This is a genomic window from Rhodococcus gannanensis (assembly GCF_042681175.1).
In the GTDB taxonomy this organism is placed as follows: domain Bacteria; phylum Actinomycetota; class Actinomycetes; order Mycobacteriales; family Mycobacteriaceae; genus Rhodococcus_G; species Rhodococcus_G gannanensis.
On the sequence record NZ_JBHUFB010000013.1, the window covers coordinates 1 to 56,702 of the forward strand.

General features: G+C 69.1%; 53 protein-coding genes and 7 tRNA genes (1 of these 60 running past the window's edge). 20 read left to right on the plus strand and 40 right to left on the minus strand.

Annotation, left to right across the window (positions count from 1 at the left end):
- On the minus strand, positions 1–1,246 hold a 1,246-nt coding region (gene hisS / locus ACFSJG_RS17190), incomplete at its 3' end, for a histidine--tRNA ligase (protein ID WP_378486464.1).
- Positions 1,247–1,260: 14 nt separating this feature from the next.
- A complete protein-coding gene (locus ACFSJG_RS17195; RefSeq protein WP_378486465.1) occupies positions 1,261–1,941 on the minus strand; it encodes an MBL fold metallo-hydrolase in 681 nt (226 codons plus the stop codon).
- A gap of 186 nt (positions 1,942–2,127) precedes the next feature.
- Between ACFSJG_RS17195 and ACFSJG_RS17200 the strand changes: the two genes are divergently transcribed.
- Together ACFSJG_RS17200 and ACFSJG_RS17205 are read left to right on the plus strand one after the other, a co-directional pair.
- Positions 2,128–3,000, plus strand: coding sequence for a peptidylprolyl isomerase (locus tag ACFSJG_RS17200; RefSeq protein ID WP_378486466.1), 873 nt, complete (start codon positions 2,128–2,130; stop codon positions 2,998–3,000).
- On the plus strand, positions 2,997–3,806 hold the full coding sequence (locus ACFSJG_RS17205; protein ID WP_378486467.1) for a peptidylprolyl isomerase: 810 nt from the start codon (positions 2,997–2,999) through the stop codon (positions 3,804–3,806). The genes ACFSJG_RS17200 and ACFSJG_RS17205 overlap by 4 nt, the downstream gene beginning before the upstream one ends.
- Positions 3,807–3,836: 30 nt before the next feature.
- Here ACFSJG_RS17205 and ACFSJG_RS17210 read toward each other — a convergent pair whose 3' ends face one another.
- The 28 genes from ACFSJG_RS17210 to ACFSJG_RS17345 all read right to left on the minus strand — a co-directional run bounded on the left by ACFSJG_RS17210 (position 3,837) and on the right by ACFSJG_RS17345 (position 33,241).
- Positions 3,837–4,640, minus strand: coding sequence for an enoyl-CoA hydratase/isomerase family protein (locus ACFSJG_RS17210; protein ID WP_378486468.1), 804 nt, complete (start codon positions 4,638–4,640; stop codon positions 3,837–3,839).
- Entirely contained in the window at positions 4,637–6,175 is a 1,539-nt protein-coding gene (locus ACFSJG_RS17215) for an AMP-binding protein (RefSeq protein ID WP_378486469.1), read from the minus strand. Before ACFSJG_RS17215 ends, ACFSJG_RS17210 begins: the two co-directional genes overlap by 4 nt.
- On the minus strand, positions 6,172–7,530 hold the full coding sequence (locus ACFSJG_RS17220; protein ID WP_378486470.1) for an MFS transporter: 1,359 nt from the start codon (positions 7,528–7,530) through the stop codon (positions 6,172–6,174). Before ACFSJG_RS17220 ends, ACFSJG_RS17215 begins: the two co-directional genes overlap by 4 nt.
- Before the next feature lie 53 nt (positions 7,531–7,583).
- Positions 7,584–8,813 carry an acyl-CoA dehydrogenase family protein gene (locus tag ACFSJG_RS17225; RefSeq protein ID WP_378486471.1) on the minus strand — a complete coding sequence of 410 codons (1,230 nt, stop codon included), beginning with the start codon at positions 8,811–8,813 and terminating at the stop codon, positions 7,584–7,586.
- Between the two features lie 27 nt (positions 8,814–8,840).
- The gene (locus tag ACFSJG_RS17230) at positions 8,841–9,905 is read right to left on the minus strand and encodes a phosphotransferase family protein (RefSeq protein WP_378486472.1); all 1,065 of its coding nucleotides are present in this window, start codon (positions 9,903–9,905) and stop codon (positions 8,841–8,843) included.
- A 189-nt stretch (positions 9,906–10,094) separates the two neighbouring features.
- Positions 10,095–10,685, minus strand: coding sequence for a TetR/AcrR family transcriptional regulator (locus tag ACFSJG_RS17235; RefSeq protein ID WP_378486473.1), 591 nt, complete (start codon positions 10,683–10,685; stop codon positions 10,095–10,097).
- A 60-nt stretch (positions 10,686–10,745) separates the two neighbouring features.
- Positions 10,746–13,058, minus strand: a complete 2,313-nt coding sequence (locus tag ACFSJG_RS17240; RefSeq protein WP_378486474.1) for a RelA/SpoT family protein — start codon at positions 13,056–13,058, stop codon at positions 10,746–10,748.
- A 65-nt stretch (positions 13,059–13,123) separates the two neighbouring features.
- Positions 13,124–13,684: an adenine phosphoribosyltransferase gene (locus ACFSJG_RS17245; RefSeq protein WP_378486475.1), complete on the minus strand. Its 561-nt coding sequence runs from the start codon at positions 13,682–13,684 to the stop codon at positions 13,124–13,126.
- Positions 13,681–15,402: an ABC transporter substrate-binding protein gene (locus ACFSJG_RS17250; protein ID WP_378486476.1), complete on the minus strand. Its 1,722-nt coding sequence runs from the start codon at positions 15,400–15,402 to the stop codon at positions 13,681–13,683. The genes ACFSJG_RS17245 and ACFSJG_RS17250 overlap by 4 nt, the downstream gene beginning before the upstream one ends.
- Before the next feature lie 2 nt (positions 15,403–15,404).
- Positions 15,405–16,631, minus strand: coding sequence for a protein translocase subunit SecF (gene secF, locus ACFSJG_RS17255; RefSeq protein ID WP_378486477.1), 1,227 nt, complete (start codon positions 16,629–16,631; stop codon positions 15,405–15,407).
- A 2-nt stretch (positions 16,632–16,633) separates the two neighbouring features.
- The gene (gene secD, locus ACFSJG_RS17260) at positions 16,634–18,337 is read right to left on the minus strand and encodes a protein translocase subunit SecD (RefSeq protein ID WP_378486478.1); all 1,704 of its coding nucleotides are present in this window, start codon (positions 18,335–18,337) and stop codon (positions 16,634–16,636) included.
- 119 nt (positions 18,338–18,456) lie between these two features.
- Entirely contained in the window at positions 18,457–18,834 is a 378-nt protein-coding gene (gene yajC / locus ACFSJG_RS17265; RefSeq protein WP_378486479.1) for a preprotein translocase subunit YajC, read from the minus strand.
- A 70-nt stretch (positions 18,835–18,904) separates the two neighbouring features.
- Positions 18,905–19,993 carry a Holliday junction branch migration DNA helicase RuvB gene (ruvB, locus tag ACFSJG_RS17270; protein WP_378486480.1) on the minus strand — a complete coding sequence of 363 codons (1,089 nt, stop codon included), beginning with the start codon at positions 19,991–19,993 and terminating at the stop codon, positions 18,905–18,907.
- The gene (ruvA, locus tag ACFSJG_RS17275) at positions 19,990–20,586 is read right to left on the minus strand and encodes a Holliday junction branch migration protein RuvA (protein ID WP_378486481.1); all 597 of its coding nucleotides are present in this window, start codon (positions 20,584–20,586) and stop codon (positions 19,990–19,992) included. The genes ruvB and ruvA overlap by 4 nt, the downstream gene beginning before the upstream one ends.
- Positions 20,583–21,167 (minus strand): crossover junction endodeoxyribonuclease RuvC, encoded by a 585-nt coding sequence (gene ruvC, locus ACFSJG_RS17280; protein WP_378486482.1) that lies wholly within the window; start codon positions 21,165–21,167, stop codon positions 20,583–20,585. The genes ruvA and ruvC overlap by 4 nt, the downstream gene beginning before the upstream one ends.
- A gap of 115 nt (positions 21,168–21,282) precedes the next feature.
- Positions 21,283–22,035, minus strand: coding sequence for a YebC/PmpR family DNA-binding transcriptional regulator (locus tag ACFSJG_RS17285; RefSeq protein WP_378486483.1), 753 nt, complete (start codon positions 22,033–22,035; stop codon positions 21,283–21,285).
- 92 nt (positions 22,036–22,127) lie between these two features.
- Positions 22,128–22,781, minus strand: a complete 654-nt coding sequence (gene pdxT, locus ACFSJG_RS17290) for a pyridoxal 5'-phosphate synthase glutaminase subunit PdxT (RefSeq protein ID WP_378486484.1) — start codon at positions 22,779–22,781, stop codon at positions 22,128–22,130.
- Between the two features lie 73 nt (positions 22,782–22,854).
- A complete protein-coding gene (locus ACFSJG_RS17295; RefSeq protein ID WP_378486485.1) occupies positions 22,855–23,670 on the minus strand; it encodes an acyl-CoA thioesterase in 816 nt (271 codons plus the stop codon).
- A 91-nt stretch (positions 23,671–23,761) separates the two neighbouring features.
- Positions 23,762–24,676 (minus strand): pyridoxal 5'-phosphate synthase lyase subunit PdxS, encoded by a 915-nt coding sequence (gene pdxS, locus ACFSJG_RS17300; protein WP_378486486.1) that lies wholly within the window; start codon positions 24,674–24,676, stop codon positions 23,762–23,764.
- Positions 24,677–24,805: 129 nt separating this feature from the next.
- On the minus strand, positions 24,806–25,855 hold the full coding sequence (locus tag ACFSJG_RS17305) for an NUDIX hydrolase (RefSeq protein ID WP_378486487.1): 1,050 nt from the start codon (positions 25,853–25,855) through the stop codon (positions 24,806–24,808).
- On the minus strand, positions 25,855–26,979 hold the full coding sequence (locus ACFSJG_RS17310) for a glycosyltransferase family 4 protein (protein WP_378486488.1): 1,125 nt from the start codon (positions 26,977–26,979) through the stop codon (positions 25,855–25,857). Before ACFSJG_RS17310 ends, ACFSJG_RS17305 begins: the two co-directional genes overlap by 1 nt.
- 1 nt (position 26,980) lies before the next feature.
- Complete coding sequence (locus tag ACFSJG_RS17315) at positions 26,981–27,880, minus strand: phosphatidylinositol mannoside acyltransferase (protein WP_378486489.1); 900 nt, start codon at positions 27,878–27,880, stop codon at positions 26,981–26,983.
- Positions 27,877–28,548 (minus strand): phosphatidylinositol phosphate synthase, encoded by a 672-nt coding sequence (pgsA, locus tag ACFSJG_RS17320; RefSeq protein ID WP_378486490.1) that lies wholly within the window; start codon positions 28,546–28,548, stop codon positions 27,877–27,879. The genes ACFSJG_RS17315 and pgsA overlap by 4 nt, the downstream gene beginning before the upstream one ends.
- A complete protein-coding gene (locus ACFSJG_RS17325) occupies positions 28,549–29,142 on the minus strand; it encodes an ATP adenylyltransferase (protein ID WP_378486491.1) in 594 nt (197 codons plus the stop codon). It lies immediately after the preceding gene.
- Positions 29,135–31,189 carry a threonine--tRNA ligase gene (gene thrS / locus ACFSJG_RS17330; protein WP_378486492.1) on the minus strand — a complete coding sequence of 685 codons (2,055 nt, stop codon included), beginning with the start codon at positions 31,187–31,189 and terminating at the stop codon, positions 29,135–29,137. Before thrS ends, ACFSJG_RS17325 begins: the two co-directional genes overlap by 8 nt.
- A gap of 123 nt (positions 31,190–31,312) precedes the next feature.
- Entirely contained in the window at positions 31,313–31,990 is a 678-nt protein-coding gene (locus tag ACFSJG_RS17335) for a hypothetical protein (RefSeq protein ID WP_378486493.1), read from the minus strand.
- Complete coding sequence (locus ACFSJG_RS17340; RefSeq protein ID WP_378486848.1) at positions 31,987–32,370, minus strand: TIGR02611 family protein; 384 nt, start codon at positions 32,368–32,370, stop codon at positions 31,987–31,989. The genes ACFSJG_RS17335 and ACFSJG_RS17340 overlap by 4 nt, the downstream gene beginning before the upstream one ends.
- Positions 32,371–32,449: 79 nt before the next feature.
- Positions 32,450–33,241, minus strand: a complete 792-nt coding sequence (locus ACFSJG_RS17345; protein WP_378486494.1) for a MerR family transcriptional regulator — start codon at positions 33,239–33,241, stop codon at positions 32,450–32,452.
- 239 nt (positions 33,242–33,480) lie between these two features.
- Here ACFSJG_RS17345 and ACFSJG_RS17350 point away from each other — a divergent pair, with 239 nt between their 5' ends.
- Complete coding sequence (locus ACFSJG_RS17350) at positions 33,481–34,965, plus strand: long-chain-fatty-acid--CoA ligase (RefSeq protein WP_378486495.1); 1,485 nt, start codon at positions 33,481–33,483, stop codon at positions 34,963–34,965.
- Between the two features lie 197 nt (positions 34,966–35,162).
- On the opposite strand, the gene ACFSJG_RS17355 is transcribed toward ACFSJG_RS17350, so the two are convergent.
- On the minus strand, positions 35,163–36,536 hold the full coding sequence (locus ACFSJG_RS17355) for an NAD-binding protein (RefSeq protein ID WP_378486496.1): 1,374 nt from the start codon (positions 36,534–36,536) through the stop codon (positions 35,163–35,165).
- A 330-nt stretch (positions 36,537–36,866) separates the two neighbouring features.
- Here ACFSJG_RS17355 and ACFSJG_RS17360 point away from each other — a divergent pair, with 330 nt between their 5' ends.
- Positions 36,867–37,043, plus strand: coding sequence for a YdeI/OmpD-associated family protein (locus ACFSJG_RS17360; protein WP_378486497.1), 177 nt, complete (start codon positions 36,867–36,869; stop codon positions 37,041–37,043).
- A gap of 4 nt (positions 37,044–37,047) precedes the next feature.
- On the opposite strand, the gene ACFSJG_RS17365 is transcribed toward ACFSJG_RS17360, so the two are convergent.
- Positions 37,048–37,530, minus strand: a complete 483-nt coding sequence (locus tag ACFSJG_RS17365) for a hypothetical protein (protein WP_378486498.1) — start codon at positions 37,528–37,530, stop codon at positions 37,048–37,050.
- Between the two features lie 179 nt (positions 37,531–37,709).
- Positions 37,710–37,781, minus strand: a tRNA-Val gene (locus ACFSJG_RS17370).
- Positions 37,782–38,100: 319 nt separating this feature from the next.
- Between ACFSJG_RS17370 and ACFSJG_RS17375 the strand changes: the two genes are divergently transcribed.
- The 8 genes from ACFSJG_RS17375 (at position 38,101) to ACFSJG_RS17410 (ending at position 40,292) form a co-directional block, all read left to right on the plus strand.
- Positions 38,101–38,173: transfer RNA gene (locus tag ACFSJG_RS17375), tRNA-Gly, on the plus strand.
- A 24-nt stretch (positions 38,174–38,197) separates the two neighbouring features.
- A tRNA-Cys gene (locus ACFSJG_RS17380) sits at positions 38,198–38,268 on the plus strand.
- A 32-nt stretch (positions 38,269–38,300) separates the two neighbouring features.
- Positions 38,301–38,375: transfer RNA gene (locus ACFSJG_RS17385), tRNA-Val, on the plus strand.
- A gap of 292 nt (positions 38,376–38,667) precedes the next feature.
- A tRNA-Gly gene (locus ACFSJG_RS17390) sits at positions 38,668–38,740 on the plus strand.
- 23 nt (positions 38,741–38,763) lie between these two features.
- Positions 38,764–38,834, plus strand: a tRNA-Cys gene (locus ACFSJG_RS17395).
- Between the two features lie 24 nt (positions 38,835–38,858).
- Positions 38,859–38,933 (plus strand) — tRNA-Val (locus ACFSJG_RS17400).
- Positions 38,934–39,045: 112 nt separating this feature from the next.
- Complete coding sequence (locus tag ACFSJG_RS17405; protein ID WP_378486499.1) at positions 39,046–39,828, plus strand: hypothetical protein; 783 nt, start codon at positions 39,046–39,048, stop codon at positions 39,826–39,828.
- Complete coding sequence (locus tag ACFSJG_RS17410) at positions 39,825–40,292, plus strand: RDD family protein (protein ID WP_378486500.1); 468 nt, start codon at positions 39,825–39,827, stop codon at positions 40,290–40,292. The genes ACFSJG_RS17405 and ACFSJG_RS17410 overlap by 4 nt, the downstream gene beginning before the upstream one ends.
- Before the next feature lie 41 nt (positions 40,293–40,333).
- Here the strand turns inward: ACFSJG_RS17410 and ACFSJG_RS17415 are convergent, their stop codons facing one another.
- Complete coding sequence (locus ACFSJG_RS17415) at positions 40,334–41,731, minus strand: GH1 family beta-glucosidase (protein WP_378486501.1); 1,398 nt, start codon at positions 41,729–41,731, stop codon at positions 40,334–40,336.
- Between the two features lie 96 nt (positions 41,732–41,827).
- On the opposite strand from ACFSJG_RS17415, the gene ACFSJG_RS17420 reads away from it, so the two are divergent.
- Genes ACFSJG_RS17420 through ACFSJG_RS17430 form a run of 3 tightly spaced genes read left to right on the plus strand, consistent with a single transcriptional unit; the run spans position 41,828 to position 43,998 of the window.
- A complete protein-coding gene (locus tag ACFSJG_RS17420; protein WP_378486502.1) occupies positions 41,828–43,024 on the plus strand; it encodes an MFS transporter in 1,197 nt (398 codons plus the stop codon).
- Positions 43,025–43,039: 15 nt separating this feature from the next.
- Positions 43,040–43,471: a hypothetical protein gene (locus ACFSJG_RS17425; RefSeq protein ID WP_378486503.1), complete on the plus strand. Its 432-nt coding sequence runs from the start codon at positions 43,040–43,042 to the stop codon at positions 43,469–43,471.
- Positions 43,468–43,998, plus strand: a complete 531-nt coding sequence (locus ACFSJG_RS17430) for a GNAT family N-acetyltransferase (RefSeq protein ID WP_378486504.1) — start codon at positions 43,468–43,470, stop codon at positions 43,996–43,998. Before ACFSJG_RS17425 ends, ACFSJG_RS17430 begins: the two co-directional genes overlap by 4 nt.
- Positions 43,999–44,011: 13 nt before the next feature.
- Here ACFSJG_RS17430 and ACFSJG_RS17435 read toward each other — a convergent pair whose 3' ends face one another.
- Together ACFSJG_RS17435 and zapE are read right to left on the minus strand one after the other, a co-directional pair.
- A complete protein-coding gene (locus ACFSJG_RS17435; RefSeq protein WP_378486505.1) occupies positions 44,012–45,070 on the minus strand; it encodes an NAD(P)H-dependent amine dehydrogenase family protein in 1,059 nt (352 codons plus the stop codon).
- A 45-nt stretch (positions 45,071–45,115) separates the two neighbouring features.
- Entirely contained in the window at positions 45,116–46,129 is a 1,014-nt protein-coding gene (gene zapE, locus ACFSJG_RS17440) for a cell division protein ZapE (RefSeq protein ID WP_378486506.1), read from the minus strand.
- Between the two features lie 34 nt (positions 46,130–46,163).
- Here zapE and ACFSJG_RS17445 point away from each other — a divergent pair, with 34 nt between their 5' ends.
- Genes ACFSJG_RS17445 through ACFSJG_RS17465 form a run of 5 tightly spaced genes read left to right on the plus strand, consistent with a single transcriptional unit; the run spans position 46,164 to position 51,255 of the window.
- Positions 46,164–46,937, plus strand: coding sequence for a pyrimidine reductase family protein (locus ACFSJG_RS17445; protein ID WP_378486507.1), 774 nt, complete (start codon positions 46,164–46,166; stop codon positions 46,935–46,937).
- Between the two features lie 3 nt (positions 46,938–46,940).
- On the plus strand, positions 46,941–48,506 hold the full coding sequence (locus ACFSJG_RS17450; RefSeq protein WP_378486508.1) for an alpha/beta hydrolase: 1,566 nt from the start codon (positions 46,941–46,943) through the stop codon (positions 48,504–48,506).
- A gap of 59 nt (positions 48,507–48,565) precedes the next feature.
- A complete protein-coding gene (locus tag ACFSJG_RS17455; RefSeq protein ID WP_378486509.1) occupies positions 48,566–49,807 on the plus strand; it encodes a glycosyltransferase family 87 protein in 1,242 nt (413 codons plus the stop codon).
- A 13-nt stretch (positions 49,808–49,820) separates the two neighbouring features.
- Positions 49,821–50,243 carry a peptide-methionine (R)-S-oxide reductase MsrB gene (msrB, locus tag ACFSJG_RS17460; RefSeq protein ID WP_378486510.1) on the plus strand — a complete coding sequence of 141 codons (423 nt, stop codon included), beginning with the start codon at positions 49,821–49,823 and terminating at the stop codon, positions 50,241–50,243.
- 46 nt (positions 50,244–50,289) lie between these two features.
- Positions 50,290–51,255 (plus strand): L-lactate dehydrogenase, encoded by a 966-nt coding sequence (locus ACFSJG_RS17465; RefSeq protein ID WP_378486511.1) that lies wholly within the window; start codon positions 50,290–50,292, stop codon positions 51,253–51,255.
- Positions 51,256–51,274: 19 nt separating this feature from the next.
- Here the strand turns inward: ACFSJG_RS17465 and ACFSJG_RS17470 are convergent, their stop codons facing one another.
- The 4 genes from ACFSJG_RS17470 to ACFSJG_RS17485 all read right to left on the minus strand — a co-directional run.
- Complete coding sequence (locus ACFSJG_RS17470; protein ID WP_378486512.1) at positions 51,275–52,543, minus strand: serine hydrolase domain-containing protein; 1,269 nt, start codon at positions 52,541–52,543, stop codon at positions 51,275–51,277.
- A 43-nt stretch (positions 52,544–52,586) separates the two neighbouring features.
- Entirely contained in the window at positions 52,587–54,896 is a 2,310-nt protein-coding gene (locus ACFSJG_RS17475) for a molybdopterin-dependent oxidoreductase (protein WP_378486513.1), read from the minus strand.
- Between the two features lie 65 nt (positions 54,897–54,961).
- Positions 54,962–55,690, minus strand: coding sequence for a hydrogen peroxide-dependent heme synthase (hemQ, locus tag ACFSJG_RS17480; protein ID WP_378486514.1), 729 nt, complete (start codon positions 55,688–55,690; stop codon positions 54,962–54,964).
- Positions 55,691–55,694: 4 nt separating this feature from the next.
- Positions 55,695–56,702: the 3' portion of a protoporphyrinogen oxidase gene (locus ACFSJG_RS17485; protein WP_378486515.1), read on the minus strand. Its footprint extends 345 nt past the window's final position; the window shows 1,008 of its 1,353 coding nt (coding positions 346–1,353); the start codon falls outside the window, past its right edge — the gene reads right to left on this strand; the stop codon is at positions 55,695–55,697.

Here is a 56,702-nt window from a genome sequence, read left to right on the forward strand (position 1 = left end):
CCACCGAGTCCACCGACACCTGTCGCTGATCGCCGGACGCCAGGTCCTTCACGCCGACGACGCCCTCGGCGATGTCCCGCTCCCCCATGACCAGGGCGATCTTCGCGCCGGACCGGTCCGCCGCCTTCATCGCGCCCTTCACCCCGCGGCCGCCGTACGCCATGTCGACACGGATGCCTGCCGCGCGCAGCTTCGCGGCGAGGACCACCATCGACGCCTTCGCCTCGTCGCCGAGAGGCACCCCGAAGACCTCGCACCGCGCGGGTGTCGAGGCGGCCTTGCCCTCGGCCTCGAGCGCGAGGATGGTGCGGTCGACGCCGAGGCCGAACCCGATACCGGACAGCGGCTGCCCACCGAGCTGCGCCATCAGTCCGTCGTAGCGTCCACCGCCACCGATGCCGGACTGCGCGCCGAGACCGTCGTGCACGAACTCGAACGTCGTCTTCGTGTAGTAGTCCAGGCCGCGGACCATCCGCGGGTTCACGGTGTACGGGACGCCGAGTGCGTCCAGGTGCGCGAGCACCTCGTCGAAGTGCCCCTTCGCCTCCTCCGACAGGTGGTCGAGCATGAGGGGTGCGCCTGCCGTCATCTCCTTGATGTGCGGGCGCTTGTCGTCGAGCACGCGCAGCGGGTTGATCTCCGCGCGCCGACGGGTGTCCTCGTCGAGGTCGAGCCCGAACAGGAACTGCTGCAGGAGCTCGCGGTACTGCGGACGGCAGGTGTCGTCACCGAGCGAGGTGATCTCCAGCCGGAACCCGTCCAGGCCGAGGCCCCGGAAACCGGCGTCCGCGATCGCGATGACCTCGGCGTCGAGTGCCGGGTCGTCCACGCCGATCGCCTCGACACCGACCTGCTGGAGCTGACGGTAGCGGCCGGCCTGCGGGCGCTCGTAGCGGAAGAACGGACCCGAGTAGCTCAGCTTCACCGGCAGCTGCCCGCGGTCGAGGCCGTGCTCGATCACTGCGCGCATCACGCCTGCGGTGCCCTCGGGACGCAGCGTCACCGACCGGTCCCCCCGGTCCGCGAAGGTGTACATCTCCTTGCTGACCACGTCGGTGGACTCACCGACGCCGCGAGCGAACAGTCCGGTGTCCTCGAAGATCGGCAGCTCGATGTGCCCGTACCCGGCGAGGCGCGCCGCGCGGGTCAGACCGTCACGAACCGCGACGAACTCGGCCGACGCGGGCGGAACGTAGTCGGGGACGCCCTTGGGCGCGGAGAAGGTGGTGTTGGTGGACTTGCTCACGGCTCTACTTTTCCCTACTGCGCGTCGGACAGTCCAACCAGGAACGGGTTCGACACCCGCTCCTGACCGATCGACGTCGCCCCGCCGTGCCCCGGGAGCACCGCGGTGGAGTCGTCGAGGACCAGCAGTTTGGCCGCGATCGACTCGAGCAGCCGCTCGTGGTTGCCACCCGGCAGGTCGCTCCGGCCGATCGACCCGGCGAACAGGGTGTCCCCGGTCAACGCGATCGGCACCGGACCCTGGTCCGTGTCCGCGGTGGTCCGCAGGACGACCGAGCCCTGCGTGTGCCCGGGCGTGTGGTCGACCGTGACGGTGATGCCCGCCAGATCCAGAACGTCGCCGTCGGCGAGCTCGATCACCTCGGACGGCTCCCGGAACTCGGCGTCACCGATCATCGCGGACAGCGCCGCGCCGGTCCCTCGCAGCGGGTCCGACAGCATGTAGCGGTCCTCGGGGTGGATGTAGGCGGGGATGCCGAACTTCTCGCACACCGGCTCCACCGACCACGTGTGGTCCAGGTGACCGTGGGTGAGCAGCACCGCGACCGGCGTCAGCGACTGCTTGCCGAGGAACTCGATCAGCGGCTCCGCCGCGTTCTGGCCGGGGTCCACGACGAGGCACTCGCTCGCGCCGTCCTGCGCGAGGATGTAGCAGTTCGTCTGGAAGGCGCCGGCCGGGAATCCGGTGACGAGCACGTCGATCGCTCCTACGTTCGGGGGTGTGGTGGTCCCTGCACAGCCTATGTCCACGCCTGCGCGCCGCCTCGGTTGCACTGTGGTGCGCTTGTTTCACAGGTTCGGGTGGCACACTCGGTCACCGAGAATTCGGCGCCGGGATCCCGGCGCCGGCGTGTGAGGGCACCGAACCGGAGGTAAGCAGCAGTGCCAAGCAATGAGCAGCGTCGCCAGACCGCGCAACGCAAACTGGAACGGCAGCTCGAACGTCGCGCCGAGCGTGACCGCAAGCGCAAGCAGATGACGATCGGCGCCTCCGTCCTCGGCGTGGTCCTGGTGATTGCCGCGGGTGCCGTGGTGTACGGCCTGACCCGGTCCGACGACAGCTCCGACGCCACCGCCGCGGAGACCACGCCCACGCAGGAGCAGGCGGCGGCCGCGATGCCCGCCGGTCGCGCGGAGGCACTGCCCGCGACGGTCGACTGCAGCTACGTTCCCGACGGTCAGGCACCGGCGAAGCCTGCGAACACGCCGAACGGAACCGCCGTGTCCGCCGAGGGCGTCGCCGAGGTCACGCTCGCGACGTCGCAGGGCACGATCGGCCTGAGCCTCGACCGTGCCGAGTCGCCGTGCACCGTCAACTCCTTCGTCTCGCTGGCCCAGCAGGGCTACTTCGACGACACCCCCTGCCATCGCCTCAGCACGACCGGGCTGATGATCCTGCAGTGCGGCGACCCGACCGGTCAGGGCACCGGCGGTCCCGGCTACGGCTTCGACAACGAGTTCCCGACGGATCAGTACGACGAGGCGGATCCGGCGGCGAGTGAGGCCGTGACCTATCCGCGGGGCACGATCGCGATGGCGAACACGGGTATGCCGGGTACCAACGGCAGCCAGTTCTTCCTGGTCTACGACGATTCGCCGCTGCCGCCGCAGTACACCGTGTTCGGCACCATCTCCGAGGACGGACTCGCGACGATCGAGAAGGTCGCCGAGGGCGGCGACGACGGCTCGATGTCCGCCGGCGGCGGTGCACCGAACACCCCGATCCAGATCCAGACGGCTACGGTGGCGGCATGACGCGTACCACCTTGTTCCGTGCGATGGCCGCCGCTGCGGGCGTCGGCCTCGCCCTGACTGCGACCGCCTGCTCGTCCGACGACGACTCCTCGACCGACTCGGCCACGTGGACGTCGTCCGCCGCAAGTGCGACACAGCAGCAGAAGCTGGACACCTCGGGCTACGCCGCCCTGCCTGCCGTTCCCGCCGCCGCCGGTCCGACGGTGAGCTGCGACTACCCGTCGACGCCTCGGCAGGCGGCGAAGCCGGTGAACGCACCCTCGACCACCGACGTGTCCACCGAGGGCGTCGCCGAGGTCACCCTCGCCACGACCCAGGGCACGATCGGACTGACCCTGGATCGCGCCGAGGCGCCGTGCACGGTGAACTCGTTCGTCTCGCTCACCGAGCAGGGTTATTTCGACGACACAGACTGCCACCGCATCGTCACCAGCCCCGGCCTGCAGGTGCTGCAGTGTGGCGACCCGACCGCACAGGGCACGGGCGGCCCCGGGTACCAGTTCGCCAACGAGTACCCGACGACCGTGTACGCGGCGAACGACCCGGCGGCACAGCAGGGCATGGTCTACCCGCGCGGCACCGTGGCGATGGCGAACTCCGGCCCGGGCGGTACGAACGGCAGCCAGTTCTTCCTCGTCTACGAGGACTCGATCCTGCCTCCGCAGTACACGGTGTTCGGCACCATCTCAGACGAGGGGCTCGCGACGATCGAGAAGGTCGCCGCCGCCGGTGACGACGGCTCGATGTCCGCGGGCGGCGGAAAGCCGAACATGCCGATCACGATCGAGACCGCGTCGGTCGCCTGACACTCCGCGGCACCGCCCACGGCCGCCGAGCTACCTCCTTCGGTAGCTCGGCGGCCGTTTTGCCAGGAAGGCCGCGGTTGCCTCACCGCGGTCCTCGGTCAACGCGGTGAAGACCTGCTGCCGGTTCTCGAACTCCACCGACGCGTCGAACGACGCGGTCTCGAGCGCGATCCACATGCCCTGCTTGGTGAGTTCGACCGACAGCGGCGGGTTGAGCATGATCTCCCGGGCCTTCGCGAGCGCGACGGTGAGCAGATCCCCGGGTTCCACGACGTCGGTGACCAGACCGATCCGCAGCGCCTCCGCGGCGTCGAAGCGGCGACCGGTGAGCATCAACTCGTGGGCCCGGCCGGCACCGACGATGCGTGGCAGCAACCAGGACACCCCGATGTCGCAGGCGGAGAACCCGGCCCGGATGAACGACACGGCGAACACCGCCGGGGTTGCCGCGATGCGGATGTCGCTCGCGCACACGAAGGCCAGTCCCCCACCCGCCGCCGGGCCGTTGACAGCCGCGACGACGGGCTGGGGCAGTTCGTGCAGTTGCTGCGCGATTCCGGCGATCTCTCGCTGACGGCTCAGCGTCCGCGCGAGATCACCCTCCTCCGCGATCCTGTCCTCGTCCCCGTAACCGGTGAGGTCGAGACCCGCGCTGAAGGCGCGGCCGGCGCCGGTCAGGACGACCACCCGGCAGGCACGATCCTGTGCGATGCCGGTGAGGGCGTCGCGCAGTGCGGCCACGGTGTCGGCCGTGAGGGCGTTGAGCGCCTCGGGCCGATTCAGCGTGATCTGCGTGACGCCCTGCTCGGGTGCGGAGACGAGGACGGCACTCACTTCGAGACCGGCTGCGAGTAGCGGTCGCGCAGCAACCTCTTGTACAGCTTTCCGGTCGCGTGCCGCGGCAACTCTGTTTCGAAGTCGATCCGCCGGGGACACTTGTACGCGGCGAGCCGCTCGCGGCAGTACGCGAGCAGTTCGTCGGCCAGGGCGTCGTCGGGCTCGATTCCGGCGACCGGCTGCACGACCGCGTGTACGACCTCGCCCAGCTCGTCGTGCGGAATGCCGAACACCGCAGCGTCCGCGACCTTCGGGTGGACGACGAGAACGTCCTCGGCCTCGCGGGGATAGATGTTCACCCCACCTGACAGGATGAGGTCCGCCCGCCGGTCCGAGAGGTAAAGGAAACCGTCCGGGTCGAGGTAGCCGAGATCGCCGACGGTGGTCCAGCCGAGCTCGTTGCGCGACCCGGCCGTCTTCTCCGGGTCGTTCAGGTACTCGAACAGCAGCCCGCCGTCCGACCAGATGGTGCCCGTCTCCCCTGGCGGCAGTTCCCGACCGGCTTCGTCGAGGATGTGCGCGGTACCGAGGATCGACTTGCCGACGGACCCCGGATGCGCGAGCCACTCCGCGGAGTCCAACGCCGTGAACAGGCTGTTCTCGGTGGACGAGTAGTACTCGTGCACGATCGGGCCCAGCCACTCGATCATGGCGCGCTTGGTGTCCTCCGGGCACGGCGCCGCCGCATGGATGACCACCTGCAGGGAGGACAGGTCGTACGCGTTCCGTTGCTGCTCGGTCAGTTTCAGCATCCGGACGAACATCGTCGGCACCATCTGGGTGTGCGTCACCCGGAACCGCTCGACGAGTTCGAGAGCCCGTTCGGCATCGAAGCGTTCCATCACGATCGCGGTGCCGCCGAAGCGGTGCACCGCCATGTTGAAGCGCAGTGGCGCGGCGTGATACAGCGGCGCAGGCGAGAGGTAGACGCTGTCACGGTCGATGCCCCAGTGGCTGTGGAGCAGTCCCGCGACCCCCGGCGGAGTACCCAGTGGGTCGAGCGGCAGGGCCGCCTTCACCCCCTTCGGCCGGCCCGTCGTCCCCGAGGAGTACAGCAGGTCGACACCTTCGCGTTCGTCCACCACGGTGTTCTCGGGAACGGAGGCGGCTGCCTCCGTGAGGTTCTCGAATCCACCGGCGGCCACGCCGGTGGTGAACCGATGCTCGACAGCGGACACCTGCGCGACCGCGTCCGCCGCAGCAGCCTGGTACCGATCGGTCGTGACCAGGGCCCTGGCCCCCGAATCACCCAGGATGTAGGCGATCTCGTCGGGGAGCAGGCGCGTCGAGAGGGTGACGTACCGAAGCCCGCTGCGCTGCGCCGCCCACGCGACCTTCGGGAAGTCGGCGTTGTTCTCCATCAGCACCGCGACGCAGTCGCCGTGCCGCAGTCCACGGCTCCACAACAGCCGGGAGATCGACCGCGAGTCGTCCACGAGTTCGCGATACGTGACGACGGTTCCACTGTCGGCCATCACGTAGGCCGGACGGTCGGGCTCCGCCTCGGCGTGGGTGTCGGGGAAGTCGATCATGCCTGTCCTGCCTCGGTGGTCTCGGGATTCGGGTAGCGGCGCACGATGGTGAGCAGGCAGAGGAGCCCCAGAACACCCGCGACCGCGATGAGTGCGCCGACCTTCCACGCGTTGTCCGGATCGCCGCCGATCAGGATCACCATCACCATCGGAGCGAAACCGCCGATGATGGCGGAGATCTGGTAACCGAGCGATGCACCGGAGAACCGCACCTCCGGCGGGAACAGCTCGGAGAAGAGGGTGCCCTGGGTTCCGGTCTGGAACGACATCGCGACCACGCCGACGATCACTGCAATTGCGAACGGCCACACCGAATCCGGACCGGACCCACCGATGAGCAGCCACATCGGCACACCCCACAGCGTCATCGCGGCCGTGCCGAGCCCGAAGATCAGCTTGCGTCCGTACCGGTCGGACAGGTGGCCGAACAGCGGCACCAGCGGAATCTGCAACGCGCAGGCGACGAGGATGTAGGTGAGCACCGTCGAGCGCTCGACGTCCAGGTAGGTCGTGACGAACTGAACCGAGCCGGTGATCATCGTGTAGAAGAAGATGATGCCGATCGCATTCGAGCCGGCCGCGAGGAGCACCGTGCCGGGGTTCTTGCGCAGCACCTCGACGATCGGGGACTTCTTCACCGCCGGCGCTGCGTCGAGCTTCTCCGCGATCTTCTTGAACTCCGGGGTCTCCTCCAGGTACCGGTGAATGGCGAACGCCACCGGCAGCATCACGAGACTGATCCAGAACGGGATGCGCCAGCCCCAGCTCAGGAAGTCGTCCTGCGCGAGGGTCGAGGTGATGACCAGGAACACGACGTTGCCGAGGACGACACCGATCGGGACACCCAACTGGGCGAAACTGCCGAAGAACCCGCGCCTGTTCGCGGGCGCGTTCTCCGTGGCGAGCAGGACGGCACCACCCCACTGCGCGCCGACGGCCAGACCCTGGCAGATGCGCAACGTCACGAGGATCATCGGTGCGAGCCAGACGATCTCGGTGTTCGGCACGAAACCGATCAGCGACGTGGCGACGGCCATCAGGACCACCGCGGCGACGAGCACCGGCTTGCGGCCGACCTTGTCGCCGAAATGCCCGGCGAGGACACCGCCGATCGGGCGTGCGATGAATCCGACCGCGACCGTCGCGAACGAGTTGACAGCCGCGACGACCTCGTTGCCCGTGGCGAAGAAGGTCGAGTTGAACACCAGTGCCGCGGCGGTGGAGTAGATGAAGAAGTCGTACCACTCCAGCGAGGTGGAGATCGCCGCAGCGACCGCGGCGCGGCCGGCCTTGGGTGGTGCGTCGGTGGTCGTCGTGCCGGTCGGTGGCGTCACGTCCACGGTGTCGGAACTCATGCGATGTCTCGATTCACTCGGGGGAAGGTCGGTCGGGTGGTCCTGGGAGGTGGTCATCCTCGAACCTCGGAAAGGACCGGTGTCGCGGCGAATTCGGCGCGAGCCAGGGAGCGGCGGTGCACCTGGTCCGGCCCGTCGGCGATCTGCAGGAAGCGGGCCTGCGAGTACAGCATCGCCAGCGGGGTGTCCTGGGACAGACCGGCGCCACCGAAGATCTGGATGGCGTCGTCGACGATCTTCTTCACGGTCAGCGGGACGAGAACCTTCGCGGCGGCGATGTCGTGGCGGGCCGCCTTCGCACCCTCGACGTCCATTCGCCAGGCGGCACGCAGGACGGTGAGGCGGGCCGCGTCGACGGCGATCCGGGCATCGGCAACGGTCGCCTGGACGACGCCCTCGTCGGCCAGTGGCTTACCGAACGCGACGCGGGTGCGGGCCCGCTCGGTCATCAGCGCGATCGCCCGCTCCGCCATCCCGATCAGCCGCATGCAGTGATGAATCCGCCCCGGACCGAGGCGGGCCTGCGCGACCGCGAAGCCCTTGCCTCGGGGCCCGAGCAGGTTCGCCTTCGGCACCCGCACACCGTTGTAGACGATCTCGCCGTGACCGCCCTCGTGGCGGTCGTCGAACCCGAGGACCGACGTGGACCGGACGATCTCGACGCCGGGGGTGTCCATCGGCACCAGCACGATCGAGTGCCGCGACCCGACCGGCGCATCCGGATCGGTCACACCCATCACCATCGCGACCCGGTTGTCGTCGCGCAGTGCGGCGGTCGACCACCACTTCCGGCCGGTCAGGACCCATTCGTCGCTCTCGTCGGCGATCTCGAGCCGGATGTTGTTGGCGTCGGAGCTCGCAACATCGGGTTCGGTCATGGAAAAGCAGGACCGGATCTCGCCGTCGAGCAGCGGGACCAGCCACTCCTGCTTCTGTTCCGGGGTGCCGTACAGGTGCAGCAGCTCCATGTTGCCGGTGTCCGGCGGATTGCAGTTCACCGCCTCCGGCGCGATCGCCGGGCTCCACCCCGTCAGCTCCGCGAGCGGCGCGTACTCCAGGTTGGTCAGTCCCGCGCCTTCACGGGCCGGCAGGAAGAGGTTCCACAGACCCTGCCGCTTCGCGGCCGCCTTGAGGTCCGCCATGATCGGCGGCGCGCCCCACCAGTCGGGCTTGGCGGCCAGTTGCTCGGCGGCGATCGCCTCCGCGGGAAGCACCCGATCCTGCATGAACGCAGTCAGGCGGGACTGCAGGTCCCGCACCTTCGGGCTGTACTCGAAATCCATTGTCTTCTGGTCCTCTTCGAAGTGGTGTCAGTGATGACGCAGTGCGGCGACCGACGAGCGGGAGGCCTGGTCGAGGGCGCGTGCCAGCAGGGTCGAGGTCATGTCGGCGACCCCGTCGAATCCGTCGCCGACGGTCTCGCCGTTCGCGTGCCGAGCCGCGATGCCCGCCATGATCACCGCCATCTTGAAGTCGGCGAACACGACGTACCAGTCGACGTCGGGCAGGTCGATCCCCCGTGTGGCGGCATAGCGTTCGACCATCTCGTCGCGGCTCGGGAAACCCTCGAGCGCCGCCAGACCACGGGTGATCGGGTTGGGAGTCTCTCCCGGAACGTCCCAGAATCCGAGCAGGATCCCGAGATCCGCGAGGGTGTCGCCGAGGGTCGCCATCTCCCAGTCCAGAAGGGAGACGATCCGGCCCCGGTCCGCAGGATCGACGAGCACGTTGTCGAGTTTGACGTCACCGTGCACGATTCCCGGAAACCGACTGTCCGGCAAGCTGTTACGGAGACGACCGAGGAGTTCGTCGACCTCCGGGCGGTGCACGGTCCGCGACGCCTCCCACTGGCGCTGCCACCGGCGCAGTTGCCGTTCGAGGTAGCCGTCCGCGCGGCCGAACTCCGCCAGCCCAACCGCTTCCGAATCGACGGCGTGCAACGCGGCGAGGGTGTCGGCGAAGTCGAACCCGAGCCGGCGCCGCTCGGCGGAGGTGAGTGCCTCGGCCTGCTCGGGGGTACCGACGGCGATGCCGTCGACCAGTTCCATCAGGTAGAACGTCGCGCCGAGCACCTCGACGTCCTCACACAGATGCACCACGTGCGGCACCGGAACGGCAGTGCCACCGAGAGCCTCGATCACCGTGAACTCACGCACCATGTCGTGCGCGCTCGGCAGCACGTGACCGTAGGGCGGACGCCGCAGCACCCAGGACCGCGCGCCGTCGGTCAGGCGGTACGTGGGATTCGAGCGGCCACCACCGATCAGCGTCGCCGTCAGGGGTCCCACGACACCACCGTCGATCACGCCACGGAGGTGGGCGTCGAGCGCAGGCAGGTCGAGAACGCTCCGCGTCTCGAGCGGGGATGTGGTCACGGGAGATACCCTTCGTCACTCTCAGCCAAACGATCGTTCGGCTGACGCAATGGTGACCTAGCGCACGTTAAGTGTCAATACGTCCGAGCTATCTCCCCCTGAACTGCGGGTATGAAACGCCAATCGGCGGTGCACGATGCACCGCCGATCGTTCGTTCGCCTCGAAGCCCGGTCCGCCGGGCGCGCCTGTCAGCCGGCGTTCTGCACCATCGCAAGTGCGAGGTCCGCATACCGTTGCGCGAGTTCGTCCGGGGTCAGCGGGCCGTCGGAACGCCACCACGTGCACACCGACTGCCCCATGTTGATGATCGCGCGGGCGGCATCGCGCGGCAGCGGCGTCGCGAAGGCGCCCACCTCGACGCCGCGGTCGATGACGTCGCGGAAGATGCTCTCCTGCTCGTCCCGCAATGCGACGACGAGTCGCCTGCCGTCGTGGTCGAGACTGCGAATTTCACTGGCGCCCACCAGCGCATCGGCCTGCCTCGTGGTGTGAAACAGGATCCAGGCCCGCACCACCGACTGCAGTTGCCCGGCAGGCGTACCGGAGGACCGCACGAGGGCGCCGCGCGTCATCGCGATGGCGTCGTGCAGGGCGCGCGCCATGATGTCCTGCAGGATCTCCTGCTTGCTCCCGAAATGGTGATAGATCGACGCGACGGTGATGTCGGCGTCCCGCGCGATGTCACGCATCGACGTTCCGTGATATCCCCGCTCGGTCATGTTCCGGACCGCCGAGTCCAGGATGACCTGCCGACCCACCGTCCCCTTCACAGCACACATGGCCGTCACCCTACCGAACGACTGTTCGGCGTGGGTGACGGCCGGGATCAACGCTGCAGGTCAGGCAGCACTCGTCGTGCGGTACACGTCGTAAACACCCTCGACGTTGCGGACCACGTTCAGGACATGACCAAGATGTTTCGGGTCGCCCATCTCGAAGGTGAACCTGCTGATCGCCACCCGGTCACCCGAGGTGGTGACCGACGCGGAGAGGATGTTCACCTTCTCGTCGGCGAGCGCCTTCGTCACATCCGACAGCAGCCGGTGCCGGTCGAGTGCCTCGATCTGGATCGCGACCAGGAACACCGACGACGCGGACGGCGCCCACTGCACCTCGATGATCCGCTCTTCCTGCTCCCGAAGAGACTTCGCGTTCGTGCAGTCCGTGCGGTGCACGCTCACCGCGCCGCCGCGGGTCACGAATCCCATGATCTCGTCACCCGGAACGGGCGTGCAGCACTTCGCCAGCTTCGCCACGGTTCCCTCGGCGCCCGGAACCAGGACGCCCGCGTCGGTCCCCCGGCGCGGCCGCATCGGCATCGTCGACGGCGTGGACCGCTCGGCCAGCTCCTCTTCCACCGCGCCGACGCCGCCGAGCTGTGCCACGAGTCGCTGCACCACGTGCTGTGCGGAGACGTTGTGCTCCCCGACCGCTGTGTACAGCGCCGACACGTCCGCATAGTGCAGCTCGTGGGCGATCGCCGACATCGACTCGGCGCTGAGCAGCCGCTGCAGCGGCAGTCCCCCGCGCCGGACCTCCTTGGCGATGGCCTCCTTGCCCGCTTCGAGAGCCTCCTCGCGGCGCTCCTTCGCGAACCACTGCCTGATCTTCGCCTTCGCGCGGGGCGAGACGACGAAAGTCTGCCAGTCCCGGCTCGGACCGGCGTTGACCGCCTTGGAGGTGAACACCTCCACGACCTCGCCGTTCTCGAGTTTCCGTTCCAGCGCCACGAGCCGGCCGTTGACCCGGGCACCGATACACCGGTGGCCGACCTCGGTGTGCACGGCGTACGCGAAGTCCACCGGCGTCGACCCCGCGGGCAGCGTGATGACGTCGCCCTTCGGGGTGAAGACGAAGATCTCCTTGACCGCCAGGTCGTAACGGAGCGATTCGAGGAACTCGCCCGGGTCCGCCGCCTCCCGCTGCCAGTCGAGCAGCTGGCGCATCCACGCCATGTCGTCGACCTCGGCGGTGTCGGATCCGTGCTTGCCCTTCGTCTCCTTGTACCGCCAGTGCGCGGCGATGCCGAACTCCGCGGTGCGGTGCATGTCACGGGTGCGGATCTGCACTTCCAGCGGCTTGCCCTCCGGCCCGATCACCGTGGTGTGCAGCGACTGGTACACGCCGTAGCGGGGCTGCGCGATGTAGTCCTTGAAGCGTCCGGCCATCGGCTGCCACAGGGAGTGCACCACACCGACCGCGGCGTAACAGTCGCGGATCTCGTCGCACAGGATCCGCACACCGACCAGGTCGTGGATGTCGTCGAAGTCGCGCCCCTTGACGATCATCTTCTGATAGATCGACCAGTAGTGCTTCGGCCTGCCCTCCACCGTGGCGCTGATCCGCGACGCCGTCAGGGTCGCGTTGATCTCGGCCCGCACCTTGGCAAGGTAGGTGTCGCGCGACGGCGCCCGGTCCGCGACGAGGCGCACGATCTCCTCGTACTTCTTCGGATGCAGGATCGCGAAGGCAAGGTCCTCGAGTTCCCACTTGACCGTCGCCATGCCGAGCCGATGCGCAAGCGGCGCAATCACTTCCAGCGTCTCACGGGCCTTGCGCGCCTGCTTCTCCGGCGGCAGGAACCGCATGGTGCGCATGTTGTGCAGACGATCCGCGACCTTGATCACCAGCACCCGGGGATCCCGGGCCATCGCGATGATCATCTTGCGGATGGTCTCCGCCTCGGCGGCATGACCGAGGACGACCTTGTCGAGCTTCGTCACACCGTCGACGAGGTGCGCGACCTCCTCACCGAACTCCTCGGTGAGCTGGTCGAGCGAGTACCCGGTGTCCTCGACGGTGTCGTGCAGCAACGCCGCAATCAGGGTGGTGGTGTCCATGCCGAGTTCGGCGAGGATCGTCGCCACCGCGAGCGGGTGGGTGATGTACGGGTCGCCGGACTTGCGCTTCTGGTCGGCGTGGCGTTCCTCGGCGACGTCGTAGGCGCGCTGGAGCGTCGCCAGATTCGCCTTCGGGTACAGCTCCCGGTGGATCGCGACGAGCGGTTCGAGGACCGGGCGGATCGCGGCGTTGCGCTGAGCGGTGATCCGGCGTGCCAAGCGGGCCCGCACCCGCCGCGACGCCGACGTCGGTACCGCCGCGTCGTTCGGAGTCGCCCCGCCGGACCCGGACTTGTCGAGGTTCTGCGTCATATCCGTTCACCTCCCACCGAGTCGTACCGTCGGGCACGAAGGAGTACCCGCCCCAACCTTAGTACTCAGATCTTGAGCAGCGACGTCAGCGGGCGGTCGGGCAGCCGGCCACGCCCACCGAGCGCCTCGAGCTCCAGGACCACGGCGATGGAGACGACCTCCGCGCCCGCCGCCTCCAGCAGCTCGACGGTCGCACCCAGGGTGCCACCGGTGGCGAGCACGTCGTCGATGACGAGCACCCGCCGTCCGGTCAGGTCGATCCCGTCGGCGGGAATCTCCAGCGTGGCGCAGCCGTACTCGAGCGAGTACGAGCACGAATGGACCGGCGGCGGGAGCTTGCCCGCCTTGCGCACCGCGAGGACGCCCGCCCGCATCGCACGGGCCACACCCGCGCCGAGCAGGAAGCCGCGCGCGTCGATCCCCGCGATCAGATCGGCGTCGCGGCCGACCGCGACGAGCGCGTCGGTGACGTCCGCGAACGCCGCGGCGTCCGCGAACACGGGGGTCAGGTCGGCGAACCGCACCCCGGGCTGCGGGAAGTCGTCGGCCCACCGGATCAGGCGGGCGACGTCGTCCGACGCCAGGGCGAGCGCGCCACCTACGTCGCGGGGCGATTCGGTGCTCACCGGAGAAGTATCCACCTGTCCATGTTCCACCCCGCACCCGCGATCGTGTAATTCGGCACCGCCGCGTGCATGCCGTTCGCGATCGACGTGGCGCGCGGCGCCGCGAACAGCGGAATCGTCGGCATCTCCGACCACAGGATGTTCTCGGCCTCGGTGGTCAGGTTCAGCCTGCTGCCATCGGAGGTGTCGACCGCGAGCTGGTCGGCGATCTCGGTCACGCGCCGGTTCGAGTAGCCGCCCAGGTTCGTGCCGTTCCCGGACGCCAGCGCGTAGGCGGGGGTGACCACGGAGTCCACGCCTGCGGCGCCCTGCGCTCCGGCGGTACCGGCGAGCACGGCGTCGACGGCGCCCCCGGCCAGCACCCCCGGCGTCCAGTCCTCGGCTCCCGCGTCCTCGACCGTGATTCCGGCGGGTTCGCACGCCGCGGCGATCGCGGCGACGATCTCGGCCCGACGTGCGTTCGGTGCGAGGTAGCCGACCCGAACCGTGATCGAGTCCTGACCTGACGCGGACAGGGCGCTGCGGGCGGCATCGACGTCCGGCTCGCGGTAGCGACCGTTCGCAACTCCCGCCGCCGTCGGATAGATCAGCATGTCCTGCTGGGCGAGCCGGGAGTCGAGCACCCCCGAACCCATACCGGACGCGCGGTCGAAACCGGGATGCCCGTAGTCCTCGAACAGTTGCTGCCGGGGAATGCAGGACGCGAAGGCTCGCCGCGCATCCGCCGCCGCGAAGACACCACCGGTCGCGAGGACGAGCTGTTCGCTGCTTCGGCTCGGCTCGGTCACCGTGTCGTAGCCGTCGCCGGGCGACAGTCCGTCGATCGCCCCGGCACCCACGTCGACGACGTCGAGATCACCGGAGTCGAGATGCGCGGGGAGGTCGGAGTTCTTGGGCCACACCACGATCCGATCCGTGCCGGGCTTGTTCCCCCACCACCGTTCGTTCGCGACGAGGACCACCTCGCCGCTCTCCCCGACCGAGTCGAGGCGGTACGGGCCCGCGGACGGGAACAACGCCGGGTCCGCCTCACCCGGAACAAGGTTCCAGCCGTTGTTCCAGAACTCCGCGAGCCGGCCGACGGCGTCAGGATCACCCGACGAAACGGCGCCGACGACGTCGGGGACATTCGCGACCCGACCCGCCACGTGCGCGGGCATGAGCGCCGTGGCGCCGAACAGTGCGGGCCATTCGGCGTACGCCCGGCCCGGCTTGAACACGACCGTCGCATCCTTCGAACCGGGTTGGCAGTCGACCCGGTCGATGTCCGCGTATCCGGCCCGGCTCGCCGCCCAGAACTGCCCGAACCGGCCACTACCCGCTGCCCATGCCAACACCAGGTCGTCACACGTGACGGGGACACCGTCCGAGTAGACGGCGTCCGGATTCAGCCGGTAGGCGACGGTCAGGGTCTCTCCCGGCACGGTCGCCGCCGTTCCGACGTCACCGTCCGACAGCGCCGTCCCCTCCGGGCCGATGTAGCTCAGTCCCGGCAGCACCCGCACGAACGCCTGCCGGGCTCCGCTGGCGGCGCCGTCGACGGTGTTGGCGTTGTAGCTGGTGACGACGTTGTCGATGGCGTACCCGATCGACGGAACCTGGTCCTCGCTGGAGGAACAGGCCGCGCCGGTCACGATCAGTGCGAGAGTGGCGGCCACCGCCGAGGCGCGCGTGGCGCCGGTGGATCGACGCCGGCCGCCGCCACTCCTGGTCCCCATGTCTACTGCCTCTTCTTGTTGCGCTTTCCGGTCGGTCGAGCACCGGGCTTCGGCGCCGCCGAGGACGGGCGCGACACCGGCGCCGTCCCGCCCGAGCCTGCCAGGGCCGCGCCGGAAACCGTGTTCGACCCGCCGGACCGCCCGGCACGCTCGGCGCGGCGCGCCGCCACCTTACGGGTGTGCGCGGCCACCGGCCCCCAGCGCTCCTTGATCGAGACCAGCATCGGCGTCGCGAAGAAGATCGACGAGAACGCGCCGACCACGATGCCGACGAGCTGCACGACGGCGAGATCCTTGAGCGTGCCGACACCGAGCAGGCCGACGGCGACGACCAGCAGGCCGATCACCGGCAGGACGCTGATCACGGTGGTGTTGATGGACCGCATCAGGGTCTGGTTCACCGCGAGGTTCGCCTGCTCCGCGTAGGTGCGCCGAGTCGTGTGCAGGACCCCGCGGGTGTTCTCCTCCACCTTGTCGAACACGACGACGGTGTCGTACAGCGAGAAGCCGAGAATCGTCAGCAGACCGATCACGGTCGCGGGTGTCACCTCGAGGCCGACCAGCGAGTACAGACCGGCGGTCACGATCATGTCGAAGAACAGCGCGATGATCGCGGCGATCGCCATGTCCCGCTCGAAGCGAATTCCGATGTAGACGCTGACGATCACGAGGAACACCGCGAGGGCGATCAGTGCCTTCTTGGTGATCTGGCCGCCCCACGTCTCGCTGACGTCGGCGATGCTGATCGCGTTCTTGCTCGGCTGACCATTCGAGTCCTCCGGCTGGAACTCGTCGAACAGCGCGTTCTGCAACTCCGCCGTCTGACGCGCGTCGAGCGCCTCCGAACGGATCTGGATGGTCGCGCTGTCGCCGGTGCCGACCGTCTGCACCGACACCGGGTCCTCACCGAGCGTGTCGGCGTACACCTGCTCGACCTGCTCGGTGGTCGCGCCCGTCGCGGCGGGGAACTGGATGCGCGAGCCGCCCTCGAAGTCGATACCGAGGGAGAAGCCGCGGAAGACCATGCTCGCGAGCGAGATCAGGACGAGCGCCGCGACGACGCCGTACCACATGCGGCGCTTGGCCACGATGTCGAACGCGCCGGTCCCGGTGTACAGCCGTGACAACAGTCCGTGCTGTGGCAGCGCCTTCTGGTCGACCGCGTCGTCGGCCAGGTTCGCGGTGTCGATGTCGGTTCCCGATCCGTTGGGTCCCTGGGGGTTCGTCATGATCAGGACTCCTTCACCTGCGCCGAGGCAGCCGCAGTCTTGCGTTCACGGGCCACCTCGGTGACCGCGCCGAGGCCGTTGACGCTCGGCTTCGACCAGAACGCGGACTTCGACGCGAGGTGGACCAGCGGATGTGTCACGAGGAAGACCACGACGACGTCGAGGATCGTGGTCAGGCCGAGCGTGAACGCGAAGCCGCGAACCTGGCCGACCGCGAGGACGTAGAGGACCGCTGCGGCGATGAAGCTGACCGCGTTGCCGGACAGGATGGTCCGCCGGGCCCGCGCCCATCCTCGAGGCACCGCGGACCGGAAGCTCCGGCCTTCACGCATCTCGTCCTTGATCCGCTCGAAGTAGACGACGAAGGAGTCCGCCGTCATACCGATGCCGATGATCAGACCGGCGATGCCGGCGAGGTCGAGGGTGAATCCGATGTAGCGGCCGAGGAGAACCATGATCGCGTATACCAGCAGGCCCGACAGGATCAGCGAGAGCGCGGTGAGGATACCGAGCATCCGGTAGTAGATCAGGCAGTACAGCAGCACCAGGACGAGACCGATCGCACCGGCGATCAGGCCTGCCTCGAGCGATGCGAGACCGAGTGTCGCGGACACCGTCTCGGCCTCGGATGCCTCGAACGACAGCGGCAGCGAACCGTACTTGAGGGTATTCGCCAGCTCCTTCGCGGACGTCGCCGTGAAGTTGCCGGTGATCGATGTCGCGCTGCCCGCCGGGGTCGCGCCCTGGATGACGGGCGCGCTGACGACCTTGGAGTCGAGCGTGAACGCGGCCTGCTTGCCGATGTTCGCGGACGTGAACTGCGCCCAGGTGTTGCTGGCGTCCGACTTGAACTCGAGCGACACCTCGTGGCGCGCCTGCTGCGAGTTGAACGCCGACGTCGCGTCGGCGATCTCCTGGCCGTCGATGATGCTCGGGCCGAGCAGGTACACGGTCGTGCCGTCCGTCGAGCAGGCGACGAGCGGAAGGGTCGGATCGTCGTTGCCCTGGAGCGGATCGGACGCGCTGCAGTCGAGGGACGCCATCGCCTGCTGCTGCACGGCCGGATCGGTGCTCTGGCGGGTCGCCTTCGCTGCCGCGATCTCCGCGGCCGCCTCGTCCGTCTGGCTGGTCCCCTCGGGCACCTGGGTCGCGTCGGGAGCGGGAGCCTCGGTCGTCGTGGCCGCGGGGGCCTCGGTGGTCGGCTCCTGTGCCTGCGCCGGGAACGGGCGGTTCTGCGGCTCGGGCGCCTCGGTGGCCGGTTCGGGCGCAGGCGTCTCGGCCGCAGGTGCCTCGGGGGTCGTGGGCGGAGCGGTCTGCGCTGCACCGGCGGCCTGGGATCCGAGCACCGGCCGGATGTACAGCCGCGCCGTCTGGCCGAGGGTACGAGCCTGCGAGCTGTCGTCACCGGGCACGGTGATGACCAGGTTGTCACCGTCGATGACGACCTCGGACCCGGAGACGCCGAGACCGTTGACTCGGGTCTCGATGATCTCCTGGGCGCGCCGCAGACTGTCCTGGCTCGGGGTGCTGCCGTCCGGCGTCCGCGCAGTCAGCGTGACACGAGTGCCACCCTGCAGGTCGATGCCGAGCTTCGGGGTCGGCGATTTGTCACCGGTGAAGAAGACGAGCGCGTACAGCGCGGCGACGATCAGCCCGAAGATCACGAGCGAACGCGCAGGCCGGACGGCTCCGCTGGGTGATGCCACGATCCGTTGTTCTCCTAGTTGCTCGGTACCGGCACGGAGCCGCAGTGCGCTGCGGACCGCCGGCCCCACACACGACCGCTGCCGAGTGTCTGATCACTCGGCAGCGGGATGCGATCGGTTCATTCCTTGTCGAGGCGCCGCTGCGTCTGCTCCGGAGTCTCCTCGAGAGTGGCCGTCGCGCCGTCCGCGGGGGTGTCCGCGTCGTCGTCGGCATCGGTGTCGATGTCGTCGGTGTCCTCGGCGTCGTCGGTGACGAGTTCACGGATGACCATGCGGGACCAGGTGGACACGACGCCCGGCGCGATCTCGAGATCCACCGTGGCATCGCCGAGACCGGCGACCGTGCCGTACAGGCCCGCGGTGGTCATCACGCGATCACCGACGCTCAGCGAGTCCTGCAGTTCTGCGGTCTTCGCCATCTCCTTCTTCTGACGACGGATACCGAGGAACATCGGCACCAGCAGAGCGAGAATCAGGAGCGGGAACAGCAATTCCATCGTTGAAGTCAGTCCTCGAGGGTCGTCCGTGTCCGGTCCCGTGTGGACCGGCCCACCCCACAGTCTGCCACTACTCCCGCAACGCCTGCTGCGGTTCATTGACACGAACGTCGATCCCGCCCGACGCGGCCTCCGGTGGCGGGGTCAGTCCCAGCTGCTCCCATGCCGCCGCCGTGGCCACCCGGCCCCGTGGCGTGCGGGCAACCAGACCTGCCCGCACGAGGAAGGGTTCGCACACCTCTTCGACGGTGCCCGGCTCCTCACCCACCGCGACGGCGAGTGTGGACACGCCGACGGGACCCCCGCCGAAGCTGCGGACGAGCGCGCTCAGCACCGCCCGGTCCAGCCTGTCGAGTCCTAGCTGGTCGACGTCGTACACAGCGAGCGCCGCCCGGGCGACGTCACGGGTGACGACACCGTCGGCCCGCACGTCCGCGAAGTCCCGGACTCGGCGCAGCAGCCGGTTCGCGATGCGCGGGGTACCGCGGGAACGCCCGGCGATCTCCGCGCTCGCCTCCTCACCGAGGTGCACCCCGAGAATTCCCGCCGACCGCAACAGGATTCGCTGGAGCTCGGGCGGGTCGTAGAAGTCCATGTGCGCGGTGAACCCGAACCGGTCCCGCAGCGGCCCGGTGAGGGAGCCGGACCTCGTCGTCGCGCCGACGAGCGTGAAGGGCGCGACCTCGAGCGGAATGGAGGTGGCGCCCGGCCCCTTGCCGACGACGACGTCGACACGGAAGTCCTCCATGGCGAGATACAGCATCTCCTCCGCCGGGCGGGCGATGCGATGGATCTCGTCGATGAAGAGCACATCTCCTTCGACGAGGTTGCTTAGCATCGCGGCGAGATCGCCTGCCCGTTCCAGGGCCGGACCCGACGTCAGCCGCAGCGACGTGCCGAGTTCGGTGGCGATGATCATCGCCATCGACGTCTTGCCGAGCCCGGGCGGCCCGGACAGCAGGATGTGGTCCGGAGTACCGCCGCGCTTCTTCGCGCCGGCCAGCACGAGTTGGAGCTGCTCCCGGACCCGCGGCTGCCCGATGAAGTCGTCCAGCGAGGACGGGCGCAGGCTGGCCTCGATGTCGCCGTCCCCGGTGACCAGTTCCGCCGACACCGGCGATTCACCGGGATCGCCGTACCCCTGGGCGTCCTCGGTCACCGCGTCTTACCCAGCAGTGCCAGTGCGGCCCGCAGGGCGCGGGAGGTGTCGGCCGCCGGATCCGCGGCGAGAACGGAGTCGGTCGCAGGTTCCGCCTGCTTCGCCGGGAAGCCGAGGCCGACGAGGGCCTCGACGATCTGGTCACGGATCGGCCCGGCAGCCGCGGCGGCAGGCGATCCGGGCGCGACCGGCACCGCCTCGACCTTGTCCCGCAACTCGACGACCATGCGTTCGGCGCCCCGCTTGCCGATGCCGGGCACCCTCGTGAGGGCGGTGACGTTGCCCTCGGCGAGAGCCTTGCGCAGCGCCTCCGGCTCAAGGACCGCGAGGACGGCCATGGCCAGTCGCGGCCCGACACCGGAGACCGTCTGGAGCAGGCCGAACAGGTCACGGGACTCGGCGTCGTGGAAGCCGTACAGCGTCATCGAGTCCTCGCGGACGATCATCGCGGCGACGAGTCGTGCCTCCTCGCCGCGATGCAGGGTCGCGAGCGTCGCCGGGGTGACGTTGAGCCGATACCCGACCCCCGCCGCCTCGATCACCACGTGGTCGAGCGCGATCTCGACGACCTCGCCGCGGACGGACGCGATCATTGCGAACCTGCCTTCTTCAACCGGGATCTGTTCAGTTCCGCGAGACGGGCCTCGTACCGTCGCTTCTGGTCCGCCGCAGCGGCCTCGGCGCGGGCCATCCGCTCGATCATCGGGGCCCGCCAACAGTGACAGATGGCCAGCGCCAGCGCATCGGCCGCGTCCGCAGGGCGGGGCGCCTGTTGCAGGCCGAGGATGCGGGTCACCATCGCCGTGACCTGCGCCTTGTCCGCACGGCCGTTGCCGGTGACGGCCGCCTTCACCTCGGACGGGGTGTGGAACCGGACCGGCACGCCACGCTGGCTCGCGGCCAGCGCGATGACACCGCCCGCCTGGGCCGTCCCCATCGCGGTCGAGACCTGGTGCTGCGCGAAGACGCGCTCGATCGCGACGACTTCGGGATCGTGCACGTCCATCCAGTGGCAGGCCGCGTCGTAGACGGAGTTCAGACGCTTCGCCAGGTCCATGTCCGCCGGGGTTCGCACCACGTCGACGTCGAGTGCGGTCACCTGCCGCCCGCGCCCGGACTCCACCAGCGCGATGCCACACCGCGTCAGTCCGGGGTCGACACCCATCACCCGCACGCGCCCACCTCTCCGATCACCCGACCGCCCATGCGAACAGCTGTTCGAGAGTATAGGTGGGCGCTCCGACACGACTGGGGACCAACACGCCCCAGCCGTCGGGGTCACACCGCCGTCAGGCGTCGAGTTCGGCGAGGACCTCGTCGGAGACGTCGATGTTGGTGTAGACGTTCTGCACGTCGTCGGAGTCCTCGAGCGCGTCGACGAGCTTGAACACCTTGCGCGCGCCGTCCGCGTCGACCGGAACCTCGACCGAGGCGCGGAAATCCGGGTCCGCGGAGTCGTAGTCGATGCCCGCGTCGACCAGGGCGGAGCGCACGGCGATGAGGTCGCCTGCCTCCGACACGATCTCGAACTGGTCGCCGAGATCGTTGATCTCCTCGGCGCCCGCCTCGAGGACGACCTCGAGGATCTCGTCCTCGGACCGCCCGGCCTTGTCGAGCACGACAACGCCCTTGCGGCTGAACAGGTAGGACACCGAACCCGGATCCGCCATGTTGCCGCCGTTGCGGGTCATCGCGGTCCGGACCTCGCCCGCGGCGCGGTTGCGGTTGTCGGTGAGGCACTCGATGAGCACGGCGACACCGTTCGGGCCGTAGCCCTCGTACATGATGGTCTGCCAGTCGGCGCCGCCCGCCTCTTCACCGGCGCCGCGCTTGCGTGCACGCTCGATGTTGTCGTTCGGGACGGACGTCTTCTTCGCCTTCTGGATGGCGTCGTACAGCGTCGGGTTTCCGGCCGGGTCACCGCCACCGGTCCGTGCCGCCACCTCGATGTTCTTGATCAGCTTCGCGAAGGCCTTGCCACGCTTGGCGTCGATCGCGGCCTTCTTGTGCTTGGTGGTGGCCCATTTGGAGTGGCCGCTCATGCGTGAGTTCCCTCTTCCGGTAGTTGCTCGGTGCACTCGTGACGTCCGGGTGCACTCACGGTGTCATCTCGGTGGACGCGCAGGGCGCCAGTTTACCCGTGTGTGGCGATCGCCTCGCGGACCATGCCGACGAACAACTCGTGCACGCGGCGATCGCCGGTCACCTCCGGGTGGAACGACGTCGCGAGTACCGCGCCCTGGCGCACCGCAACCACGCGACCGGCGGCCGGCCCCTCCGGGACCGTCGCCAGCACCTCGACGTGCTCCCCCACCCGCTCGACCCACGGTGCGCGGATGAACACGGCCCGCATGGGCGCGCCTCCGACACCAAGGAAGTCCAGGTCCTCCTCGAAGGAGTCGACCTGCCTGCCGAACGCATTGCGCCGAACCGTGATGTCGATCCCGGACAGGCACTCCGCGTCGGGTCGGGTGTCGAGGACCTCGGAGGCGAGCAGGATCATCCCGGCACACGAGCCATACGCGGGCATTCCGTCCCTCAGGCGGGCGCGCAGCGGCTCCAGCAGTTCGAACACGACCAGCAGACGGCTCATCGTTGTCGATTCGCCGCCGGGGATCACCAACCCGTCGACCGCGGCAAGTTCCTCGACACGGCGCACGGAGACGGCCTCGGCGCCCGCGGCCCGCAGGGCGGCGAGATGTTCACGGACGTCGCCCTGCAGGGCGAGCACACCGATCACCGGGCGCGCGGGCGCGTCGGTCACGGTCGGGTCCAGGGGTGCTGACACGATACTGATCGCTGATCCAATCTGATGCGGAAACCTGTGCGGACGAATCGGTTTCGGGAAACGTGGAGGTCCTTCAGTCCCGCAGCAGCCGGGTGAGACCCTCCTGGACCACAGCGGCGACGAGCTCACCGGAGCGATCGAAGATCCGGCCCTGGGTCAGGGCCCGGCCGAAACCGGCGGACGGGGACGACTGGTCGTACAGCAACCACTCGTCGGCGCGGAACGGGCGCAGGAACCACAGTGCGTGGTCGAGCGACGCCTGCTGCACCTTCACGTCGGCGTGCGGTACCTGCGCCGACCCGAGCAGCGTCATGTCCGACATGTACGCCAGCGTGCAGATGTGGAAGACCGGGTCCTCGGGCAGCGTCCCGCGGTACCGGAACCACACCTGCTGCTGCGCCGGCACGCCCGGCCTGCGTGCGATCCGCTCCTGTGGGACGAAACGCAGATCCCAGTCCGCCCACTCCCGGAACTCCCACGACAGCTCCTCGACCGCGCGTGCGGTGTCCGGGAGCTCGTCCGGGTCCGGAACGGGCGGCATGCGGTCGGCGTGCTCGATACCCTCGTCGCCGACGTGGAACGAGGCCGACATCGTGAAGATCGCCTGGCCGTCCTGGACACCGGTCACGCGTCGGGTGCAGAACGAGCGACCGTCGCGGATGCGGTCCACGAGGAACACCGTCGGAATGGTCGGGTTGCCCGGACGAAGGAAGTACCCGTGCAGCGAGTGCACCCGGAACTGCTCGTCCACCGTGCGCACCGCGGAGACGAGCGCCTGGCCTGCCACCTGACCACCGAACGTGCGGGTCAGCATGGTCTCGGCGACGATCCCTCGGAAGATGTCCTTCTCGAGCTGTTCGAGTTCGAGAATCTCCTCGATCGACGACACAGGCGTTCCCCTCTCCGGCAGGTGCTCAAACTGGCAATGGAACGGCCCCGCACCGATCATGCGGGGCCGCCCCTGAATCATGCGCGAACGATCACCAGCCGCGCTCGGCGAGGCGGTGCGGCTGCGGGATCTCGTCGACGTTGATACCGACCATCGCCTCACCGAGACCACGGGAAACCTTGGCGAGCACGTCCGGGTCGTCGTGGAAGGTGGTGGCCTTGACGATCGCGGCGGCCCGCTCGGCGGGGTTGCCGGACTTGAAGATGCCGGAACCGACGAACACGCCCTCGGCGCCGAGCTGCATCATCATCGCCGCATCGGCGGGGGTGGCGATACCGCCCGCGGTGAACAGGGTGACCGGCAGCTTCCCTTCCCGGGCCACCTCGACCACCAGCTCGTACGGGGCCTGCAGTTCCTTCGCCGCCACGTACAGTTCGTCCTCGCTCAGCGACCCGAGGCGGCGGATCTCGGCGCCGAGGGTCCGCATGTGGGTGGTGGCGTTGGAGACGTCGCCGGTGCCGGCCTCGCCCTTGGAGCGGATCATCGCGGCGCCCTCGGTGATGCGGCGCAGTGCCTCGCCGAGATTGGTGGCACCGCACACGAACGGGACGGTGAACTTCCACTTGTCGATGTGGTTGGCGTAGTCGGCGGGGGTGAGGACCTCGGACTCGTCGATGTAGTCGACGCCGAGGGACTGCAGGATCTGGGCCTCGACGAAGTGGCCGATGCGGGCCTTGGCCATGACGGGGATGGAGACGGCGGAGATGATGCCGTCGATCATGTCCGGGTCGGACATGCGGGAGACGCCGCCCTGGGCGCGGATGTCGGCAGGGACGCGTTCGAGGGCCATGACGGCGACGGCGCCGGCGTCCTCGGCGATCTTCGCCTGCTCGGGGGTGACGACGTCCATGATCACGCCGCCCTTGAGCATCTCGGCCATCCCACGCTTGACGCGGGCCGTGCCGACCTGGGCAGGCGAAGCAGCGGGGGTTTCAGGGGTGCTCACGGCATGACTCCATCGGTAGTGACCTGTATGGGAACGTCCGCGGCGTGGTCCGGTGTGGCCACTCAGCCGTACCGACCACGTCCGGGTACCCCGATTCTAGGACGTGGACGCGTTCGCCCGGCCGCCCGGTCAGCGAATGGAACGGACGCCGGGCTCCTCGTCCCGTGTCGCCACGCTTCCCGCCTCGGCGAGCAGCTCGGGCAACTCCGTGGGGTAGACCACCTCGCCGCCCGCCGCGATCGCTCGCATGTCCTCCGCCGTGCACCAGCGGTGCCCGGTGATCGCCCGCCGTTCGAGTTCGGTGAAGCCGTTCCGCTGCGGCGTGAACTCGGTTCCGCGCAGGACGAAGAACAGTTCCTCGGAGCGGATGACCTCGCCGTCGTACGGGAACACCGCGACCCGGCGCCAGATCGGGCCGCGGAGGTCGGACGGATCGACACTCAGACCCGTCTCCTCGTGGATCTCCCGAACGGCGGTCTCTCGCAGCGTCTCCCCCTGCTCGACACCGCCGCCGATCGTGAACCAGAAGTGGACGTCGGGAACCTGCGGATCGTGCCCGCGCAGCAGGAGCACCCGCCCTGCCCCGTCGAGCAGCACGACCCGCGCCGAGGTCCGCATCTCGTCGACACCGGCACCGGCCGACGTGGTGGCGCGCTCGGCGATCTCGAAGTACGTCGGAAGCGGCGCCGTGCCGCCGAGATGCAGCCACCGGACCGGCCTGCGGGTCCGCAGTGCGAGGGTGTCCCGCACCGCGTCGTTGTGGAACCGGCGGGCGATGAGCACCCGAGCCTCGGCGTCGGCCAGTTCCGCGACCAGCTGCGGCGGCAGGGCCTCGGACGGAACCGCAGCCAGCGCGGCGGACAACCTGTTCTCCGTGGACTCGCGCTGTGCCCGGTCCGCCCGCTCGGCCTGATCCGCCAGCACCGCCAGCCGTTTCCCGTCGAGTTCGGGGCGCGGAGGCGACGCGAACGCGTACCCCGTCGGGACGACGGCGGCCGCGACCGCGCGCGCGACGACGGCACGGCGGGCCAGCGCGGCGTCGAGTGCCTGCCACGACAGGTCCGAACGAACGTGCAACCGGTCCAGCCGGTTCGCGGTTCCGTACGCCCACACCGCGACGGCGACGAGCACCGCCACCACGAGTGCGATGACAAGGATCGTCGTCGCGGAGAAGGTCATCACGCCTCCACCCGCACACCGCGCGCACCGACGGTGACCGTCTCGTACACCCGGAGAATCTGTTCGGCCACCACCGGCCAGTCGTATTCGGCGACGACCTCGGTGGCGACCGTGACCAGTTCGCGGCGCCGGTCGGGATCGGACAGCAGACTGTCGACGGCGTTCGCCAGGGCGTCGGAGCTGCCGATCGGCGTGAGGATGCCCGCGGTGCCGTCCCGCAGCACCCGGCGGAAGGCGTCGAGTTCGCTCGCCACGACCGCGGTCCCGGCGGCCATCGCCTCGACGAGCACGATCCCGAACGACTCGCCGCCGAGATTCGGAGCGCAGTAGACGTCGGCGGACCGCAGCGCCGACGCCTTCTCGTCGTCGCTCACCTGGCCGAGCAACCTGAGGTGCTTCGCGTACCGTCCGGCCTCCTTGCGGAGCCGGTCCTCGTCGCCCCGACCGACGACCAGGACCTCCAGATCGGGGTGCCGTTCGACCAATGCGGGCAGCGCACCGAGCAGGACTGCCATCCCCTTGCGCGGTTCGTCGTACCGGCCGAGGAACAGCACGGTGCCACCCTCGCGCGGGTAGCCGGGCAACGGTGCGGCATCCGCGAACGCGGGGACGTCCACCCCGTTCGGAATCTCCACGGCGTCGGATCCGAGGGACTCGACCTGCCAGCGACGCGCCAGCTCGGACACCGCGATCCGGCCGGAGATCTTCTCCAGGTACGGCTGGAGCACGCCCTGGAAGGTGCTGAGCACCAACGACTTCGTCGTGGACGTGTGGAAGGTCGCGACGATCGGACCCTCGGCGATCTTCATGGCGAGCATCGACAGGCTCGGCGCGTTCGGCTCGTGGATGTGCAGCACGTCGAAGTCATTGTCCGCGATCCACCTCCGCACCCGTGCGTAGGAGACCGGTCCGAACGTCAGGCGTGCGACGGATCCGTTGTACGGGATCGCCACGGCGCGTCCAGCGGAGACGACGAAGTCGGGCAGCTCCGTGCCCTCCGAGGCCGGGGCCAGGACACTGACCCGGTGCCCGCGTTCGATCAGGACCTGCGCGAGTTCGACGACGTGCGCCTGCACCCCGCCCGGAACGTCGAACGAGTACGGGCACACCATCCCGATGTTCACGTCACGACTCCATTCGAGCCAGTCGCGATTCCGACAGGTCGGCGAGCCACAGCGGTTGCAGCATGTGCCAATCCTCGGGGTGCGCGGCGATGTTCGCAGCGAAGCGGTCGGCGAGCGCCTGGGTGGCGACGTCGACCCCGCCCGTGGTGTCGATGGCGGCCCCGACGGAGAAGCCCCAGTCGTCACCCTCGAACCAGCAGTGCACCGGTAGCAACGCCGCACCGGTCTCGATCGCCAGCTTGGCCGGGCCTGCGGGCATGCGGGTTGGCTCACCGAAGAACGTCACGGGGACACCGCGTTTGGCGAGGTCCCGCTCGCCGAGCAGGCACACCACCCGGTTGTCGCGCAGGCGGTCCGCGAGCTGGCCGAACGGCGGGGCCTCACCGCCGCTGAGCGGGAAGATCTCGAAGCCGAGGCTCTCCCGGTAGGCGACGAACCGCTGATACAGCGACTCCGGCTTGAGACGTTCCGCGACCGTCGACAGGGTGCCGTGGGCCTGCACCAGCCACACGCCTGCCATGTCCCAGTTGCCGCTGTGTGGCAGGGCCAGTACGGCGCCGGTGCCCGCGGCGAGCGCGGCCTCGACGTGTTCCTTGCCCTGGATCTTGGCGTCGAGCCGGCGACCGAGCTCGGTCTGGTCCATCGACGGCAATCGGAACGCCTCGCGCCAGTATCGGGCGTAGGACCGCACCGACGCCCGGATCAGGTCGTCCGGCACCTGCTCTGCGGGCACGCCGAGGACGCGAGCGAGGTTGCGCCGCAACTGGTCCGGGCCGCCCTTCCGGACGGCGAAGTCGGCACCCGCGTCGAACAATCGTGTCGCGACGGATTCGGGGAGTGCGCGCACCAGGCGCCAGCCTGCGGCGTAGCCGAGGTCGCTCGCCCGCTCTGCGAGACTCACTGCTCGGGGTCCTGGTCTGTGGGCTTGGCGATCGGCAGCAGTTCGCGCGCCCCCGGCGAGTTGCGCACCGCCAGTACCCGCTGGAACACCGTGATCACGCTGGCGACGGCGAGGATCCACATCGCGACGTGGACGGCCCACTCCAGCCAGCCGATCCCGAAATGCCCTGCGATACCGGTCAAACCGGCGCCGACGAGAACGATGATCAGCCGGTCGGGACGTTCGATCAGGCCACCGTCGGCGGTCAGACCGCTCGCCTCCGCGCGCGCCTTCGCGTACGAGATGACCTGCGAGGTCACGAGACAGATCAGTGTCGCGACGAGGAGCGATCTGCTGCCCTCGTGGTAGACGGCCCACCAGGCGAGGCCGGCGAAGATCGCACCGTCCGCCACCCGGTCACAGGTTGCGTCGAGCACGGCGCCGTACCGCGTTCCGCCGCCCCGGGCCCGCGCCATCGCACCGTCGAGCATGTCGAACATGACGAAGAACCAGATGAACATGGTTCCCCAGAACAGATGTCCCGACGGAAAGAGGGTCAGCGCCCCCGCCACGCTCGCGACGGTGCCGAACACCGTCACCGCATCCGGGCTCAACCCGGTGCTCACCAGCGCTCGGCCCAGGGGCGCGGTCGCCTTCGACACCGAGGCCCGCCCCAGAATGCTCAGCATCTAGACGCCCCCGACGCCGGTGGACATCTCCTGCCACGCCGCCGACAGCAGCGCCCGCGTCTCCCGCAGCAGCTGCGGCATCACCTTCGTACCACCGAGGACGGTGATGAAGTTCGCGTCGCCGCCCCAGCGCGGAACGATGTGCTGGTGCAGGTGCTCGGCGAGCGAGCCGCCCGCCGCCGCACCGAGGTTGAGGCCGACGTTGAACGCATCCGGCCGCGACACCCGCTTGACGACGCGGATCGCCTGCTGTGTGAAGGCCATCAGCTCCGCCGACTCGCCGGGGGTGAGGTCCTCCAGCGCAGCGACCCGACGGTAGGGCACCACCATCATGTGGCCCGGGTTGTACGGGTACAGGTTCAGCACCGCGTAGACGTGCTCGCCCCGCGCGACGATGAGACCTTCCTCGTCGCTCATCTTCGGGATCGCGGTGAACGGACCCTCGTCGGACTTCGCCGACCGGGGAGACTCCGCGATGTAGGACATCCGGTGCGGCGACCACAGCCGCTGCAGTCGGTCCGGATCACCGGGGCCGGTGTCGACCATCGGTTCGTCGGTGCCGTTCACACCGGCAGGCCGATCGGTGTCACTCATCGCCGACCCCGAGGAGTTCGGCCGTCGGCGAGGAGTTGTCGCGGCGGGCGATCCACTCCGTGATCACGGCGACCGCCTTCTCGACGGGCACGCCGTTGATCTGGGTGCCGTCACGGAACCGGAAGGAGACGGCTCCGGCCTCCACGTCCCGCTCGCCCGCGAGCAGCATGAACGGCACCTTCTGCGTGGTGTGGGTGCGGATCTTCTTCTGCATCCGGTCGTCGCTGACGTCGACCTCGGCCCGCACGCCGGCCTTCCTCAGTCGCTCGTTCACGTCCCACAGGTGGTCCTCGAACGCCTCCGCGACCGGGATGCCGACGACCTGGACCGGGGCCAGCCACGCCGGGAACGCACCTGCGTAGTGCTCGGTGAGCACGCCGAAGAAACGCTCGATCGACCCGAACAGCGCGCGGTGGATCATCACCGGACGGTGCTTGGCGCCGTCGGTTCCGGTGTACTCGAGCTCGAATCGCTCGGGCAGGTTGAAGTCGAGCTGGATCGTCGACATCTGCCAGCTGCGGCCGAGGGCGTCCTGGACCTGCACGGAGATCTTCGGACCGTAGAACGCGGCGCCGCCCGGATCCGGAATCAGGTTCAGCCCGGACGCCGCACCGACCTCGCGCAGCGTCTCGGTGGCCTCCTCCCAGAGAGCGTCGTCGCCGACGAACTTGTCCGGGTTCTTCGTCGACAGCTCGAGGTAGAAGTCGTCGAGGCCGTAGTCCTTGAGCAGACCGAGGACGAACTGCAACGTCGTGGTCAGCTCGTCGCGCATCTGCTCCTTGGTGCAGTAGATGTGCGCGTCGTCCTGCGTCATGCCGCGAACGCGGGTCAGTCCGTGCACGACACCGGACTTCTCGTAGCGGTAGACGGAGCCGAACTCGAACAGGCGCAAGGGCAGTTCCCGGTAGGAGCGCCCCCGCGACCGGAAGATCAGGTTGTGCATCGGGCAGTTCATCGGCTTGAGGTAGTAGTTCTGGCCCGGCTTGCGCACGGTGCCGTCCTCGTTCAGTTCCTCGTCGATGTGCATCGCCGGGAACATGCCGTCGCGGTACCAGTCCAAGTGGCCGGACACCTCGTACAGGTGCTGCTTGGTGATGTGCGGCGAGTAGACGAACTCGTAGCCCTCCTCCACGTGCCGCTGGCGGGAGTAGTTCTCCATCTCCTGACGGATGATGCCGCCCTTCGGATGGAAGACCGGGAGACCGGACCCGAGCTCGTCGGGGAAGGAGAACAGGTCCAGCTCGGCGCCGACCTTGCGGTGGTCGCGCCGCTCCGCCTCGGCCAACAGCTCCATGTGCTTGTCGAGCGCCTCGGTCGACTCCCACGCGGTGCCGTAGACGCGCTGCAGGTCCTCGCGGGACTGGTCGCCGCGCCAGTACGCGGCAGAGCTGCGGGTCAGCTTGAACGCCGGGATGTACTTGGTGGTCGGAATGTGCGGGCCGCGGCACAGGTCCTTCCAGATCAGCTCGCCGGTGCGCGGGTTGAGGTTGTCGTAAATGGTCAGCTCGCCGCCGCCGACCTCCATGACCTCGGGATCGTCGATCCCGGACTTGTCGTCGATCAGCTCGAGCTTGAACGGCTCGTCGGCCAGCTCGGTGCGGGCGTCCTCGATGTCCTCGACGACACGGCGGGAGAACCGCTGCGCGTCCTTGACGATCTTCTTCATTCGCTTCTCGAGGCGAGCGAGGTCCTCGGGCGTGAAGGGCTCGGCGACCTGGAAGTCGTAGTAGAAGCCGTCCTTGATCGGCGGGCCGATGCCGAGCTTCGCGTTCGGGAACTCCTGCTGGACGGCCTGCGCGAGGACGTGGGCACACGAGTGCCGGATGACGCTGCGACCGTCCTCGGTGTCCGCGGCGACCGCCTCGACCTCGGCGTCGACGTCGGGGGTCCACGACAGGTCCTTGAGGGTTCCCTCGGCGTCGCGGACCACGATGATCGCGTCGGGGCCCTTCGCGGGCAGGCCCGCATCGCGGACTGCCGCGCCGGCCGTAGTCCCGGCAGGCACCCGGACGCGGGCGGCTGGGACTACTGATGCAGGCGTGGTCACGGCGTTGTGCTCCTCGTGTGATTGGCCGAACCGGAGGTCGGCGGGTCGATGCGCACTCATGCTATCGGGACCGTCGGCCGATCCGCCGATGCGGACCCGCGTCGCGCGGTCGCGGTCGGGTGGTCAGAGTGCCGTGAGGCGCGCGGCGCGGACCTCGGGACGCTGCCGGGGGCAGCTGACGCACTTGGCTCGCGCCGCGGCGTCCGGGTCACCGGGGGCGGCGACCACAGGGCTTCGGTAGATCAGGCAGCACGAGGAACGTCGAACCACCCGGCGGCGCCCGGGTGGTACGGGCGCCGAGGTGTCCGCGTCGGTGCAGTCCCGGCCGACGTCGACGAATCGCGGCACCGGCAACGGCTCCCCGATTCGCGTCGCCAGACCGGACGCGAGGGCGGCGCTACCCGCATTCAGGCAGCGGTTGGCGAGCGAGTCGGACGCAACCGCCCACAGCGCCCGAGGGGTGGCTCCGCTCAGCGTCGCCAGCGGATCGACGATCGCGGCGAGGGTGTCGCGGAGTGCGTCCGCGATGTCGTCGACGTCCCGCAGGCGGCCGGCGGACCGGAAGTCGAGGAGGCGACCGTCGGGCGCGATCTCGACGGTGGCCTCGTCCAGGTCGGTGTTCGGCGCCGTGCCGGTTGTCAGCAGGTCGCCGATTCCGGTGACGACCACCGAACTCGCCGAGTACCACCACAGGGTTGCGGCGACGCGGTCGTCGTCGAGACGCCAGTACCGGGCGGTGTCGGCGACGCGCTGCGCGAGCCACGCCGGTTGGGCCAGAACCGCGCCCGGGGACGAGGTCACAGCGGCGATTCGAGCCAGGCGTGCTCGATCCCGATCCATCCGCCGACAAGAGAGAACGTCCCGAGGACCCACAGGGTCAGGACGACGATCACCGCGGTCGCGAGCGCCGCGAGCCCCTTGACGACGATCGACTGCCGCGCGAACCAGTCCATGAAGCGGTCGTACTTCTCCTTGGCGAAACGCAACAGTCGGTGCGCCCAGGCGAACTCGGACGCGAGGATGCCGAGTCCGGCGAAGACGATCAGCCAACCGGGGCCTGGGTACGGGATGGCGAGGATGCCGACGGCGAGGACGGCGGCGCCGATCACACCGACCGCGATGCGGTAGCCGAGGTTCAGCACGGGATTCGACGCGATCCGTCGGCGCGCCCGCATCCACATGCTCTCGTCCCGCGTCTGCTCCGTCACCGGACCCACGGTACCGCCGTCGGTGACCGGACTTCCCGGTGACCGCGGGCGGTCACTCGGCGGATTCGAGTCCGGCGCCGAAGTCGAAGTCACCTGCCACCACACGTTCCCGGATCTCGTCCGATCGCTGAATCGCCCGACCCATCTCCTCCGCCATCACGTGTGCCGCGGACTGCCATGCCACGGCCCGCAACCGCTCGAGCTTCGCATCGAAATCCTCCCGGGTGGCGGTCCCCCGATAGAGCCTCCCGGATTCGGCGATCCACCGTCCGACGAACAGTTCGCTCATGTCGCGCAGCCGCGCACGTAGTTCGTTCGAGGCCCAGGCACTCAGTTCCAGAGCGGCCCCGATCGTCCGCAACTCGAGCGCACCGCGCAGTTGGGGAACGCTGGCGCAGTACCAGACTCCGCGTCCGTCGGGGCCCAGTCGCCGTTCGAGATAGCCGACCGAGACGAGGGATCCGACCTGATCCGGGTAGGCGTCGCCGAGCAGGTCCGCGAGTTCACCCTCGTCGAGCGTGCGTGCCGACGTTGCGAGCCACGCGGCTCCTGCGATCTCCGGTCCCAGCAGGTCGGCCACGTCGCTGGTCGACTCTCCCGATTCGCCCAGGACCTCGCGGATGGTCTGCAGTCTCAGTCCACGCGACTGCAGGGCTCCGATCGACCGCAGTCGCTCGAGATGCAGCCTGTCGTACACCGCCTGTCCGGCCCTACGGGAGGGGCGTGGGAGCAACCCTTCGGACTGGTAGTAGCGAATCGTCCGCGCCGGCACGTCTGCTGCTCGCGCGAGTTCCGCGAGGGAGTACGCCGATGCGCCGGGGCCGTCCACTGTCATGTCGGTCATGAAAGCACCACTGTGCTGCCAGTGTCACATGACATGCGTCATTCAGAACTGTTTGACGGTGCTGAGTGACCACTATTACTGTCCAATTACAGTTGTTACTGTCCCACCCGGATCGGCGCTCCGACCAACCGGGAGCCGTCACGAACTCACCGTCGTCGGCACACCCGGGCGAAGACCGATGCACACCCTCCCTCATCCGACTTCGCACCAGTGCACGTCGGGGCACGAATTGGATAGCAATGAACCTCACTGACAATCTGCGGAGCACCGCCGGCCTGCACCCCGACCGCGTCGCGGTCAAGATGGACGATGCGCAGCTCACCTTCGCGCAGTTCGCCGGGCTCGCCTCCAAGGTCGCCGGCTGGCTGCGCGAACTCGGGGTCGAGCCGGGCGACCGGGTCGCGCTGTCGCTGCCGAACATCCTGCACATGCCCGTCCTCTACTACGGCGTGCTGTGGGCAGGTGGTGTCGTCGTCCCGACCAACCCTCTGTACAAGAGCCGCGAGTTCTCCCATGTCCTGCGGGACTCCGACGCCAAGGTGTTCTTCGCGTGGAACGCCGTCGACGAGGAGGCGGGCAAGGGTGCCGCCGAGGCCGGGGTCACCTACGTCTCGGTCGACCCGGCATCGTTCCTCACCGAACTCGGTACCTACGCGGCCGTCGAGGGTGTCGACCGCGCGGCCGACGACACCGCGGTGATCCTGTACACCTCCGGGACCACCGGAGCCCCGAAGGGCGCCGAGCTGACTCACGCGAACATGATGCGCAATGCGGAGATCTCCGCGAGCGACGCCATCGCGGGCCTGTCGGCCGGCGACGTCGTCTTCGGTGGCCTGCCCCTGTTCCACGTGTTCGGGCAGACCACGATGATGAATGCCGCCGTGCTCGCCGGCGCCACCCTGACCCTGCTCCCCCGATTCGATCCCGCGAAGGCACTCGAGGTGATCGCCCGCGACAAGGTGACGCAGATGGGTGGCGTACCGACCATGTACGTCGCGCTCTCGCAGTTCCCCGGTCGCGCGGACTACGACACTTCCAGCCTGCGGCGTTGCGTGTCCGGCGGGTCCGCCCTCCCGGTCGAGGTGCTCGGCGCGTTCGAGGAGGCGTACAACGCCCCGATCCTGGAGGGCTACGGACTCTCGGAGACTTCACCGGTGGCGGCGTTCAACCATGCCGACCGCGAACGCAAGGCAGGATCCGTCGGCCAGCCCATCGACGGCGTCGAGCTCAAGCTGATCGACGCCGAGTGGAACGAGGTTCCGGACGGCGAGGACGGCGAGATCGCGATCAGCGGCCACAACGTGATGAAGGGCTACTTCGGGAACCCCGAGGCCACGGCCTCGGCGATCCGCGACGGCTGGTTCCGAACCGGTGACATCGGCCGCCGCGACGAGGACGGCTACTACTACATCGTCGACCGCGCCAAGGACATGATCATTCGCGGTGGATACAACATCTATCCCCGCGAGATCGAAGAGGTGCTGTACGCGCACCCGGCCGTCGGCAGCGTCGCCGTCGTCGGCGTTCCGCACGAGACACACGGCGAAGAGGTTGCCGCCGTGGTCATCCCGAAGCCCGGTCGGACTCTGACCGAGGACGAGGTTCGCGAGTTCGCGAAGGAACGGGTCGCGGCATACAAGTACCCGCGCGTCGTGCGGATCGTGTCGGAGCTGCCCCTGGGCCCCACCGGCAAGATCCTCAAGCGCGAGATCGTCGTCGACTGATCCGCTGACACCTGCCGCGAAGCCCCGGTCACCCTTGGTGGCCGGGGCTTCGTGCCGGCGCGAGCGGTGTGCGTGCTGTCGGGTTGTGGCGCGGCGGTGGTCGGGATGTTGTCGTGCCCTGGTCGCCGGATTCGATTCGGTACGACCCGTGTGTCGGCTCGTCGGCGGGTGGGTCAAGTGTGCGTGGTCCCGCCACATCACGCTCGTCGAGTGCCGTGCGCGGCATCACCGTGTACCGCGCCACCGGCACACACGTGCCGGCATCCGGACCGTGCCGCAATCGGAAGCTCCACGTACTCCCCGTCCGAGCGGAGGACGTGCACGTGCGACCGCCCCGCCACCACCCCGACCGGCTCGGCGCCGAGCAGGTGGGCCAGTACATACGTCGCACTCAGGCTCGTCACGTCCCGGATCACCCCGAGCGGAAGCAACGATCCTGTCTCGGCGATGATCTCCTTCTCCCCTGCCCGCAGCACCGCCCGCACCTGCGGTGCCGCGGCCTGCGCCGCCAGCGACACGGCGATGTTGTCGCGATCGTCCGAGCTCACCGCAGCCAACGCGATCGCCCTCCGCACGCCGACCCGCTCGAGCAGCGCGCGGTCCGTGCCGTCGCCGACGACGGCGGGAATGCCGTCGTCGCGCATCGCGTGCAGATTGCGCGCATGCGGATCCCGCTCGACGCCGACCACCGGCACACCGAGTTCCCGCAACTCCCTGCACAGCCGCAGTCCGACCTGCCCGAGCCCGACGACCACAACGTGCCCGGATCTCGGCAGTGCCCGTGACCCCCACACGGCGGTCAGCCGGGGACCGATCAGGCGATCGACGACGCCCGCGGTGAACATGGCGGTGAACACGATCGTGGCGAGCATGGCCATCGACGCGAGAATCGCGTAGACCGGATCGCCGTCGATCTCGCCGGCGGGGCCGACCGTGGTCACCACCCGAACCGCTTCGCCGAACGACTCGACGGCTCCGTGTCCGGCGCCGATCACGAGCCACGTCCAGTCCGCGACCAGGACGGTCGCGAGACCGAGCAGCCCGGTCAGGAGGATCCGCACTCCGACCTCGTGGGACCCGAACACCCTCGCGAGACCGTGAGCGGCCGCGCGCCAGCCCTTCCGGCGGCGGCCTTGCACGGGGACCTCGTCCACTGTTCCGGACACCGAGCGCACCCCGCGGATCCCGGACCCGCTGCGGGTGACCGCAACGAGATTCCAGTCCAGACACGGGCCCGCCAATGAGGGTGCGGCGAGGTCGGCGGGACTGGTCACCGTGCAGTGCGGGAGGAAGCGGGCGAGCTGGTCGCCGATTGTCCGGTCGAACACCGTCACGACCATCGCGACACCCGGCTGAATGTTCGCCACGGCCAGCGCATAGCGCAGGGCGACCACGTCGTCGTCGAACAGCACCGCCACACCGCAGGCCGGTGCCTCGGCCAGCATCGCCACGAGCTCGTCTTCGTCGGGACACGCGAGGTGGCGCACCGGCTCATCACGCTCGGCGAGCGAGGAGCACAGCCTGCGCGCCACGGTGGTGTCGCCGATCACCACGAACGATTCCGTTTCCATCGGCCCATCCCTCGTCCGGTCCGATTCCCGATGAGCCAAGCGCACCATGCGGCGATCCGACACGCACGCCGAAACCGATTGCGAGTGGCCATCATCCACCGGCAGCTCGGGGTGTGACTCGCGCCTCGCCCCTCCGGCTGACGTGATCCGGACCGCGTGGCGAACTGCACGTCGAGACGGCCACGACGACAATCGGGCAGTGGGGGCAGTGGGTCCGACAGTCCGAAGGGAATCTCACAGGCCTGAGCAAGGCCAATCGGGCAGCGGCGGACGGCACGACCGGTGACCACGTCGACGTCGCCGTCGAGTCGGACGCCCGAACCCCTCAGGGTGACCGAACCCGCGGACTTCCTGACCGCGGACCCCTCCGCAGAATCGGCCTACCGCGATCTGACCGTCAGCCGGCGGCGGCAACTCGTCCGGCACATCGACGGCGCGAAGAGGCCGGAGACGCGCGGCAGACGGATCACCGAGACGGTCGAAGAGCTGTCGCGGCGATCCGAGTGACGTCCTAGTACTGTCCGCTCGCCAACCGTTCGGCGACGTGCCGGGTGAAGATCTGCACCCGATCGGCCAGCCACAACAGCTGCCGGGTTCCCGGTTCGAGAGGGTCGGCGTGCGTCGGGTGACTCGACGCCTCGAGGAGGTGCCCGCGTTCGATGGCGTGGACCACCTTCCCGAAGCAGACGTCCTCGGTGTGCGGGCGATCGACGGTCGTGATGCTCATTCCGCGCAGCGTGTGCTCGGTCAGTTGTCGACGCCACCGCGGGGCGTCGACTCGGGTGTTCGGGCACGCCCTGTTCAGCTCCGCCTCCGCGGCCGCGCACAACACCGCGGCCGGGCACATCGCGCAGAACTCCCGTTCGCTCAGCCGGTCCAGGCCCCTCGCGAGGAAGGCCCTCGTCTGTTCCGCAAGCTGGGTGTTCGCGTCGACGATCGACACGAACTCGGCACGCGGACCCGCGGGATCGTACTCACCCTGGTGCAACGCCATACGAGATTGTCGTCGCGCCGCCGCGTGACCGTCAACCGCGCACGGTCCTGACGTGGGCACCGACTGGGGATCCCGTGCAAGGAGGGCACGAGTACCGCACTACGCGACTTCTCCACGAGAGCGGGCGCACGGGCCGCGAAACGACGAAAGCCCCCTCGGTGGAGGGGGCTTTCGTGTTGTGGTCCCGGCTGGGATCGAACCAGCGACCTTCCGCGTGTGAAGCGGACGCTCTCCCACTGAGCCACGGGACCGTGCACTTTTCCGCCCGGCGCGGGTGAATCACCTGCGGCCGAACGAGGAGAAACCTAGCACGCCGACGTCCCGCGGGAAAAACCACCAGGTCAACACACAAACCTCGACTCCGGCACGCACGCGACGCCGTCCGCAGGCCGCGATGCCCTGTCGCGACCACCCTGGCGTCACCGATCCTCCCCTGCCCCGTCCACCCCACCTGCCACATCCGTTCACTTCGCGGCCTCGGCCCACGATGACCAGGCGATTTGGCCGCACCTGCACCGTCGGCTACTGTTCATCTCGCAGCACGGAGGCAGCAACGCCGCCGAGCAGCGTGCGGATGTAGCGCAGCTGGTAGCGCATCACCTTGCCAAGGTGAGGGTCGCGGGTTCGAATCCCGTCATCCGCTCTAGAGGTTGGAACTCGACCTTACGGTGGAGTGGCCGAGTGGTGAGGCAACGGCCTGCAAAGCCGTGCACACGGGTTCGATTCCCGTCTCCACCTCTGTTGCAGATGGTTTTCTGCACGATGGACCTGCGCGATTAGCTCAGCGGGAGAGCGCTTCCCTGACACGGAAGAGGTCACTGGTTCAATCCCAGTATCGCGCACCACGAACACGACGAGGGCCCCGGATCTTGCGGGGCCCTCGTCGTGTTTTCTGCCGTGGCCGGCTCCGCATCCGACGCGACCCGATTCGGCCGGCCCACCCCCGGCGCATCCTGCAGGTGCGGCCGAGCCTTCACCGTCCTCCGGGGCCGACGCCGCGGTCTCGCACCCCCGCCACCCCGAGCCGGACCGAGGCACGCACATCATTCGAGGTCAGGGCGCGAATTGTGTTTTCGACGGCGGGTCCGCTAATGTTCCTTCTCGCAGCACGGAGGCAGCAACGCCCCCGAGCAGCGTGCGGATGTAGCGCAGCTGGTAGCGCATCACCTTGCCAAGGTGAGGGTCGCGGGTTCGAATCCCGTCATCCGCTCGAGAGGTTGGAGAACAACCTACGGTGGAGTGGCCGAGTGGTGAGGCAACGGCCTGCAAAGCCGTGCACACGGGTTCGATTCCCGTCTCCACCTCCGCAAGAACAACTGCATGATCCTGCGCGATTAGCTCAGCGGGAGAGCGCTTCCCTGACACGGAAGAGGTCACTGGTTCAATCCCAGTATCGCGCACCAGCCGAAGGGCCCCCGGGAAACCGGGGGCCCTTCGCGCACGCTTTGTCGCGATCGCGAGAAGCGATCGGGTGTGTACTGAACACGTACCGTCCAACTGGAGAAGAGGTCCGAGATGGCGACCGAACCTGCAGCACCGGATCCGTCGCTCGGCCTCCACGCCGCGCGGGTTCTCGCCGGCACCGTCGCGGTCACCGCCGACCTCGCCCTCGCCGCCGGCCGAACCACCGTCCGGGCCGTCTCCCGACTCCCCCGCCCCGCGCCACTCGACGCGAGTGTCCGGGCCCTCACCGAGCGTGGTGATGCAGCCCTCGATGCGGTGGCCGATGCCGCGCGGGTGGTCCTTCGGGCCGTGATCCGGGAGGTACTCGTCGCGTTCCTTTCCGAGGCGGATCTGACCCGGATCGTGAAGGAGAACGTGGACCTGGACGAGCTGGCGAAGGGCATCGACGTGGACGCCGTCGTGGCGCGCGCCGACCTCGAACGCATAGTCGGCCGCCTCGACCTCGACGCGATCGTCGACACGGTCGACCTCGATCGCGCCGTCCGCCGTGTCGCCCTGGACGCGGTCGTCGACAGGGTGGACCTCGACCGGGCAGTGGCCCGCGTCGACCTCGACAGCGCGGTACGGCGCGTGGACGTCGACGCGATCGCCGCCCGCCTGGACATCGACGCGGTGATCGACCGCATCGACCTGGTCGGGCTGGCGGATCAGGTCATCGAGGGCGTCGATCTACCCGAGATCATCCGCGAATCCACCGGTTCACTGTCCGAGGAAGCCGTCCGCGGCGTCCGCAGCCAGGGTATGCACGCCGACGACGCCGTCGCGGGATTCGTCGGCCGGCTGTTCGGCCGCGACCAGCCCGCCAACGGCACCGACGAGTCGGGTGACCGGTGACGGCGGGTCATGGGCTTCCCGAGCGTCGACCCGCCGGAATCGTCACCCGTGGTGTCGCCGCCGGCATCGACCTCGGCGTCGTACTGGGCATTCTCGGTGGCGCGTACCTGGGACTGCTGCTCACCCGTCTACTGCTGTCGCCGCAGAGCTTCTCCTTCCCCGATCCGGGCCCCCTGTGGTCGATCGCGTCCTGGTTGGGCATGTCGATCGTGTACCTCACCGGCTGCTGGGCGACGACCGGGCGCACCGTCGGCTCGCTCGCGATGGGTGTGCGGGTGACAAACAGGAGACATCAGCGGGTTCGGTGGGCAGTCGCGCTTCCGCGCGCCATCGCGTGCGTCTTCTTCCCTGTGGGGCTGCTGTGGGTGGTGCTCGACCCGAACCGACGGTCCCTGCAGGACATCGTCCTCCGCACCGAGGTCGTCTACGACTGGCGTCAGGACCTGGACGTCGTCACGGCCTGAGCGGCGCCGCCGGGGTCACGGCCTCGGCGACGCCACAACGGTCACGACCGAGCGGCTCCCGCGGTCGCTCGGTGGGCGGCGATCAGGTTCCGGTACCAGTGGTACGAGTCCTTCGGTGTGCGCTGCAGTGTCTCGTAGTCGACGTGGACGAGTCCGAACCGTTCCTGGTATCCCGCAGCCCATTCGAAGTTGTCGAGAATCGACCACACGAAGTAGCCGCGCACGTCGACCCCGTTGTCGACGGCTTCCTTCAACGCGTGCAGGTGTGCGCGGTGGTAGTCGATCCGGAGCCGGTCACGCACTCTGCCCTCGGCGTCGGGCGCCGGATCGTGGTAGGACGCACCGGATTCGGTGATGTACAGCGGCGGCAGGGCGTCGCCGTAGCGGTCGGCGAAGGTCTGCACGATCTCGCGCAGCCCGTCCGGCACGACCGGCCACCCGAAGTCGGTACGAGGGTAGCCCTCGAGAGCGACCGGTTGGAAGGGCATTCCCGGCGGCAGGTCCACTTCGAGGACGCCGGTACTGCCCTCGTCGGAGGTCGGCGCGGCGATCACCGTCGGCTCGTAGTAGTTGATCCCGAACCAGTCGAGCGGCTCGGCAATCGTCTTCAGGTCGTCGTCGACCGGTCCCTGCAGGATCGCGGCGAGCTCGGGTGCGGAGTAGCTGCCACGCAGAATCGGGTCCGCGAACGTCCAGTTGACGATGTGGTCGTAGATCTCGGCGGCCTCGACGTCTGCCTCGGCGTCGCTCGCGGCATGGACGGGGGCGTGGTTGGAGGCGATGCCGATGTCGGTGCAGCCCGCGGATCGCAACGCCTGCACCGCAAGTCCGTGCCCGAGGAGTTGGTGGTGCGCTGCCTGCAGTGCACCGAAACCGAGCGCCTGTCCGGGCGCGTGGACGCCGAGCGCGTGACCGTAGAGCGTGTGCACGACCGGCTCGTTCAACGGCATCCACATCCGAACCCGGTCCCCGAGGCGTCGGCCGACGATCGCCGCGTAATCGGCGAGCCGAGCGGCGGTCTCGCGGTTCAGCCAGCCTCCTGCGTCTTGCAGCGTCTGCGGCAGATCCCAGTGGAACAACGTGACAGCGGGGGCGATCCCTGCCTCGCACAGTTCGTCGATCAGCCGGTCGTAGAAGTCGAGTCCGGCGTCGTTGACGGCGCCGCTGCCGGTCGGCTGCACCCGCGACCACGACACCGAGAGCCGGTAGGCGTCGACGCCGAGCTCACGCATGAGTGCGACGTCCTCGGGGTAGCGGTGGTAGTGATCCGTAGCGGTCGCGCCGGTTTCTCCGCGTGCGATCACTCCCGGTCGCGAGCAGAATTCGTCCCAGATGGACGAGCCTCGTCCGTCGACGTCCACCGCGCCCTCGATCTGATACGCGGCAGCGGCCACACCCCACAGGAAGCCGGGCGGAAACTGGGGTTCGGTGTTCGTCATGAGGCGAGTGTCGCCGTTTCCTGGACGCACGTCCAGTGTGATGCTTGAATTTCCGAACACGCCCCAGCAGGCCCGGCGAAAGTACCGACACAGGACATGACCGAACCCACTCCCGCCACACGCACCGCCCGCGTGGCCACTGCGACGGCATTCGCACTGCAGGGCTTCTTCCTTGCCGTGCTGCTGACCCAGCTCCCACAGATCAAGGACAAGTTCGGCTTCTCCGACACCACGATCGTGATCGCCGTGGTGACCGTGTCACTGGTCGCAGGGGTCGGCAGTGTCCTCGCCGAGTTCGTCGCCACTCGAACCTCCAGTCGGACGACGCTGCGGATCGGGCTGGCCGTCGTCGCGGTGGCGGGCACGGGCATCGCGCTCGCCCAGGGGACCGTCGCCTTCTTCGCCGGTTTCGCGGTGTACGGGATCGGGCTCGGCATGATCGATGCCGCCGCGAACATGCAGGGTGTGGCCGTACAGCACCGATACGGGCGGTCGATCCTGTCGTCGTTCCACGCCGTGTGGAGCGTCGGCGCAATCGTCGGAGCGCTCTTCGTCTCCCTCTGCGCCGGGCTGGACGTCGGCCTCACGGTCACGGTCCTTATCGCGGCCGCGGTGGTCGCCGCCGGAACGATCGCGCTCGGGCCGCGACTGCTCGTCACGGGTCACGAGCGTGTCATCGCGCCGACGGCGCCGCTGGCGGTTCCTCTGCGGCCGTTCCTCGCACTCGGTGCCGCGATGGCGTTGTTCTTCGCGATCGACTTCAGCGTCGGCAACTGGTCCGCGCTCTACCTCACGGACATGCTCCTCGCGAGCACCAGCACCGCCGCGCTCGCAGTCGCCGCGTATCAGGGCGCCGGACTCGTCTCCCGCCTCACCGGCGACATGTGGGTTCGCAGGTACGGCGAGATCGCCGTGGTCCGGGTCGGCGCGGCGATCGGCGCCGCGGGAATGCTCGTCGTCGTCACGGCCACGGGACCGGCGATGGCGATCGCCGGGTTCCTCGTCGTCGGACTGGGCGCCCCCATCGTCGCGCCGCTGTGCTTCAGTGCCGCGGGGCGTCTGACGCCGCCCGAGCAGACCGACGCCGTCATCGCGCGACTGAACCTGTTCAACTACGCCGGCACCGTCGTCGGCGGCGGCATCGTCGGTGCGGTGGCAGCGGTGTCGAACCTGCGTGTGGGCTTCCTGGTGCCGTTGGTGTTCGCGGTCGTACTGATCTTCCTGGCTCCGGCGTTCCGTCCACACGTCACCGCAGCAGCCGAGGCACCGGATTCCGCCGACCGCACGGCGTGATGGTTGACTGGCCCCATGCCGAACTGGGGCTGGTTCATCGTGGTGCTGATACTCGTGGACCTCGCGGTCCTGACGACGTGGCTGCTGACGCGGCGCTCGCGTTCGATCGATCGGCGGCCGTCGCCACACGCCCTCGTGGCGAACCTCGATCTCGACACCCGCGACCGCATCGAACGACTGGTGGCCGACCACAAGAAGGTGCACGCCATCACCCTGCTGCGTGAGCGCACCGGCCTCGACCTCGCAGGCGCGAAGGCCGCCATCGACGCGGTCGAGCGCGGCGAGTGGGTACCCACAGCAGGCAACCCGCCGGCCGAGTGGCGCGACATCGAGCCGACGCTGCGGGACCTCAAGGCCGAGGGCCATCAGGGACGAGCCGCGAAGATCCTCCGCGACCGCACCGGCATGGACCTGCGGGAAGCGAAGGAACTGGTGGATCGCCTGTGACCGTCACCGTCGCCGTGGCCGACCCGTCCGACGCGGCCGAACTCGCCGCCGTCGCGGCCGTCACCTTCCCCCTGGCCTGCCCGCCGTCCGTTACCGACGACGACGTGGCCGAGTTCCTCGCCACCGTACTGTCCGAGGACAACTTCACCTCCTACCTCGCGGCGGCCGACCGGACGGTGCTCAAGGCCGTCGGTGACGGCGCCGTCGTCGGATACGCGATGCTCGTCGACGGTGTCGCCGATGACGCCGACGTGCGCGCGGCCGTGACGGTGCTGCCCACGGTCGAGCTGAGCAAGCTGTACGTCCTGCCTGATCATCACGGCGAGGGCGTCTCGCATCTGCTGATGGATGCAGCGATCGCGCGCGCACGCACGAACGGCGCCGCCGGCCTCTGGCTCGGCGTCAACCAGGAGAACGTCCGGGCCCAGCGCTTCTACGCCAAGCAGGGCTTCGCGAAGGCCGGGACCAAGCGGTTCCGGGTCGGCGGGCAGCTGCACCACGACTTCGTCATGGAGCGACGGCTCTGATCGCGGCGCCGAGCTACCGGCGCGCCAACTTCGGGTGTGCGCGACCCGCCATCAGCGGCAGGTCCAGGTAGGACTTGATTCCGGGCTCGGCGCGGCAGACGTACGGGACGGAATTGACCAGGTGGTTCGCGGTCGCCACGATGCCGGGATTCGGATCGCCCGCCTTCTCGATCGCGTCCGAGTTGAATCCGGTGAACGTCACGAGTGAGCTGGGCGTGCCCTCGATCTCGACCTCGTAGCGTTCGCCCGCGAGGCCGAGCGTCCACGGCGGGTCGAGGTTCTCCTCCCCCATCAGCCAGTTCACGGCGACCCGCGCCACGGAGCTGCCGTCGATCACCGCATCCCACTGGAATCGCTGCCCCGCAACGCATCCCGGTTCGATGACGCCGAGGGGACTGTCGATGGGCGCCGTCGCGACGGCGATCTCGTGGCCGGTGCGGATCTCGGCCTCGGGATCGAACCCCATACCGTCCAGGATCAGCCGGAGCGACTGCGTGAACCCGCCGGTGAGCAGGCCCAGCATGGGCCCGTCCTTCGCCTCCTGCACCGACCCACCGAACCGCATGATCCACCGCAGCACGTCCGGTGCCGCGTATCCGCGTAGATCGGAGAACTCCTCCGCGCGCACGAACGTCACCGCCGACGTCATCGCGGACAACGCCAGCGGGAACAGGTCGGTGATGCCGCCGGGGTCGATTCCGGTGCCGTGCAGGGTGACCCCGGCGTCGACGGCGGTCGTCTCCAGGGCCGCGTCCCGTTCCGAGGGCCGGAACCAGCCGAGCGGGGTGACGACGTTCTTGCCCGATGCGAGCAGTGCCGCGACGACCTTCTTGTCCGCGACGAGCGGGGTGTAGATCACGCAGTCCGCATCGAGAGCGAGGAGTTCGTCGACGCTCGACGTGGCGTGGACGCCGATCGGATCGGTTCCTGCGAGCTCACCGATGTCGCGGCCGTGCTTGTCGTCGGAGTGCACCCAGCACCCCACGAGGTCGATCTCGGGGTGCAGCAACGCCGCTCGCACTGCCGCCGTCCCGACCCCACCCGTCGCCCACTGCACCACACGAAACGTCATGGCGCCGATGGTAGGTGGGGCCGTGCCCCGATGTGCGCTTTCCGGCTACGCCGGAACCTCGAAGCGGGAGAGCGCGAGCAGACGCGAGGTGGCGCGCAGGTACTTCTTCTTGTAGCCACCCGCGAGCATCTCCGGAGTGAAGATCTCGTCGAGCTTCGCGCCGGACACCGTCACCGGGATGCTGGCGTCGTAGAGGCGGTCCGCGAGGACGACCAGACGCAGCGCCACCGACTGGTCCTCGGCGGCATGCACACCGTCGAGGAAGACGGCACTGACGTCCTGGATCAGCTTGTTGTAGCGCGACGGGTGCAGCGTGCTCAGGTGCACGCACAGCTCGTCGAAGTCGTCGAGGGTGGCACCCGGGGTGGACTCGGCGCGCTCACGCAGCTCGGCCGACGAGATGGGCTCGGGCGCGGGCGGGAGGTCGCGGTGTCGGTAGTCGGGGCCGTCGACGCGGATCGTCTCGAAAATCGAACCGAGCTTCTTGATCTCGCGCAGGAAGTCCTGTGCGGCGAAACGACCCTCGCCCAGCTGACCCGGCAGTGTGTTCGACGTCGCGACGATGGACACGCCCCGCGCGGACAGCTCGGTCAGCAGTCGCGACACGAGCATGGTGTCGCCCGGGTCGTCGAGTTCGAACTCGTCGATGCAGAGCACGCTGTGCGAGGACAGCTGCTCGACGGCGTTGTTGAAGCCGAGCGCGCCGACCACGTGGGTGAGCTCGACGAAGGTGCCGAACGCCTTCGGGCTCGGCGAGCTGTGGAAGATCGACGCGAGCAGGTGGGTCTTGCCGACGCCGAATCCGCCGTCGAGGTAGAGGCCGGCACCGGTCGACGGCGCCTTCTTGCCGAACAGTCCGCGGCGTCCACCGGACCGGATCTTGGCGACCTTGCCCGCGAACTCCTCGGCCTTGTGTACGGCAGCAGCCTGGCTCGGTTCGTTCGGATCGGGAATGTAGGAGGCGAAACTCACCTCGTCGAACATGGCGGGCGGGACCATCTGTGCAACCAATTGGTCGGCGTGGACCACGGGATTGCGGTCGACAAGGCGCTGCGGCATGTAAACAGCGTATCTACGTGCTGTTATCGACAGTATGCGCCCCATCGATAATGAGGGATTCCTCACAACAGCTCACAGCCCGCTAACCGACGACGAGATTCGCGAGTGGTACGCCTACCCAACGGATCCCGGGTCGCCGTGGGTCCGGACGAACTTCGTCTCCAGCATCGACGGGGCGGTCACCGCCGAGGGTACCTCCGGGGCGCTCGGCACGCCCGCGGATCGGCGCGTCTTCACCATCCTGCGAGAACTCGCCGACGTCGTGGTCGTGGGCGCGGCCACCGCACGGTCCGAGGACTACGGCGGCGCAAGGCCCGACGCCGCAGCCAGGGAACGTCGGGTCGGCCGCGGGCAGGCTCCGGTACCACCGATCGCCGTCGTCACCGCGAGCGCCCGGATCGACCCCGGCAGCAGGCTCCTCACGGACACCGACGTCGCTCCGATGGTGATCACGGGACGGGCCGCGCCGGCGGATCGGGTGCGTGCACTGGAGGCGGCGGGCGCGGATGTGGTGACCGTCGACGCGGAGGCGGTCCCCACCGCGGCGCTACTGACCGTACTCGCCGATCGGGGGCTCGCGCGAGTGCTCTGTGAAGGCGGACCCAGCCTGTTCGGCCAGCTGCTGGACGACGACGCCGTCGACGAACTGTGTCTGACGACGTCCCCGGTGCTCGTCGCGGGCGGCGCCGGACGGATCGCGTCGTCCCCGTCGTCGTCACCACGGCCGATGCGCAGGGCGCACGTTCTCGCCGACGACGACGGGACGATCCTGACCCGCTGGGTGCGGGAGCGACCTGGCAGGCTGTGACGCATGCGCACTCTGGGGTTGGCGGCTGTGGTCATCGCGCTGTGCACCGCCTGCGGTGCGGGGCCGAGCGTCCGGCCCGACGTCGCGATCGTCGAGCAGCCGGGCAACGCCCCGACCTCCACGTCGGGCGAAGTCCCGGACGTCGCACCCGAGCTGCCCGTACCGGTTCACGACCTGGCATGGCGGGACTGCACCGCCGAGACGGTGGAGACGCTCGGGTTGCCGCCGGGCCCGGGCGGGCTGGTGCTCGACTGCGCCGACCTCGTCGCTCCCGTCGACCCCGGGCAGCCGTCCCACGGCACGTTCGACGTCGGCGTGCTACGCGCCCGACTGCCGCAGACCCCCGCCGACGCGGCACCCCTGGTCCTCACCACCGGCGCCGACCGGGCGTCGACCGAGACCCTGGCCGCGCTCGCGACGGGGCCGGCGAGCACCCTGCTGGCCACGCGGCCGGTGGTGGCGGTGGACCGTCGCGGGATCGGGACGTCGACGGCGATCGAGTGCGCCGACGGGACCACCACGATGCCCAGGCAGGCGATGATCGACCTCGGGCAGTTCACCCGGCCTCCGGCCCGTGGCGGCGACGCCGCGGACACCGTGCTGGCGCTCGGCCGGGACGCGACGACGACCTGCACGGATTTCCTGCAGCCCCACGAACTGTCCTTCGACGCCCCCCACGCCGCGGAGGATCTGGACGCGTTGCGCGTCGCCTGGGGGGTCGACCGGATCGGGCTGATCGCCGCGGGCAGCGGTGTCGACGTCGCGCTGGCGTACGCGACCGCGCATCCCACGTCGCTGGCTCGACTGGTTCTCGACTCCCCGTCGGTGGTGCGTACCGATGCCGCGACGACAGCCGAAGCCGTGGTCCGTGGCCGGCAGGCCGCGCTCGCATCGTACGCCCGGCAGTGCGCGGCGCTGCAGTGCTCGTTGGGGCCGGATCCACTCGGCGCGATCACGGATCTGGTGGACCGGGCCAGGCGCAGCGAACTCGGCTCCGTGTCGTCGAACGCCGTGCTCCTCGCGATCACCGACTTCGTCGGCTCACCCCGAGGCGACGTGCAGGCCGGGATCCGGGAGTTCTCGGATGTCCTCGCCTCCGCCGCGGCAGGCGACACGGGCCCGTTGCAGGGCCGTGTCGACAGCGCGGTCGCCGCGACCCGGAGCGACGGTCAGTTCGTCGCACGCTGCTCGGACGGCCACCAGTGGCCCACACCTGGACGGGTCCGCGAGCTGATGGCCGACTGGGGTGAGCGGTACCCGGTGTTCGGGCCGGAGGGGGCACTGGAACTGCTGCTCTGCGCGTCCTGGCCGACCACGGCACAGGCGCCCGCTCCGGGGACCGCGACGGTGGCCACCATGGCGGTGGCAGGCGCGGCGGACCCGGTCAGCGGCGACGGCGCCGGATCTGCCACGGGTGTGCTCGCCGCCGTCGGCACGCCGACGGCGACGGTCGCCTGGCTGGGGTCGGGGCATCCGGCGCTCACCCATTCCGACTGCGTGCAACTCGCCGTCGTCGGGTACGCGGCCTCCGCCGTCCTCCCACCCGACGGCGGCGCGTGTCCGGGCTGAGCCCGAAACCCGGTGGAGTCTTCGGGCGGTCACGGCGGCGAGTCGGGTACCGTGCCACGGTGTTCCTTCGACAGCTCGAGCCGCGTACCGCCCGCACCACCGCCGAGGTGGTGAAGTTCGCGCTCTGGCCGCTCGCGATCATGACGGTGCTGCACCGGGTGCTGGTCAAGGCTGTGAACGGGGCACGCACCGACGACTTCACGCCCGTCTACAACGCCGCGCTGGAGTTCCTGAACCGCCGCCCGGTGTACACGGCGAACTTCAACTGGGTGGACCCCCACTACCTCTATCCGCCGAGCGGCACCCTCCTGATGGCGCCCATCGCGATCATCGACCCCGAGCGGTCACGGTGGCTGTTCATCCTCGGCAACGCGGTCGCAGTGATCATCGCCGGATACCTGCTGCTGAAGATGTTCGGGCTGGCGCTCGACTCCGTCGCCGCCCCGATCCTGCTGCTCGGCATGTTCGCCAGCGAGACCGTCACCAACACGCTCGTCTACACGAACATCAACGGTGTCGTGCTGCTCGGCGAGATCGCGTTCCTCTACCTGCTGCTCAAGCGACGGGACGCCTGGGCGGGCGTCGCGATCGGCCTGACCTTCGCGGTGAAACCGATCCTCGCACCCCTGCTGTTGCTGCCGCTCGTGACCAAGCAGTGGAAGGTGTTCGTCACCGCCTTCGGCATCCCGCTGATCCTCACCGCGGTCGCCTGGCCCCTGGCCGTGGACCCGATGGAGTTCGTGCACCACACGCTGCCGTACCTCATGGAATCGCGCGACTACTTCAACTCCGCCATCGTCGGAAACGGCGCCTACTACGGGCTGCCCGGGTGGCTGGTCCTGATCCTGCGCGCGGCGTTCGGTGTCGTTGTGCTGGTGTCGTTGTGGTTGCTGTACCGGTACTACCGCGAAGACCGGCTGTTCTTCTTCTGCACCACGTCCGGAGTGCTGCTGTGCGGATCGTTCCTGCTCGGCTCGCTCGGGCAGATGTACTACTCGATGATGCTGCTGCCGCTGCTGATGACCGTGGTGCTCCGCAACTCGGTGATGCGAAACTGGCCGGCGTGGCTCGCGGTGTACGGATTCATGTCGCTCGACAGCTGGCTCTCGGGCCGCTTCCCGGCGACCGGCCGCGCCGCCGAGTACATGAAGACGACCCTCGGGTGGAGCCTGCTGCTGCTGGTGATCTGCGCCGTCCTCGTCGTCCGTTACCTGACCGCGAAGCGGGAGGGCCGCCTCGATCAGGGGATCGACCCGGTGTTCGACGAGCGCGAACGGGAGACCGTTCCCGTCGCATCGTGAGTAGCGTGGTCACATGACTTCCGATGCAGGCCGCAAGCCCGGGTTCGAGCTGACCGACGCGCAGTGGCGCGAGAAGCTGACGCCGGAGGAGTACGCGGTGCTCCGGCAGGCGGGGACGGAACGTCCCTTCGTCGGCGAGTACACCGACACGAAGACCAGGGGCGAGTACCACTGCAGGGCGTGCGACGCCCTGCTGTTCACCTCGACCGAGAAGTTCGAGTCGCACTGCGGGTGGCCGTCGTTCTTCGATCCCGCAGACTCGGACGCGGTGATCCTGCGTCCGGACGAATCGCTCGGGATGCGCCGGGTCGAGGTGCTGTGCGCGAACTGTCACAGCCACCTCGGTCACGTCTTCGAAGGCGAGGGCTACCCGACCCCGACTGACCAGCGGTACTGCATCAACTCGATCTCGCTTCGCCTGACGCCGACCGCGTAGCCGCCTTCGCGCTGCACGACCGCCTGCGGGCGGGGACGATCGGTTCATGACCAGTGGAGCGACGTCGCGCAAGTCCAAGGTGTCCATCATCGGCGCCGGCAGCGTCGGTACCGCCGTCGCCTACGCGTGTCTGATCCGCGGGTCGGCGGGCGCCCTCGCCCTGTACGACACCAACGCGGGTAAGGTCCGTGCCGAGGTGCTGGACCTCAATCACGGCACCCAGTTCGCCCCCGCGTGCCGGATCGACGGTTCCGACGACCTCGCGGTGACCGCGGATTCCGACCTGATCGTGGTCACCGCGGGTGTCAAGCAACGCCCGGGTCAGTCGCGGCTCGACCTCGCGGCGGCGAACGTCGAACTGGCCCAGGCCCTGACACCGGCCCTGCTCGACCTCTCCCCGGGCGCGGTGGTCGTGTTCGTCAGCAACCCCGTCGACATCGTCACCTACGCGGCTGCACGAGCCGCCGGCGAGGACGCGGCGCCCCGCATCTTCGGCTCCGGCACCGTCCTCGACTCGGGCCGCCTGCGCTTCCTCGTCGCGGAACGCGTCGGAGTGGCCGTCGAGAACGTCCACGCCCTCGTCGTCGGTGAACACGGCGACTCCGAGATCGCGCTGTGGTCGAGCACGACGATCGGCGGCGTGCCCGCGCTGGCCTACGACCTCGGCGACGGCCCGGTGTTCGACGACGCCGTTCGCGCCGAACTGGCGTCCGAGGTGATGCGCAGCGCCTACGAGATCATCTCCGGAAAGGGCGCGACCAACCTGGCGATCGGCCTGTCCACGGCGCGGATCGTCGAGGCCGTCCTCCGCGACCAGCACCGGGTGCTGCCGGTCTCCAGTCTGCAGACGGGCGCCAACGGCATCGAGGGTGTGTGCCTGTCGCTGCCGACGATCGTCGACGGACGCGGCGCCACCCGGGTGCTCGAGGTGCCACTGTCCGCCGACGAGGAGCAGGGGTTGCACGCATCGGCGCGAGCGCTCCTGGACGTGCAGCGCGCGCTCGGCCTGTGACGCCGAGCGCGCCCCGACGTCAGCCCGTGTACATCTCCCCGATCAGGTTCTTCGCGACCGTGGAGGCCGGATCGTGCCCGTTCGCACCGGGCGCGAGGTTCGCCCACACGATCAGCGTGACCCCGTTCTCGGGGTCCGAGCCCATGAACGAGTTGTAGCCGGGTAGCTCTCCCGTGTGCCCGTACATCGGACCCATCTTCGCTATGCCCCAGCCGTAGCCGGCGGCCTCGGGATTGGACGGGTCGGTGGGCGTGATGCTCTTCATCCGCTGCGCCTGCATGTCGGCGTCGAGTGCCTTGCCGCCGGCGAGCGCCTCCGCCCACGTGGCGAGATCCTCGGCCGTGGAGATGCCGCCACCCGCGGACCACGTCCACGACGGGTTGTTGTTGGTGACGTCGGTCGGCATCAGGGTGCCGTCCGTGGCGGCGGTCTGCATGTCGGCGGGTAGCGCCGGATCGGTGAGGGTCAGCATGTTGGTTCCGAAGAAGTACCCGTGCGAGTACGGATCCGGGAGCGAGGTATCCGTGGCCTCGGGGAACGACGAGTTGGTCAGCCCCGCGGGACCGATGATGCGGTCGCGGTAGATCTCCCCGAGAGGCTTGCCGTCGAGCTGTTCCGCGACGAGTCCCAACAGGACGTAGTTGGTGTTCGAGTAGTGGTAGCCCTGCCCGGGCGGGAAGTACGGCGGCTGCGCGAGCCCGATGGCGAGGAGCTCCTCCGGTGTCCAGACGCGCTCCGGCTGGTTGTCGAGCGCCTCGTTGACCTCGGGAGTCTCGCTGTAGTTGTAGAGCCCGGAGCGCATGTCCAGGACCTGCGCGACGGTGATGTTCTCGCCGTTCGGGACGTCGGGCCGGTACTTGGACACCGGGTCGGTGACCGCGATCTTCCCCTCCTGCGCGAGTTGCAGGATGACGGTCGCGGTCCAGGTCTTGGTGTTGGAGCCGATGCGGATGTGGTCACCCGACGCCACCGGATCGCCGCCGTCACGCTCGGTGGTCCCGTAGGTGGCGGTCACCGTCCCGGACGGGGTACGCAACAGCGCGAACGCCCCCGGGTACAGGAACTCCTTCGCGCCGTCCGCCAGCGCGGCCTCGAGACCGGCCTGATCGACGGGCTTCACCGAACCGGCGCCCGAGGTCGTCGACGTCCCGGTGGTGGAGCCGGAGGTCGTGGAAGTGGCGTCCGAGGACGCGTCGTCGGAGTCCGAGCAGGCGCCGACGAACAGGGTCAGCGTCAGCACAACGCCCGCAACCCGCAGCAGTCGTCCAGGTACCGCATGACGGTTCATGGACTTTCACGCTACGCGGGATCAGCCACCGATGTGAGGTGGTTCACATGTGTGAACGAACGACCGGTGGCTCGTAGGCGCGGATCGGCGGGACGTCACCGACGAAGCGCTCGATCTCCACAAGCACATGCTGCCCCGTGCAACCACGCGCGAGACGTGAGGTGCCGACGTCAGGAGTGAGGACGTTCGGATTGCCGTGCACGCACATCGAATTCGGGTCGGACGGATCGAGCGGGTCGTACCAGGCACCCGTGGACAGCTGCACGACCCCGCGAAGCAGGCCGTCGTCGAGCACCGCCCCGGCCAGGCAGGCCCCGCGGTCGTTGAACACTCGCACGACGTCACCGGCCGTGATCCCCCGCTCCGCGGCGGCGGCCGGATGCAGCCGGATCGGCTCGCGGCCAACGACTTTCGACGACTGGCTGATGGCGCCGTGGTCGAGCTGACCGTGCAGCCGGGTCTTCGGCTGATTCGCGATCAGGTGCAGCGGGAAACGCTCGGCCCGCGCACCGCCGAGCCATTCCTCCGGTTCGTACCAGGTCGGGTGGCCTGCACAGTCGTCGTAGCCGAATCCGTCGATGTCGCTGGAGAAGATCTCGATCTTCCCACTCGGAGTACGCAGCGCGTTGCGCTCGGGATCGGCGCGAAAATCCTCGAGCAGCGTCAGGTCGTCCTCGGTGCGCATCCGGACGTGTCCCCGCGCCCAGAACTCGTCGAACGGCGGGGCGTCGCCGCCGTCGGCCGCGACGAAGCCGCGCCACTGCTCGTAGAGGTGCTCGATCCACTCCCCGGAGGTTCGCCCCTCGGTGAACTGCGCCCCGAAACCGAGTCGGCGCGCGAGCGCCGCGAAGGTGTCGTAGTCGTCGCGCGCGTCGGCGTAGGGCTCGACCGCAGCCTGCATCGCCACCATCAGCGGGTCGTTCCTGGTGCAGGTCAGGTCGTTTCGTTCGAGCGAGGTCGTCGACGGCACCACGATGTCCGCATGCTTGGCCATCGGCGTCCAGTACGGGTCGTGCACGACGATCGTGTCCGGCCGGGCCAGGGCCCGGCGCAGACGCCCGAGATCCTGATGGTGATGGAAGGGGTTGCCGCCCGCCCAGTACACGAGCCGGATGTCGGGGAAGGTGCGGGACTCGCCGTTGTAGTCGTACCGCTCCCCCGGATGCAGCAGCAGATCCGAGATCGCCGCCACCGGGATCGAGTCCGACACCGGGTTCTGTCCCTGGAACAGCGTCGGCAGCGGGTACGGCACCGGCGCGAGACCCGGCTCGTTCATGGACCCGTAGCCGTGCCCGAATCCGCCTCCGGGAAGCCCGATCTGGCCGAGCATCGCGGCCAGGGTGATGCCCGCCCAGGGCGCCTGCTCGCCATGCCGCACCCGCTGCAGCGACCAGGTGACCGTGACGAGCGTGCGGCCGGACGCCATCCGGCGAGCCAACGCGGCGATGTCGGCGGCGGGGATGCCGGAGATGCCCTCGGCCCAGACGGGATCCTTCGCCACCCCGTCCGCACGACCGAGCAGATAGTCCTCGAACTTGCCGTAGCCGACGGTGTACCGGTCGAGGAAGGCCCGGTCCAGCAGGTTCTCCGTCGCGAGAACGTGGCCGAGGGCGAGCATGACCGCGACGTCGCTGCCTGGCCGCGGCGCCAGCCACTCGGCATCTCCGTGTACGTCGTCGCGCAGCGGACTGATCGTGACGATGCGTCCGCCGCGGGCCCGCAGCGCGTCGAGTGCACCCCGGGTCGGGTGATCGCTGGTGCCGCCGTCGTTGACCGCGGTGTTCTTCAGCGGCACCCCACCGAAACACACCATCAGATCGGTCTCGCGCGCGATGACGTCCCAGTTCGTGGACCGGGCGAACAGTTTCCAATGGGTGCCGATGACCCGCGGCATGATGACGGCGGTCGCGCCCAGCGAGTAGGTGTTCTCGGAGCGGGTGTAACCGCCGAGCATCTTCAGGAACCGGTGCACCTGACTCTGCGCATGGTGGAAGCGGCCCGGCGCCGACCAGCCGTAGGACCCGCCGAAGATCGCGCGGTTACCGTGGGTGTCCACGACCCGCCGCAACTCCCGGGCCAGCAGTTCGGTCAGTTCGTCCCAGGACACCGCCACGAACTCGTCGGAGCCCCGGCGGTCCGACGGCACCGGCCCGTCCTCGAGCCAGCCGCGCCGGACGACCGGACCGGTGATCCGGGACCGGTGCCGCACGGAGCCGACGGCGTTCTCGAGGATCGGCGACGGGTCGGCGTCACCGGCGAAGGGGTGGACAGCAGTGATCTCGCCGTCCTGCGCTTCCGCCTCGAACATCCCCCAGTGCGCCATCTGCTGACGCCGTGTACTCGCCGAACCCATGTCGCCAGTTTGCCACCACGCGCCGGGTGGCCGGGAATCCCGACCACCCGGCGCAGCCGGTGGAATCAGGGCAGCGCGGACACCAGCTGCTCGACCGTCACGCGCGGGCCGGTGAAGAACGGCGTCTCCTCGCGCACGTGCATGCGGGCCTCCGTGGCGCGCAGGTCACGCATCAGGTCGACGATCCGGTCCAACTCCGGCGCCTCGAAGGCGAGGATCCACTCGTAGTCGCCGAGCGCGAACGCGGGAACGGTGTTGGCGCGGACATCCGGGTAGCCACGGCCGGCCTTGCCGTGATCGGCGAGCATCGTGCGACGCTCGGCGTCCGGGAGCAGGTACCACTCGTAGGAACGCACGAACGGGTAGACGCAGATGTAGTTGCCGGGCGCCTCGCCCGCGACGAACGCCGGCACATGGCTCTTGTTGAACTCCGCAGGACGGTGCAGCGCGACGTTCGACCAGACCGGCGCGCTGGCCCGGCCGAGGATGGTGGTCCGACGGAAGTCGGCGTACAGCTTCTGCAGGTCCTCGAGCTTCTCCGCGTGCGACCAGATCATGAAGTCGGCGTCGGCGCGTACGCCCGCGACGTCGTAGATCCCGCGGACGACGGTGTCGGTGGTGTCCTGCCGCTCGACGGGGTTCTCCGAGGTCTCCCAGAAGGGGCCGAAGAAGGCCGTCGCGTCGTCGATCGCCTTGGTGCGGTCCTCGTCCAGCACTCCCGGCTGGACCTGGAACACCGAGAACATCGCGTACCGCAGGGTCGAGTTGAGCTTGTCGTAGTCGAGGCGTGCCATGACCCTATCCTGCCACCCGCTCCGCGAGCCGCGTCGCGGCACCGGTCGCCGACGCGACGCAGGCAGGGACGCCGACCCCGTGCAGCATGGCACCGGCGATCTCGATGCCGTCGACGGCCGCGATCGCACTCTCGAGCGCGGCCACCACGCCCAGGTGCCCGGCCCGATACTGCGGGAGTCCGCCGTGCCAGCGTTGTACGAACGCTGCGACGGGCCGGTCACGGACCCCGCACACCGTCGCGAGGTCCGCACGTGCCAGCGTGACGAGCTGTTCGTCGTCGGCGTCGACGATCGCGGCATCACCGAACCGGCCGAACGACGCCCGCGCAAGGGCAACCTCCCGCGCACCGAGATGTGGCCACTTTCGAAAGGACAACGTGAACGCCTTCGCGGCGAGATCCTCGCCGGTCGCCACCAGGATTCCCGAGTTGTCCGGCAGCGCAGCCTCTTTCGGAAGTGCGAGTGCGACGACGACCGACGAGGCCAACGGGATGTCCGCCGCGTGCACCGCAGCGGTGGGCACCGCGTCGGCGAGCAGCGCCGCGGCACGATCGGCCGGGACCGCGAGGATCACCCCGTCGACCTCCCCGACCGGGTCGACCGACCAGCGGTCGGCCGCACGCCGGAGCCCTCCCGCGGTCGCGCCGGAGTGGAACTCGGCCGCCGCAGCGTGACGCAGCGCGTCGAGCAGGATGCCGTAGCCGCCGCGGAGGGTGCCGAACACGGGTGCGTCCGACGGCGGCGGCAACGCCCGGCGCACCGCCTCGGTGAGGCTGTCGGCGCCGGCGTCCAGCGCCGCCGCCAGGGCGGGGACCGTCGCCCGCACGCCCGCGGTGTCGGAGAGCCCCGAGTAGACGCCGCCGAGCAGAGGATCGACGGACCGGCGGACCACCTGGTCACCGAACCGGTCGCCGACCAGTGCCGCGACCGAGACGTCGGCGGAGCGATCCCAGCTCAGCGGCCGGCTCGGCTCCGCGTCGATCTGCGCCAGGGTCGGTGCGTCGACGAGTCC

What these genes read in the sequence shown, in the direction of transcription:
- ACFSJG_RS17475 (WP_378486513.1), bottom strand. Translation starts at nt 54,896, where the DNA reads ATGGGTTCGGCGAGTACACGGCGTCAGCAGATGGCGCACTGGGGGATG.
- ACFSJG_RS17450 (WP_378486508.1), top strand. Translation starts at nt 46,941, where the DNA reads ATGCGCACTCTGGGGTTGGCGGCTGTGGTCATCGCGCTGTGCACCGCC.
- ACFSJG_RS17240 (WP_378486474.1), bottom strand. Translation starts at nt 13,058, where the DNA reads ATGACGCAGAACCTCGACAAGTCCGGGTCCGGCGGGGCGACTCCGAAC.
- yajC (WP_378486479.1), bottom strand. Translation starts at nt 18,834, where the DNA reads ATGGAATTGCTGTTCCCGCTCCTGATTCTCGCTCTGCTGGTGCCGATG.
- ACFSJG_RS17340 (WP_378486848.1), bottom strand. Translation starts at nt 32,370, where the DNA reads ATGTGGATGCGGGCGCGCCGACGGATCGCGTCGAATCCCGTGCTGAAC.
- msrB (WP_378486510.1), top strand. Translation starts at nt 49,821, where the DNA reads ATGACTTCCGATGCAGGCCGCAAGCCCGGGTTCGAGCTGACCGACGCG.
- ACFSJG_RS17465 (WP_378486511.1), top strand. Translation starts at nt 50,290, where the DNA reads ATGACCAGTGGAGCGACGTCGCGCAAGTCCAAGGTGTCCATCATCGGC.
- ACFSJG_RS17250 (WP_378486476.1), bottom strand. Translation starts at nt 15,402, where the DNA reads ATGGGGACCAGGAGTGGCGGCGGCCGGCGTCGATCCACCGGCGCCACG.
- pgsA (WP_378486490.1), bottom strand. Translation starts at nt 28,548, where the DNA reads ATGCTGAGCATTCTGGGGCGGGCCTCGGTGTCGAAGGCGACCGCGCCC.
- ACFSJG_RS17445 (WP_378486507.1), top strand. Translation starts at nt 46,164, where the DNA reads ATGCGCCCCATCGATAATGAGGGATTCCTCACAACAGCTCACAGCCCG.
- secF (WP_378486477.1), bottom strand. Translation starts at nt 16,631, where the DNA reads ATGACGAACCCCCAGGGACCCAACGGATCGGGAACCGACATCGACACC.
- ACFSJG_RS17215 (WP_378486469.1), bottom strand. Translation starts at nt 6,175, where the DNA reads ATGATCGACTTCCCCGACACCCACGCCGAGGCGGAGCCCGACCGTCCG.
- ACFSJG_RS17285 (WP_378486483.1), bottom strand. Translation starts at nt 22,035, where the DNA reads ATGAGCGGCCACTCCAAATGGGCCACCACCAAGCACAAGAAGGCCGCG.
- ruvA (WP_378486481.1), bottom strand. Translation starts at nt 20,586, where the DNA reads ATGATCGCGTCCGTCCGCGGCGAGGTCGTCGAGATCGCGCTCGACCAC.
- hemQ (WP_378486514.1), bottom strand. Translation starts at nt 55,690, where the DNA reads ATGGCACGCCTCGACTACGACAAGCTCAACTCGACCCTGCGGTACGCG.
- ACFSJG_RS17365 (WP_378486498.1), bottom strand. Translation starts at nt 37,530, where the DNA reads ATGGCGTTGCACCAGGGTGAGTACGATCCCGCGGGTCCGCGTGCCGAG.
- ACFSJG_RS17350 (WP_378486495.1), top strand. Translation starts at nt 33,481, where the DNA reads ATGAACCTCACTGACAATCTGCGGAGCACCGCCGGCCTGCACCCCGAC.
- ACFSJG_RS17220 (WP_378486470.1), bottom strand. Translation starts at nt 7,530, where the DNA reads ATGAGTTCCGACACCGTGGACGTGACGCCACCGACCGGCACGACGACC.
- ACFSJG_RS17305 (WP_378486487.1), bottom strand. Translation starts at nt 25,855, where the DNA reads ATGACCTTCTCCGCGACGACGATCCTTGTCATCGCACTCGTGGTGGCG.
- ACFSJG_RS17225 (WP_378486471.1), bottom strand. Translation starts at nt 8,813, where the DNA reads ATGGATTTCGAGTACAGCCCGAAGGTGCGGGACCTGCAGTCCCGCCTG.
- ACFSJG_RS17470 (WP_378486512.1), bottom strand. Translation starts at nt 52,543, where the DNA reads ATGAACCGTCATGCGGTACCTGGACGACTGCTGCGGGTTGCGGGCGTT.
- ACFSJG_RS17355 (WP_378486496.1), bottom strand. Translation starts at nt 36,536, where the DNA reads ATGGAAACGGAATCGTTCGTGGTGATCGGCGACACCACCGTGGCGCGC.
- ACFSJG_RS17235 (WP_378486473.1), bottom strand. Translation starts at nt 10,685, where the DNA reads ATGTGTGCTGTGAAGGGGACGGTGGGTCGGCAGGTCATCCTGGACTCG.
- ACFSJG_RS17415 (WP_378486501.1), bottom strand. Translation starts at nt 41,731, where the DNA reads ATGACGAACACCGAACCCCAGTTTCCGCCCGGCTTCCTGTGGGGTGTG.
- zapE (WP_378486506.1), bottom strand. Translation starts at nt 46,129, where the DNA reads ATGCCGCAGCGCCTTGTCGACCGCAATCCCGTGGTCCACGCCGACCAA.
- ACFSJG_RS17325 (WP_378486491.1), bottom strand. Translation starts at nt 29,142, where the DNA reads ATGAGTGACACCGATCGGCCTGCCGGTGTGAACGGCACCGACGAACCG.
- ACFSJG_RS17425 (WP_378486503.1), top strand. Translation starts at nt 43,040, where the DNA reads ATGCCGAACTGGGGCTGGTTCATCGTGGTGCTGATACTCGTGGACCTC.
- ACFSJG_RS17405 (WP_378486499.1), top strand. Translation starts at nt 39,046, where the DNA reads ATGGCGACCGAACCTGCAGCACCGGATCCGTCGCTCGGCCTCCACGCC.
- ACFSJG_RS17435 (WP_378486505.1), bottom strand. Translation starts at nt 45,070, where the DNA reads ATGACGTTTCGTGTGGTGCAGTGGGCGACGGGTGGGGTCGGGACGGCG.
- ACFSJG_RS17420 (WP_378486502.1), top strand. Translation starts at nt 41,828, where the DNA reads ATGACCGAACCCACTCCCGCCACACGCACCGCCCGCGTGGCCACTGCG.
- ACFSJG_RS17205 (WP_378486467.1), top strand. Translation starts at nt 2,997, where the DNA reads ATGACGCGTACCACCTTGTTCCGTGCGATGGCCGCCGCTGCGGGCGTC.
- ACFSJG_RS17345 (WP_378486494.1), bottom strand. Translation starts at nt 33,241, where the DNA reads ATGACCGACATGACAGTGGACGGCCCCGGCGCATCGGCGTACTCCCTC.